Here is a 57,671-nt window from a genome sequence, read left to right as displayed (position 1 = left end):
ACGAAAGACCGATGGGTTACCTGCCAGTCGCTCGATCACGTTGGGTTTGGCCTGAAGCCTGGCGATGAACTGCCGGTTGAAAGTACATTGTGCAATGAAATCCGTGATCACCGCGAAGCCGTCGTCTTCGACGATTCCGCGACCGATCCTCTTTACAAAGATCATCATACGCCGCGGATCTATGGCCTTCGGAGCTATATTTCAGTACCGATCATACTGTCCAACGGCCAGTTCTTTGGCTCGTTATGTGCGATCGATCCCAACCCTGCCAAGGTCAATAATCCGCAGGTTCTGGGTGCCTTCCGGCTTTTTGCCGAATTGATCGGCCATCATCTGGATGCAGATGAAAGGCTGAAACTGACACAGGATATGCTTGAGCGTGAGCGGCAGGTGTCGGAGCTTCGCGAGCAGTTCATCGCGGTTCTCGGCCATGACCTGCGCAATCCTATTGCTGCTGTAGACGCGGGTACATCCCGCCTCTTGAAAGAAGGCTGGACCGAGCGCAGCCCGCTGATACTGAAGCTGATGAGGTCCAGCATTGCCCGCATGGGCGGACTGGTCGACAACGTCATGGATCTGGCACGGGCGAGGCTGGGCGGCGGTATTTCTCTTGATATTGCCGAGCACGACGTTGCGACCACATTGTCCCACGTCATTGATGAACTTCTCGTTGCACATCCCGATAGAAGCATCGAGGTCGATTTCGACATTTCCAAGCCGCTGTTCATCGACCGTTTGCGGATAGCCCAGATGTTCTCCAATCTCGTGTCGAATGCCTTGACACACGGCATCACGGACGGCCCTGTCACGATCAAAGGTTACGTCGGGGATGGCCATCTGCACATTTCTGTCAGCAATGTCGGCACGCCAATTCCTGTCGAAACGTTTGATAAGCTGTTTCAGCCATTTCGCAGAGGTGATCTGCGCCCCAGCATGGAAGGGCTTGGTCTCGGGCTCTACATCGCCTCGGAAATTGCCAAGGCGCATAATGGGGCCATCGCCGTTCACTCCGACCACGTAGAAACGCGGTTTACATTTNCCATGCCGGTTTTGACCCCGGAGCATTCACTTCCAGGCGCATAAAACGTATGGAAGCGGCTTGATAGCCCGCAAGAGCGACAGTCCTTACAGAGGCATTTCGTTATCCCGCTGAATATCGTACACGAACATATCGATATGGTTGTGGGGTTGTGCGCGATGATTGAAANTCAAAAGCTGGATGACAGGGAAAAGCAGACGCATCGCCGAGGATTTGGCGTCGCCACGGTCTATGAGACCTTGCGCAACGAGATCATCGAACTCAAGCTTGCGCCCGGAAGTCCGATCGATGAAGTTCAGCTTTCCGACCGTTTCGAGCTTTCCAGAACGCCCATCCGTGAGGCTCTGGTCAAACTCTCGGCCGACGGGCTGATCACCACTTTGACAAACCGCGCAACCATCGTGTCGCAAATCGATTTTCTCGGTCTTCCCGAATTTTTTGATGCGCTGACACTAATGTACCGCGTGACAACACGGCTTGCTGCTGCAAACCACACCAAAGACGATATCGTCACCATCAGGGCGTTTCAGAAGTCGTTCGAGACGGCGGTAAACGAGCGCGATGTTCTTGCCATGATTTCCACCAACCGGGACTTTCACCTCGCAATCGCCTGGGCTGGTCGCAACCGGCACTACACGGAGCTTTTCACCCGTTTGCTTGATGAGGGACGCCGCATCCTGCGACTTTATTATTCGTCATTCAACGATGTCTTGCCACGCCACTATGTTACCGAACATGAGGATATGATCCGGGCGATTATTGAGCGGGATGTCGGGAAGTCGGACCAGATTGCCGTTGCGCACGCCGATCAGATCGTGCAGCAAATTCGCTCATACATTGCCGCCGATACCCGCCAGAGCGTGGATTTGCCGCTCTGACGTTTTAATCGACACGGATCGACTCCCCACGGTCACACACATCGCACCCGCGAAAATTCTTGTATTTTATTTGTCGACAAGTAGTAAGCGCCGTGATAATCATCGGGCAATGATTGAGACGGGTCATTACGCCCCTAAAGAAAAATGAGGTTTCAGACATGGCAGATACGATTTTNACCGGCTGCATTCCCGCGCTTATGACGCCATGCAATGCGGACCGAACGCCTGATTTTGATGGACTTGTCAAAANGGGCAAGGACCTGATCGCGGCTGGCATGTCCGCTGTCGTCTATTGCGGTTCGATGGGTGACTGGCCGCTTTTGACGGATGAAGAGCGCCAGGAAGGCGTAAAGCGTCTGACTGACGCGGGCATTCCCGTCATTGTCGGCACCGGTGCCATCAACACGAAGTCTGCTGTCAGCCACGCCGCGCATGCCGCCAAGGTTGGTGCCAAGGGCCTGATGGTCATCCCGCGGGTTCTGTCTCGTGGTTCGTCGTCCTCGGCCCAGAAGGCGCATTTTTCAGCCATTCTGGAGGCCGCTGATGGCCTTCCAGCTGTCATCTACAACAGCCCCTATTATGGCTTTGCAACACGCGCCGAGCTGTTTTTCGATCTTCGGTCGCGTTACGCGAACCTCATCGGCTTCAAGGAATTCGGTGGCAAGGCGGATATGACCTATGCTGCCGAAAACATCACTGCTGGTGATGATGATCTGACACTGATGATCGGAGTGGATACCGGCGTCTACCATGGCTTCGTAAATTGCGGCGCAGGCGGTGCCATCACGGGCATTGGCAACGCGCTGCCAAAGGAAGTATTGCACCTCGTTTCCCTGTGCGAAAAGGCGGCAAAGGGTGACGCTACGGCGCGCNGTGACGCACGGGAGCTCGAGGAAGCACTGACTGTACTCTCTGCCTATGATGAGGGTCCGGATCTGGTGCTCCATTACAAGTATCTGATGGTGCTGAATGGTGACGCTGAGTACAGCTTGCACTTCAATGAGACGGATGAACTCAGCGCATCCCAGCGCCGCCAGCTTGAAAACCAGTATGCGCTGTTCAAGGCATGGTACGCATCGCGTTATCCGAACTGATATTGGTCGCCGCTTTTACAGGCAGACCAAAAGAAANTGCGCCCTGACGGGGCGCATTTGCGTTTTCAAGGTTTGATGTTTGACGCAGGCGATCTGCTTTTCGGCAGATTTCCAGCTGTGGTGCCGCGCATATGGTTCATCATGACCTAGCACCAAAAAANGCAGGTTTTTAGCCTTGCACCTCTAGTTGCTAGAGGTCGTAAGACATCCCTCATAACCGAGAGGAATGTCAGATGAGAACGTCGTTGCAGACAAGATTTCGCGTCGAAGGTATGGATTGCGCGTCCTGCGCTTCCAAGATCGATACCGCTGTGCGGCGCATGCCAGGAGTGGAAGACGTTTCCGTCTCCGTCACCGCAGGCACGATGACTGTCAGTCATGATGAGAAAAGTGACCTAATCGCTATCGGGAAAAAGGTGACCAGCCTGGGTTACGAGGCCGCGCAGCTTTCAGCGGGCGTTTCCGGCAAACCGGAAGCATCCCACCACCAGGGTTCCTGCTGCACGGATGACCATGAACATCACCACGACCACGGTCACGGTCACACCTCTCAGGACGTCGGCGCTGCGGTGGTTGTTGAAGGTTTGCATGGTCATGACCACGCGCCGAACAGTGGAGCCTGGTGGAAANGCAAAANGGGTAAAACGACTATTCTGGCAGGCGTAGCGCTGGTCGTTGCCTATGGTGTCGGGCATCTGTTTCCCGCTATTCAAATCTACGCCTTTGCACTTGCTATGCTCGTGGGTCTGGTGCCGATTGCGCGCCGCGCGATCATGGCTGCATTTGCCGGCACGCCGTTTNCCATAGAANTGCTGATGACGATTGCGGCGCTTGGCGCTCTCGTCATCAATGCAACCGAAGAAGCGGCCGCCGTCGTCTTCCTGTTTCTTGTCGGGGAGTTGCTGGAGGGCGTGGCTGCCGGGAAAGCCAGAGACAGCATCAAATCGCTTGCCGCGCTCGTTCCCAAGACGGCATTGTTGGAAGACGCTGGCAAGACACGAGAAGTGCCGGCCGAAACGCTTGCCGTCGGCGCCATTATCCTCGTGCGTCCGGGCGACCGTATCTCGGCTGACGGTGTGATCGTTTCGGGTGATAGCAGTATCGATGAAGCACCAGTCACGGGCGAAAGCGTGCCGGTGAACAAGGGTGTGGACGATGTCGTCTTTGCCGGTACGGTCAATGGTAACGCGGCCCTTCGCGTCCGGGTCACGGCGGCAGCGCAAGACAATACTATCGCTCGCGTCGTGAAGCTGGTGGAGGAGGCGCAGGAGAAAAAGGCGCCGACCGAGCGCTTTATCGACCGTTTCTCCAAATATTACACTCCTTCAGTGGTGCTTGTCGCAGCGTTGGTTGCCATTGTGCCACCCGTCATCATGGGGGCGGACTGGAATGAGTGGATTNATAAGGGGCTGGCCATTCTGTTGATCGGCTGCCCCTGCGCGCTGGTCATTTCCACACCAGCTGCCATTGCCGCTTCCCTGTCTGCTGGTGCCCGTCGCGGGCTGTTGATGAAGGGCGGGGCGGTTCTTGAAGGGCTTGGAAAACTTACCGCCATTGCGCTGGACAAGACCGGGACGTTGACGGAAGGAAAGCCGAAGGTCACGGATATCCTGCCATTCGATTTAGCTGAAACGGATGTTCTACGCCTCGCCGCAGCACTGGAAACGGGTTCGAGCCACCCGCTTGCACTCGCCATTCTCGCCAAGGCCGAGAAAGATGGCGTCCTCGTCCCTGCCGCGCAAGACGCAAAAGCACTGGGCGGCAAAGGCGTTACCGCCGTCGTGGAGGGGCAGGAGATATTTCTGGGCTCCCCCCGCGCTGCCGCCGAGAGAGTGGCCATTCCAGACCGGCATCTCACGACAATTGCCGCATTGAACGATGAGGGTAAAACGGTTTCCGTTCTGCTGGTCGGCGGAAAACTCGCCGGTGCCATCGCCATGCGTGACGAGCCGCGTGCCGATGCCATGTCCGGCCTGTCCTTGCTGAAAGACAGGGGCATAAAGATCGTCATGCTGACGGGCGATAACAAACGCACCGCGGATGCCATCGGTCAAACCCTCGGCATCGAGGTTCGCGCCGAGTTGATGCCAGAGGACAAGCAGCGGATCGTCGGAGAGATGAAAGCCCAGGGCTTCGTTGTCGGCAAGGTCGGAGATGGTATCAACGATGCACCAGCGCTTGCCGCTGCCGATATCGGCATTGCCATGGGTGGCGGAACGGATGTCGCCTTGGAAACGGCAGACGCCGCCGTCCTGCACGGGCGTGTCGCCGATATCGCCAATATGGTCGATTTGTCCAAACGCACCATGCGCAATATTCATCAGAATATCGCGATGTCGCTGGGCCTGAAGCTGGTGTTTCTGGTGACGACAGTCATAGGCCTCACCGGCCTCTGGCCCGCCATTCTGGCCGACACGGGTGCAACTGTTCTGGTAACGCTCAATGCCTTGAGGCTGCTGCGATTGAAATCAGCTTAAAATAGAAGGGGCTGCACGATCGAATGCAGCCCCGTTTTTGACGGAGAAGCCTAATCTTTCCAGACCGACACGGCTTGTGGTTCCAGCACGTTTTTGCCAAGCACTAGCCTTGCGCCATCCGGCACGGTCCAGGTTTCAGTACCGTAATTGAAGGCGAACGTCAGATTACCGCGTCGGCGTATGCGAATGTAATCCGGCAACGGCATGGTTTTAAGACCAGCCTTTGCAGCCACCAGCGCCAGCACGTTGCTCAGCAATGTCTCGTCTGCCCAGCACGCCAGATACAGCATATTGCCCTTTNCCGTCAGCGCCGGGTCGCCATTGGCAAAGCGTGCGACCACTGTGGCAGACGTCTGCACCGTTTCACGCCAGCGAATGGCAGCGCCGGTTACCTCGCCAGACACCGCGTCGGAAAGACCGGGTCGCAGGGTGGAGACCTGTGTGACACGGTTGCCGGTGCGCTCACCCAACGGTCCCGGCGGCAGATTCTTAGGAATGACGAAGTTGCGGTCTCGCGATCCGGTGCGTGCACCGATGAGGATTTGCCCTGTTGCCCCGGCAAGAGCAGCTTCCGCTGCTACATCGACTTCCGTCATGCAGGGAACGACCACAAGTGCGTAGCCTTCGAGCGAATCGCCCGGGCGCACGAAGTCGATATCCAGACCGAGACGGCGCAGGCTTTCATACCAGCGGAAGCAAAGCTCCTCGTAACGGAAGTCTTTTGCCTGCGGCTGAATCATTGTCGTCCAGTAGCTCTGGTAATCGAAGACAAGTGCGACCTGCGCCCTGCCGCTTTCCGGCAGGCTGCCGAAGCTCTCGAGTTCCTTGCCAACCTGCTGTGCTTCCAGCCCGCCGGGAGAAAGCTCATCCAGACCTGACATGTTCAGGCCCGCATGCATCTGTTCCTGCGCAAAGGGCGCTTGCCGCCAGCGGAAATAGCTGACGACCTCAGCCCCGTGTGCCAGCGCTTCCCATGTCCATAGCCTCACCATGCCGGGCTTCGGCACCGGGTTCCACGGTGCCCAGTTCACCGGGCCGGGTTGCTGCTCCATCACCCAGAAGCGACCCTTGCCGACGCTGCGGTAGAGGTCGTGATGGTAGGGCGCGATATCGGGATGCGAGGTCTGCGCCCAGCAGTTGCGCTCTTCTTCGGTGAAGGGAAACTTCTCGACAAAGCCGATTGGATAGCTGTCCCAGGATGCAAGATCGAGATTGTCTCCGACCTTGAAGTGGTCGAAATCCGAGACGAAACCCATGAAATTATGGGTGATCCAGCGGTTTGGCGAGTGCTTCCGAATGATATCGCATTGCATCTTGTCATAGGCCGCAACCTGATCGGACTGGAACCGCCAGAAATCGAGGCGGGTTGCCGGGTTGGTTTCGGTGACTGTAAGGTTCGGTAGCGAAACATCATCGAAACTCTTCAGTTCCATCGACCAGAAGACCGAACCCCAGGCTTCGTTCAGCTGTTCCGGCGACTGATAGCGCAGGCGCAGCCATTGCTTGAAATGCTTGAGATCTTCTGGACCCCAGGATGCGGTGGTGTCGTGGCAACCATATTCGTTGTCCGTCTGCCAGCCGACGAGGCCGGGATGTGCGCCATAACGCTGCGCAATAATCTCGACAATGCGTGCGCTTTCCCGCCACCATGTTTGAGACGAAAAGGTGTAATGCCGACGCGAGCCAAAGCCGCGCACCTTGCCGTCTTCGTCATAGGGCAGAATATCGGGATGCTCATCCACCAGCCATTTGGGTGGCGTGGCGGTGGGCGTTCCCAGCACAACCTTGAGGCCAGCGGCATGGAGCACGTCCATCCCCCGGTCCAGCCAGCCGAAATCGAATTCCCCACGCGCAGGCTCAAGCCGCGACCAGGCAAATTCACCAATGCGCACAAAGGAAATGCCAAGCTCGCGCATGCGGCGTGCGTCTTCAGCCCAACGGCTTTCGTCCCAGTGCTCTGGATAATAACATACGCCCAGCATTATCGCGTCAAATCCCCATTGATGATGGCATGGCCTTGCTCGTCAAAGACGTGGCATGCCTTGGCATTGATGCCGAGTTTCAGCGTATCGCCCGGTTTGGCACTGGCCAGACCATCCGCCTTGACGGAGATTTCCGAGCCATCCGCCAGTTCCACGAAGAACAGCGTTTCCGAGCCGAGATATTCCGCAAGCCGCACCGTGCCTTCCAGCACCACGTCGCCCTCGCCAGTGGCACTCATGTGCTCGGGNCGGATGCCAACAGATGCGCCTGCCAACGAGGCACCAGCAGGACCGTCAAGGGTAAGTGGCACGTTGCCGGGCAGGGTCAGACTGATTTNGCCGCTCTGGCTCTTCGCGGGTACTTTCAGCACATTCATCTTCGGCGAGCCNATGAAGCCAGCCACGAAGAGATTTGCCGGACGGTGGTAAAGCTCAAGCGGCGTTCCAACCTGCTCGATCTTGCCCGCAGACAGAACCACGATCTTGTCGGCCATCGTCATGGCTTCCACCTGGTCATGGGTCACATAGATCATCGTTGCTTTCAGATCCTTGTGCAGCTTAGAAAGCTCGCCGCGCATCTGCACGCGCAGGGCCGCATCGAGGTTGGACAGCGGCTCATCGAAAAGGAAGACTTCCGGGTTGCGAACAATGGCACGGCCAATGGCCACACGCTGGCGCTGGCCGCCGGAAAGCTGGCCCGGCTTGCGCTGAAGCAGCGGTTCAAGCTGCAACAGTTTGGCCGCATGCGCCGTGCGCTCTGCAATCATCTCCTTGGAATGGCCGGTCATGCGAAGTCCAAAGCCGATGTTTTCAGCGACGGTCATATGCGGATAAAGTGCATAGGACTGGAAANCCATGGCCACGCCCCGTTCCGAGGGTCCAATCTTGGTCATGTCCTTGCCGCCAATGGAAAGGGCACCGGAGGTGATCTGCTCCAGACCGGCAATCATCCGCAACAGCGTGGATTTCCCGCAGCCGGAGGGGCCAACAAAGACGCAGAATTCGCCATCCTTCACGTCGAGATCGACGCCCTTGATGACGCTGAGAGCGCCAAACTCTTTCTTGACGTTGCGCAGGCTTACGTCAGCCATTGATCTTGCCTCCCTTGACAGGTTCCAGTTCGAGGAGCAGCGCGCTTTCCGGTTTCAGCATCGGCAATGGCAGGCCTGTAAGGCCCACGCTGGAAAGCTCGAAGCTGATATCGCCGGAGAGCAGCTTTGTCTGGCCCTCGGAGATGCGAATGAATTCCGGCTTTGCCGGAAGTGAATTTGTGATTTTCCATGTGCCGCCCAGCTTGGTCACGCTGGCAGGCAGTTTGAGCGGTGCCGGTTGCTCGCCCACCATCTGCGGCCCCTGCGCGACGATAACGACGATCTTGTCGGCACTTGCTGCACCCCAGACGTAACGTCCGTCCACAGGCTCTGCCTGAAAATTCGCCCCCGGCGCATGCAGCAGGGCACGAAGCCGCTTGTAGGTTTCGATGTAGAGTTTCAGCTCGCTGCGTTCCTCGTTCGTCAATTCCAGCGGATTGAGCTCGACGCCCAGATGGTAAGCCATGGCCACCAGCCCCCGAAACGCCAGCGTATGGCGGCGGCCCGTCTGATGGTTGGGCGACGCGGAAATGTGGCTGCCGAGAATTTCCGGCGGCACGAACAGCGATGCGCCGCGCTGGATTTCCAGCCGTTCCAGAGCGTCGGTGCAATCCGATGTCCAGACCCGGTGGGTGCGGGCCAAGGCACCGAAATCGATGCGGCCACCGCCGGAGGCGCAGCTTTCGATTTCGACAGTCGGATGCGCCGCGCGCACGCGGTCCATCAGCGCATAGACGGCGCGGGTCTGAGCCGAAATCTTCGCCTTGCCATCACGCCCGCCCGCATGGGTCAGGTCGCGGTTCATGTCCCACTTCACATAGGAAACGGCATGGTTGGCAAGGACAGCGTCGATCTTGGCAAACAGGTAGTCGGAAACCTCTTGCCGTGTCAGATCAAGCACAAGCTGGGTGCGCGATTGCAGCAGCGGACGACCATCGATCTGCAAGGCCCAATCCGGGTGCTTCTTGTAAAGCTCCGATACCGGGTTGATCATTTCAGGCTCGAACCAGATGCCGAACTGCATGCCAAGGCCGGTCACGTGGTCCACCAGCGGCTTCAGCCCTTTAGGATATTTGCGGGCATCGATATCCCAGTCGCCGAGGCTTGTGGTGTCGTCATCGCGCTTGCCGAACCAGCCATCATCCAGCACGAAGCGTTCGATGCCGATCTCTGCCGCAGCTGTTGCCTGCGCCTTCAGAGAGTCCATCTTGTGGTCGAAGTAGTTGCCTTCCCAGGTGTTCAGCGTCACCGGACGCGGAGCCATTTTGCCACCGGGCCAGTCCAGAAGCTCACCGCGCACGAAGGCGTGAAATGCCTCAGTATCCGGCCCGGCATAGGCAACGGGGCTCTGGTAGGTTTCGCCAGGTGGGAGAATGACTTCACCCGGCTCGAACAGTTCACCCAAATGGATCAGCCGCTGGCCATCATCCGTGCGGTCAATAACAACATGGTGGTTGCCGCTCCATCCGAGTGTCACGCCGAAACGCTGCCCAGCGGTTTCGACAAAGATCATCGGAAANCGATCATGTGATGTGCGCCCGCGACGGCTTTCCTGAGACCAGATGCCGTTGCAGAGAACTTCCTTGCGGGTCTGGAACTCACGTCCCCACATGCCGGTAAAGGTGGTCAATTCCGTTTCACCCGCCGAAGACGCAAAGGTGGCCGCCATGCAGCGGTCCAGCTGGTAGTCGGTGTCTCCACGGTTGGTCAGCGATGTGGACATGGAGATCAGGCCGGACACATGCTCGGTCAGGGTGATCGCAATATCGATTTTCACCACGTCATCATGGCCGCGCAGGATCGTCGCATGTCCTGCGGTTTCCACCTTCCACGCGCCGAACTGCAGCGTGAAATCACGCCCCTGCCGGTGGCCTGAAATGGCAGGCCAGCCGAAAAAGCCCATTCCACCCGTTGGCAGCAGCACCGAGGTGGGCACAGCCACGTCCATGCCGTTCACCCGGCTGGAACGCTCGATGTCAAACAGCGGATCGACAGAGGTTGCCGCTGTTGCAAAGGACAGGATTTCGGGCATGCCGAGTTCGGGCAGGCGAAGGTTCAGCGTGAAGCTTCCTTTGCCGATTGTGATGATATGGCTCATCCCTTGGTCGCTCCCAGTGTCAGTCCGGCAATGAAGTGCTTTNGCATGATGAAGAACATGGCAACGGGCGGCAGAGCCGCAACCAGCGAGCCTGCCGAAACCAGATGCCAGGCGGCAACCCATTGTCCGTTCAGAGAATAGAGACCGGCGGTCACCGGCATGGCGTGCTGTCCCTGCACCAGAACCGTGGCCCAGAAATAATCATTCCACACGAAGGTGAAGACGAGGACGGAGAGCGCCGCAATGGCCGGGCGCATCAGCGGCAGCACGATATGGCGGAAAATCTTCCATTCCGACACGCCTTCAACACGCGCGGATTCGATCAGCGCAAAGGGGAGCCCCTTGATGAAATTGCGCATGAACAGGGTGCAGAACCCGGTCTGGAACGCGACGTGGAACAGCACAAGGCCCATGGTCGTATCGTAAAGACCGGCCCGCAACGTCATGTCACGCACCGGCACCATCAGGATCTGGAACGGAATGAAGTTGCCAGCCACGAACATGAAGAACAGCAGCAGGTTGGCCTTGAACTTGTAGACTGCCAGCGCAAAGCCGGTGAGGCAGGACAGTGCAACAGCGCCGATGACGGTCGGGATCGTGACCTTGAACGAGTTCAGAATATAGAGCCCAATGGGCGAATCCCGGAAGACTGCCGTGTAGTTCTCAACGCCGGCAAAGCCCGAGGGAATGCCGAAGTAATTGCCGGCGGCAAAATCACCTGCCGGTCTGACGGATGTGATCGCCACGCCGATCAATGGCAAAAGCCAGAGAATGAGCGCAATCGGCAGTATGATCTTGTAGCCCCAGCGAATGAGGGGTGAGGCTGTCTGAATGGGTGCGGGGAACATCAGGAATTCCTTTCCTGGCTCAGCATGCGCACGATGAAGAGCGTAATGAAAATCATCATGATGAGGAACAGGACCACGGCGATGGCTGCGCCATAGCCCATGCGGAAGCCGTATTCCGACAGCGCCTGTTCATACATGAANTAGGAGAGCACCGAGCTGGAGCCATAGGGACCGCCAGCGGTCATGACGGAGACGAGGTCGAAGGAGCGCAGCGAGCCGATGACGGTGACGACCATGGCGATGAAGGTTGCGGGCGCCAGCTGCGGCAGAATGATGTTCCACAACAGTTTGAAACCCTTGGCGCCATCCATGCGCGCGGCTTCCACCTGCTCGGGATTGATGTTGTTGAGGCCCGTCAGATAANGGATCATACAATAGGCTGTCTGGGGCCAGAGGCCAGCAACGATGATGCCGTAGGTCACGTAGTTTTCGTCGGCGAGGATCGCGATCTGCTGGCCGGTCAGCCGTTCCAGAAGCTTGGAAAACAGCCCGAAATCCGGTGCGTAGAACCAGGTGAACATCAAGCCGACGACGACCTGACTGATGACGAAGGGGAAAAAGAACAGCGATTTATAGAGACGGATGCCGCGCACATTCTGGTTCAGAAACAACGCCACTGCCAAGCCTGCCGGAATGGACAGGAGATACAGCACCAGCCAGATGATGTTGTTTTTNAGCGAGACATAGAATGTGTCGTCCTGAAGCAGCTCGGCATAATTGCCAAAGCCAACCCAGCTCATCTCACCCATTCCGTCCCAGTCATGAAAACTGATCCAGATGGATTGGAAAATTGGCACCAGAACATAAAGGACAAACATCAACAAGCCGGGGGCGAGAAAGAGCCAGGGGGCTAGTTTTTGCTGATTGCGTTTCCAGAAACTGGGCGGTGGTGAAACGGCGTTGCTCACGGCGGCACCTTTGGGAAAATATATATAAGAAAGCGGCCGGGTGCCTGGGCAGTGCCTCTTACGGCACCCGGAGCTGGGAGGAAGGGTTATTATTTATAGACGCGGGCGCGGACTTTTTCGAGACGTGCCAGAATGGCGTCGATCTTGTCGGGCTTGACCATGAATTCCTGGAAGCCTTCCATACCGGCCTTGGCCATTTCCGCCTGCGCATCGCGATCATAGAACTGTGCGATGGCAGTTGCCTTGGAGAGCATGTCGAAGCCAGCCTCGAGGAACGGGTCCGTGGGCTTTTCCGCCTTGTTGTTGACGGACAGCTGACCCATCGTCGCGTTCATTTTCGTCTGCGCTTGCGGTGATGCGACATAGGCGAGGAATTTCTTCGCATCGTCCTTGTTGTTCGCGCCCTTTGGAATGTGGAACGTATCGGTTGGCGCTTCCTCGGCCACGGGAAGACCAGCGGTGATTTCCGGGAAGGGCAGGAAGCCGATCTGCTCTTCTTTCAGTCCACCGTTTTTGAATGTGGCAACGGCAAAATTGCCCATCAGATACATGGCTGCCTTGCCTTGCACCAACTGCGGAACGGCATCCTGCCAGTCGATAGCGGCATGGTTTNCAATGAAATAGCCCGGCTTGACCAGCTCGGCCCATTTCTCGAACACGGCCTTCACGCGCGGGTCCGTATAGGGGACCTTGCCCGATGTCAGCTCCATGTGGAAATCATAGCCGTTGATGCGCAGGTCGAGATAGTCGAACCATCCAGCCGTTGGCCACAGTGCCTTGGTGCCGATGGTGAACGGCGTGATGCCAGCGTCTTTCAGCTTCCTCGATGCAGCCAGAAGCTCGTCCCACGTCTTGGGCGGCGTGATGCTTTGGCTCTGGAAAATGTCTTTGCGGTAGTAGATGCCCCATTGATAGTAGGTGTAGGGAACGCCCCATTTCTTGCCGTCGATTGTCATGGAAGGAGACGCGGACTTCAACTGGTCTTCCAGACTGTTCGCAGTCCAGACATCCGTCACGTCTTCAAAGAGACCAGCCTTGACGAAAGGCTCCATGCGGTTGCCTGCATACCATGCAACGACGTCAGGGGCATCTGCGGTCAGGAAATTGCGAATGGCAGACTTGTAGCCTTCGTGATCGAAGTTGTTCCACTTCACTGTCACGTCAGGATTGGCCTTCTGGAAGTCGGCGATCAGCTCTTCCATGGCCTTCTTCGGCACAGGGTCCGAGTGGTCGGAATTGATGGTGATCTCGCCCGCGAAGGCAGATGAGAACAGCGCTGCCGACAAGGCAACTCCGCTGAGGCTTTTAAAAAGGGTCATGTTTTCCTCCCTATGACCGTGACATGTCGCCGTGGAGAATGTGAACCATAAGCACGCCCTCCCAAGCCAAATCCAAGTTCGGCTTGAACATCTGACCGAAACCCGCAATAAGCTACCGAAATTCCGGATAGTTTCTCTAGGATTCTAAGATTATGGTGTCCATACAGCTTGCCCGGCGCGATGAATCCGTGCCGGTGCATCCAGAGCACGACCCACGGCATCCGCTGGTTGTCTTCGGCGATCACCGCTTTTGCGCTGGCGAAACATCATTGGTGCAGGTCATGGCCGGGCCGCACATGCACAGTCAAGTGGAGCTGAATTTCGTTCTCGAAGGGCAGATGACCTATTGGTTCGACGGGCGCGAGCTTTCCATTGGCAAGGGGCGACTGTGCCTGTTCTGGGGTATGATTCCACATCAGGTGATCGAGCGTGCGGAAGGGACGGCCTTCGTCTGCCTTTACATTCCCATGTCGTTCTTTCTTGGTCTTGCCAGCCTGACCCGTTTCAGGGATGCGGTGTTTCGTGGCGCCATGATCGAAGCGCTGGAACTGCGCTCCTACGACCAGGATATATTTCAGCGATGGCGTGATGAGTTGCGCTCTGGTGAAGAAGGTCTCATTGAGATCGTGCGCAACGAATTGAGCGCGCGCGTGCTTCGCATCGAGCGTGATGGCTGGCGCGATCTGCGCGAAGAAGGCTCGGCCATAGCGAGCCTCGGCGCCAATGACAGTGAACGCATGGAGCATGTGGAGCGCATGCTGCGCTACATCGCGGAAAATGCACTGAGCGAGATTTCCTCCGAAGATGTCGGCAGAGATGCGGGNCTGCACCCCAACTACGCCATGTCGGTGTTCAAGCGTGCTGTCGGCATGACCATCAACCAGGCCATTATCCGCCACCGTCTCGACACGGCCCAGTCCCTGCTGATTGCAACCGATCTCCCGATTACGGATGTGGCTTTTGAGTCCGGATTTGGCTCGATTTCCCGCTTTTATCAAGCATTCTCGGAGCGTTTTGCCATGCGGCCTAAGCAGTACCGCGCCAGTATGCGCAGCAAGGTTTAAGTTAAGGCCCGTCGCAGACCGGTGCCTGCCCCGTCACCACCTCACCCACTTCAATGCCGTAGGCCCGAAAGCCCTGTGCATCGAGCGTGATGATGCGGTAGCATGGATTGCCGCCGGTCCAGAAAGGCATAGGGCTGGTCAGGTCGGTAATGAAGCGATGGGCGCATGCCTGGCCCGAACTGAAGGCGATGCCTTCTGCACTTGTGCCGGCTAACGGCACATGAATATGGCCGAACACGATATGCCGAATGCCACCCTTATGGGTCGCAAGCTTACGCATGACAGCACCGTCATCGTGCATCCCGATCTTCTCGAAGTGGGCAATGCCGCAGTCCATCGGCGGATGATGGATGAAANCCGTTACCGGCAGATTGCCAGCATTTTCCAGCGCATCTGCAAGAAACGCCATGCGGTCTTCGCCATATATGCCACCGATGACGCCAGCTTCGTGGCTGTCTAGGAAGATCAGACGTCCGAAATCCGTATCCATAAAAGACTGGATGAAGCCGTTTTCGTCATGGGGATGCTCTGGAAAGGCGACCCGGAAATTCGGTCGGTCGTCATGGTTACCCAGCATCAGCCGCACGTCGAATGGGACGGACGCAAGAATATCGCGAAGAATGTCATAGGCCTCCGGGTCCCNGAAATTGCAGAGATCACCCGTCATGACCAGCAGATCCGTGTCCATGTGCTTGTCGAGAATGTCGGTCACAGCGGCACGCAACTGCTTTTCAGGATCGACGCCGTTCACGGACTGGCCGGAAAGCATGAGGTGCGTATCGGTGATCTGGATGATTTNCATGGCGGAGCTTTCAGGCAATAGGGTTGGCTGCGGGGNCACTCCCCGCAGCCATTAATCAATGTCGTCGTTTACTTCATCAAGCCGTTGGTCTGCTCGACAATCTGCTTCAGGCCGTCTTCCGGTGTCACTTCGCCGCGCATCACGGTGCCGATGATGTCGCGCTGGGTGCGCCAGATGCGAACGGAGTCACCGCCCGGATATCCAGCCCATGGAAGCGAACGCTCTGCCTGCAACGAAGCGGTCTTCACATTTGGATGCTCGGCATAATACGGTGCCAGAAAATCGGGGCCGATGGCGAGCTTGTTGGTTGGCAGGTAGCCGGTGATGCGAACGATAACGTTCTGGGCTTCAGGACCGGTGATCCACTTCATGTATTTCCAGGCAGCATCCTGCTTGGCCTTGTCCTGCGTCAACATCACAGCCGAGTTGCCGCCTGTCGGTACGCCACCCTTTNCCGGGTTGTCGAGCGGGAAGGTCGAGGTCTTCAGCTCGAAACGGTCGCCAACCAGTGCTTCGATGGTTTGAACATGCGCAGGCGTGGAGAAGATGAAGCCTGTCAGGCCAGCACCGAATTGCTGACGGGACTGGTCCCAATCTAACAGGTTCTGGCCGCCTTCGGTGACGAAACGACGGGTGAGCTTGAGGGCGTTGAGGCCGATTTCGTTGTTGAAGCCGACAGTCTTGGTTGCTTCATCCACCAGCTTGCCGCCCTGCTGGGTGATCAACGCCTGCCACAGCCAGTCATCCGGCCACAGGTTGATGTCGTAGCCCATTCCAGAGACTTTGGTATCCTGCTGGTGGATTTTGCTGGCAAGCGCAATCAAGCCGTCGAAGGTCTTCGGCATGTTGGCAGGATCACCACCTGCTTTGCGCACCAGTTCGGCATTGACGTAGATGATTGGCGATGAGGCGTTGACGGGCAGGCCGTACTGCTTGCCGTCGATCTTGCCCAGTGCCGCCATGTTCGGCGTGTAGTTTTTGTCGAGGAAGGACTGACCGCCTTCGGCTTCGATGAACGGCGCCAGGTCTGTGATCTGCTTGCGCGGAACGAGTGCATGCACCAGTTCTGCCGTCAGATTGTAACCGGAGAAATAGACATCCGGCAGATTGCCGGTCACGGCAGCGCGCAGCACCTGCTGCTGGCCGTCATTATAGCCCGGTGCCGGAGCCAGAAAGTTGATCTTGATGTCTGGGTTGTTCTTCATGAATTCATCGGCCAGCGGCTGATGGAATTTCGTGAAGCCCGGCAGATTGTAAAGGACGTTGAGGGTTACGTCGGCAGCAAAGCTCGGCGTTGAAACGCCGGCAAGAGCGATGCTAAGGGCCAGGCCGCCAAGTGCGGTCCGTCGGTTGATTTNCATGTCGTTCTCCAGAGGTGCTGTTGGGAGGAAGGAGAGGGAAGTTACTTCACGCCGGTCATGGTGATGCCTGCGATGAAATGCCGTCTGGCCAAANGGAAGCAGATGACCATGGGTGCCGTGATGATCGTCGCTCCCGCCATCAGCGCGCCGTAGTTCGCGCCGGACTCGACGTCGGCAAAAANCAGCATTCCAAGCGGCGGCGGGGCAAGATTGGTATCGGTGACGACGATCATCGGCCAGTAGAGGTCGTTCCAGTGCGCCACCAGCGAGAAGACCGAAAACGCTGCAAGCGATGGCAAAGAGCCGCGCAGCACCAGACGCCAGCAGATTTCCAGCTCCGAAAAACCATCCATGCGGGCCGCTTCTATGACCTCGTTGGGGTAGCTGCGGAAGGACTGGTTGAACAGGAAGATCGCAAAGACCGAAAGCAGAAACGGCATCATCATTGCGAAATAGGTGTTCAGCAATTGCGCCTTCGCCAAACCGACGAACAGCGGCAGGGCGAGCGCCTGGATCGGTACGCAGAGTGCCGCAATCACCAGCGTCAGCAACAGTTTGCGACCGGGAAAACGAAGTTTTGCCAGCGCATAGGCGGCGGGAACCGCCGTCAGCACCTGAACGATGAGAATGCCGAAACAGACGATCACGCCGTTCAGCATGAAGCGCAACATCGGCACCTGGCTGGCCGCGCGCGTGTAGTTATCGATGGCCGCGAATTTCTCCGGTATCGGCCACAGCGATACGCTGAAGATTTCCGCCGGCGAACGGATCGACGTCAGGAACATCCAGTAAANCGGTAGCAGCATCACGAATGCGCCAACGGCCAGAATGAGGTGCGGCAGATATTTGCGAAGAGCGACCATCAATAATGCACCTTCCGGTCCATATGCACCGTCTGGCCGATTGAAAGAACCAGAACGATTGCCAGAAAANTCAGCGTCAGGGCTGCTGCGTAACCCGTGTTGGAGTATTCGAAACCTTCGAGATAAAGTGCAAACAAAAGCACTTCCGACCCGGACCGCCCCTTTGTCAGAACCGCCACGGTCTCGAAAACCTTGAAGGCGGAAATCGACGTGGTGACGACGACGAACATTGTCGTTGGTCCCAGCATCGGCCACGTCACCTTGAAAAAGCGGTCGATCGGGTTCTTTGCGCCGTCCAGCCGGATTGCCTCATGCAAGTCCTTGGGAATAGCTGTCAAACCGGCCAGAAACAGAACCATGTTGAAGCCGAGAACCTGCCAGATGCCGATAATGGCCATCGTCGGAATGAGCAGGGAAGGGTTTGAAAGAAAGCCCACGGGCTCAAATCCCATCCATTTGATGGCCGCATTGACCGGGCCAAGGGAGGGATGCAGCAGGAACTGAAACACGGTTGCCATGGCGACAAGTGTCGCGGTGACAGGCAGGAAGTAGGCGATTTCCCAGAAGGCGCGGCTGCGCTTGCGGTTATAAACCAGTAGTGCAATGCCGAGAGCGAGGAAGACACCAACGGGAATAACGATGACGGCATAGAGCACGGTATTGGCCATGGCGCGCAGAAAGACGGGGTCGCTGAATGCCTTGTGGAAATTTGCCAGACCAACAAAATTCGTAGAAATCGCGCCCAGTTGGTAATCCGTGACCGAGAAGACGGCAAGCACGATCATCGGAATGATATAGATCGCCAGCAGCAACAGGACTGCCGGAAGAACGAAGAAAATACCACGCCGCGCCATGCGACGCGCTGTCGATGAGCTTTTCAATTTTTCGTCTGACAGGGCCGCAGAGACTGGAACAACCGCACTCACGCCGGCACCTGCTCTTGCAACATCACTTCGCAGCGTTTCTCGTCAGCGCCGAACAAATGCACATGTGTCTTTGTAAATCCCAGCCGAACCTTGCCGTCATCGTCGGCATTGAGGGTGTCACCGGCCCTCTGGCGCATGATGAGGTTGATGGAGGTGTCGTCGATCAGTTGAAGAATGACGTAGCGGTCAGCCCCTTGCGTTTCGGTCCGAACAATACGTGCTTCAATGCCTTCCGCAGATGGGAAGATATCTTCGGCACGGATGCCGAGAGTGGCCGGACCTGCCGCAACGCTGTGCGCTCCAAGCCCAAGCTTTCGTCCAAACATCACGATCTCGCCAGATGCTCCGATTTCCACCGGCAACAGATTGATCGACGGTGTTCCGATGAAGCGGGCAACCGTCAGTGTCGCGGGCTGTTGATAAAGCTCATCCGGCGTGCCCAGTTGCTCGATGCGGCCTTCCGACATCAGGGCGATCCGGTCGGACATGGTCATCGCCTCGATCTGGTCATGCGTGACGTAAACGAAGGTCGCGCCAAGGCGGTCGTGCAGGCTGGTCAGTTCTCCACGCATATGCGCGCGCAGCTTGGCATCGAGGTTCGATAGCGGCTCATCCATCAGAAATGCAGCCGGCGAACGCACCAGTGCACGCGCAAGGGCCACGCGCTGGCGCTGGCCACCGGACAGTTGTGCCGGGCGACGGTCGAGCAGATGGCCGATCTGAAGCACCTCGACTGCATCCTTTACCGCAGCGTCGATGTCACGCAACGTTTCGGCGTTTGCGGCCATGCGTCCCACCAGCGGCAACCTTGCCCAGAAGGAGAGGCGACGCATTCTCAGTGGAGTCGCGATATTGTCGTAGACACTCATATGAGGATAAAGCGCGTAGGACTGAAAAACCATGGCGAGGTTTCGATCCGCCGGATCGACATCCGTAACATCACGGCTGCCGATTGAAACAGTGCCGCGATCCGCAGCTTCGAGACCAGCGATGATCCGGAGCAAGGTGGACTTGCCGCAACCCGACATGCCGACCAGCGACAAAAATTCGCCGGGACGAATGGACAGATCGATGCCCTTGAGCACGTCATCGGCTCCGAAACCCTTACCAATTCCAGAGAGTGTAAGTGACTGAGGCTGCATTTTGCGCTCCTTTTCAAAGGCGCGTATGAAGCGGTCAGATGACGGCCTTGCGACAGTTTTGAGAAGATTCCGTAACGAAAACAGGTCTTGATGACCTGTGGTTGCAGGTCATACCTCCTTGCGTTGCTAAATAGGAAAAAAGCAACGTCCGGCGGTGAAGTTCCGTTCGTGCAATCTTTTGAAACGGCCAAGACGCCGGTGGCTTACCGATTCCGCAAAACCGTGCAGGCAACCTTTGCAGTTCTGATCTGCTCACACAGAAGGTTGGCTTCGGCGCGTGTTTCCCGCCCTATCCTTGCCGCGTAGCGCGGGCGGTTTCCGAAGTTGCCGCCGCGCTGCCGAACGATCAAGGCGCGCTCCTCGTTGATGGGAGACGGCAGCCGGCTGATCGCTCTCGTAAACAATGTTTCCACGACCGCTGGACGGTAATGCGCCGCAAGCTGGACACCCCAGGGAGCCCAGTCTGCGGAGCCGCTGAAAACCGGTTCCTGCATGCGCCGCGTTTCGGCAAGTGCCAGACACGCATCCTGAAACGGCAGGGTATCGTCAAGTTCGGGTGCAGCGATCCCCGGTGGGGCGTCACGCCATGTTTCGATGGTATGCCCTGTGATGGCAANCACATAGTCACGCGTTTCTGTCGGCAGGCGCCCATTTGTGAGGAAACGGGCAAGCCCGTTCTCACCGGCATTGTAAGCTGCTGCAGCAAAACCGAAGTTTCCGAAGCGCCCTTCCAGTTCCTTCAAATAGGATGCGGATGCCTCCAGAGCGTCGATTACGTCGAAGCTGTTGACCAAACCGCGGCTTTTGGCGGTTGCGGGCATGAACTGGGCTATGCCTTCCGCGCCCTTGAAGCTCAAGGCCTCTGCACGAAAGAGGCTTTCGCGCCAGATCAGACGCGCGAAGAAGGCAGGCGGGACATTATTTTCTTCGGCAAAACGCGCCATTGTCCGGCACAGATCGGTATTGAACGAACTCTTGCGGATGCAGATGTTGTGCGCGCCCCGGCTTCGCTCATAAAGGCACGCTGCCTCGTCATCCTCTGCACCCACTGCTGCCTGCGTCGCAAAANTCGGTAGGCTGAGCAGAGCCCCCAGCGCGATCAATCCTGCGGTGGTCAGGTTGTTGAAGTTCATGCTGAAATTTACTCGCCTGCTTTTTCGAGATTGTCGCTATTGCGGAGGTCTGTTTCTACCAGGGGATTGCGCTGCCGTCATAGGCAATGAAACCGCCTGATGCGTCGGGGCGGAGCGTATTCAGCGTGCTGAGAATGGAGGCCGCCGCTTCGTCTGGCGAAACAGTGCGGTGACCACCGGCGTAAGGCTTCGACAAATTCGTTCTGACGGTCCCCGGATGGATCGCCGTCAGCACCATATCGGGATGCGTTCTTGCATATTCAATCGCGGTGGTGCGGACGATCTGGTTGAGGGCCGCTTTCGAAGCGCGATAGGAAATCCACCCGCCCAGCCTGTTATCCCCGATGGAGCCGACACGCGCCGACAGAAACGCGACGATGCTTCGCTCCTTGCGATCCAGTAAAGGCAGAAAATGTTTGGCGATCAGTGCGGGACCGACGGCATTGATGCTGAATTCCCGCAGCATGATGTCCGGGTCCACCTGCTTCAGAGATTTTTCCGGGGGATGTCCGTCCACGTCGAGCACCCCCGTTGCGCAGATCACAAGCTGGATAGATTTGCCCTGGAGCTGTTGTGCGGCTTTCTCGATGCTGGTTTCATCCAGAAGATCGATCTGCCCTTCGCTGCGCGACAGCGGAAAGACTTTGCCGACATGGGGCTCCCGTTGCAAATGCTGGCACAGCGCGGAGCCGATGCCGCCGCTTGCACCAATGACGACCGCGCCAAAACCGGGAGGCAGGGACGCGAGGAGTGGATCGCTGGATGTTCTCATAAAACAGGAAACGAGTTCGAACGATCTATGTTCACCATTGCAACCTCTCTTTCGAATAAAGATTATCTCATGTCCATCGCCTCTATCGAGGGAACTTCGAAGGTGTCTTCCGGTTTGTAACAGGCGTCAGTCGGCGCTGCGTCACGGGGTTTATTCTGCATATGACACCTAAAATTGCCATCATCGGCTCTGGCCCAACGGGAATATACACGTTGAAGGGCTTGGTCGGAAAATCCGAACCACTTTCCATCACTGTTTTTGAAAGTGAATCGGATCCGGGCAAAGGGACACCTTATCATCCGGCGCTCAACGACCGTGCCATGCTTTCCAATATCGCAAGTATCGAGTTGCCGCCCGTCTGCGAGACCCTGATGCAATGGCTTTTGCGCCAGACGGATGAGGAACTGCAACGTTTTGGCGTAGAGCGTGCCAGCATAGACGAGCGTGAGTTTTATCCACGCGTTGTTCTGGGCGAGTTCCTGTACGCGCAGTTTTTGCAGCTTCTGAATATCGGCAGATCCAACGGCCACACGATTGAGGTGAAGGCATCGCACCGCGTAGCCGACATCGAGCTAAGACCGACAGACATTCGCCTGAGCGTGAAAGCACCGGATGGCGAAAGTCTGGAGTTTGCTTTCGATCACGTGGTCATGGCAACCGGTCACGATTTNCCTGAGACGACCGAGATCAAGCCTGGCTATTACGTATCCCNTTGGCCAGCGCCGGTGCTGAAATCGATCAAGCCTTGCAAGGTCGGCATTTTAGGCACGTCCTTGAGCGGTATCGACGCTTTGATCACAGTTGCCACCGCGCATGGCTCATTCCTCCTCGATGAGCAGGGTGATCTGCAATATCACGCTCTTCCTGACACGGAAGGTCTGCATGTAACGATGATGTCGCGAAAGGGCGTCTTGCCGGAGGCGGATTTCTATGGCGAAATTCCCTACAGACCGCTCCAGTTTTGCACGGAAACAGCCATCCAGAATCTGATCGCCACACGCCGTCATGATCTGCTGAATGCGGTATTTGAACTGTTCAAGGCCGAGCTGGTGTTTTGCGATCCTGAGTACGCCTCACATATCGGCCTTTCGCAGCTGACCGTGGAGACCATCGCCAAGGCGTATTTCCATGATCGCGAAACCACACCGCCTTTCGCATGGGCGGCGCGCAATCTGGCTGAAGCTGAAGCCAACAAGGTGCGTAAATATACGGTGGAATGGCGCTATGCCATTTNGCGCATGCATGAAGTCATCGCCTTAGCTATCCCGCATCTGAACGAAAAAGACCTCGAACGCTTTCATACATATTTCAAGACGGTCTTCGTTGACGATTACGCCACCGTTCCGCACGCGTCGATCCGCCGCCTGCTGGCGCTTCATCGCGCCGGTAAACTCGACATTCTGGCGCTGGGCAATGAGAGCGATATCGACAACAAGGCCGTCGAACGGGGCGCTGTCGTTCACAGCAACGGCAATAGCCTTCAGTTCTATGCCTTCATCGATGCCACCGGCCAGCACACGCTGTCGGCGCGTGATATCCCATTCCCGACTCTGAAAAANCAGGGTGTCGTTCTCAAGGCGACGACCACGACAGCGTCTTCAATGGTGAGTGTTGACGATCAGTTCGTGCGGACCGGTGGTATCGATCTGGACGATAAGTTCAGGCCGATCTTCCATGACAATCTGACCAACCAGCTCTATTGCGGTTCGATTGCATTCCTGCTGCACAAACTTCCGTTCGTCCAGGGCATCACCAGCGCTCGCGATATCGGATACACGGTCTCGCAGGCCATATTGGAAACCATCGCAACTCCGGCACTCGAAGTCGCCTGATCAGGTGTCGATCAGGTGAACGCTGTCACCGATGGCAACGACACCAGCGGTTTCGATAGACCCGTATATGCCGAAATTGCGTCGGTTCTGGCGAAGAATGGTACGGAGAATTTCAGGGTTCTCTGTGATTTCCGGCTGGGCGATCAGCGTTAATCCGCATCTTTTNGTTTCCTCGGATGCCAAAGCAGCAATATGGGCCCCGATTTGTAGACGCTGGCCAATCCACGCCTTCTCACGAAACTCAGCGTCACCATGTGTTCTCAGCACGATCGTCGGGCGAAAGCGTTTGCTGTGAACTTTCTCCGTCCCTATGAGGTTGGAGAGATGGTCAAGAGAGCTGGTCGTGATCAGATGCAACGGACTTGGCTCATACCTGTTGACGGCAACGCGATGGTCTTCGCGCATTGGTGCCTTTCCCTTTTCGTAGGGCCAAACGGCAGCGGCGAAGCCGAAATGCTGCGATAGCTTCAATCCTGTTTCCGGGTCTGTTACCGCAAGCCAGCTTCCATCCGGGAAGCCAATTTCGGGAACAGTTTCAGCCAGACGCGATTGCAGGAACAGCGCGGGCCGCCAGCGCTCTTCTTTTTCGGGAGAAGCGGCGTTGCCGGATTGGGCATCAACGACACACCAGTTCCTGTCGCTCGGAATTCCGTCCGCTTCGATCTCTACCGAGGTCAATTGCTCCCCACTGAGCGAACTGACCGGATAGCGCCAGATTTCCTCGACCGTCCCCAATAATGTCAATGCAATTCCGATCTTTTCATTTCTATGTCGGACAGAAAACTGTGTTGTGGAGAGCTGGTTCCATCGTCGAAATCGACGTTCGCCATGTGCTTTACACTCACACCGCGCTGGCCAAGGCCACAGCATCCGCGACGCTGTCCCATTTCTCCTCGCTCAGCGTGGATGTGGCAATTCGGATATGGTCTCCGGGCAGAAGTGTGAACTTTCGTCCGGGGTTGATGGCAATGTTGCGGGCCGCCAGCGTGACCGTGGCAAAGGGCTCGGAAGCCACCGGCAGCCAGATGCAAAGGCCGCTGCCGGGACGTATATCGATCCCCCGCGACGTCAGGGCATCCGTCAGACCATCGCGGCGATGCTGATAGGCGGCGCGGGCTTGTGCAACGATCTCCCAGCTTTGCGGATTGCGCAAAAGCCAGGCTGTTGCTCCCTGTAGCACGCGGCTCGTCCATCCGGCGCTGAAAGCGCGGTACGACTGAATCTGCTCCACGATCGATGCTGAGCTGGACAGCACCGCAAGGCGCAGATCCGGCCCCAGCGTCTTCGAGTAGGACAGAATGTGAATGGTTCGGTCGGGAAAACGATTGCCCAAGGACTGGGCGGGGGCTGTAGAAATGTCGCCCAATCCGTCATCTTCGATGATCAGCGTTTCACTCCCTTGCAAAATGTCTCCCAGTTCCGCCATCCGGTCTGCACTGACGGTCTGTCCTGTCACGGAGTGCAGGCGCGGCTGAAAAACGAACACGGTCGGGCGCTCCCGAAGTGCTGCATGCAGGGATGCTGGCGTCGGGCCTTGTTCATCGCACATCACGGGAATAATCTTGACCCCGAAATCCTCCAGAATGTCGAGAAGCCGCATCGCTGTCGGATTTTCGATGGCAACGGCCGAGCCCGGGGAAACGAGGGCGCGGATGGCGGTGTAGACGGCATTATAGCCGCCATTCGTCACCAGAAAGGCCTCCGGCTGATAGGGCCAACGCTCGTTGACGGCTGATTGCAATTCGGGAATGATGCGGCTGCGTTCGTAATCGTTGAGTTTATCCACCGTCGCGGCATGGGCGAGAGCTTCGGCCAATGGCGGCAAAAATGCTGTATCGGGAACGGCAAGGGTCAGGTCCAGCGCATTGGGGGCATAGTTCCCGGCGCTGGCAAAGCGTTCCGGCTTGGCAATGAAGCGGTCGCCACTGACCCAGGTGCCGTTTCGTCCGCGCCCCGTTATGACCTTGTGGCGGCGCAAATCCGCCCATGCTTCGGAAAGCGTTGCGGGACTTATGCCCAGCTCATAAGCCAGATCGCGGATGGACGGCAGCCGTGTGCCCACGGGCAGAACACCAGCGCGGATGAGGGCGCTCGTCTCAAGTGCAATACCGCGAATGGTTCTGTCGGCTATTTTTNCGGCAAGCCGTGATGCCGTGAAGGTGTTGCTCAAAATTTTTGCCTTTAAATGTTCAATAACGTAATAACATTTGATGTTTGTAATTTGAACATTTAACTTTTGCTTACCGAGATTTTTTNGTGAGCATTCAGCATGACCGTGACGCTTCGCCTTGCACTCCGTGACTGGGACTATATGACCCCGCTGGTCCTTGGAGATGTGTCCTCGCCCCGCCTCGATATCAAAGTTGACCGTGTGGGAACGCTCGTCTCCAATGTCGCGACCGAGACTGCCTATGATGCTGCCGAAACATCGTTCAGCCGTTATGCGCAAATGCGTCACGACGGGGATGAAAGCGTGGTCGGCGTTCCCAATTTCATCATGCGCGGTTTCCGTCATCGCTGCATCATCACCAGCAAGGCTAGTTCCATCAGGCAATTGTCGGATCTCGCTGGCAAGAAGATCGGCGTTACCGGCTGGCGGGATTCCGGCAATACCTGGACCCGTGCAGCCGTTCGTCGCGAAGGCGTCGGCGTCGAGGACGCGATGTGGTATGCTGGACGTCTGACGAAAGATCACCCCATCACCGATCGTCTCGATGGCTTTGGCCGCTCCGGTCGTATCGAAGCTGTGCCCGGTGAGCGCCCGATGGTCGATCTGCTGGAGGATGGCGGGCTGGACGCCGTGTTCACACCCTTCATGCCCAAAGGCTTCTTCGATAAGGACTCGACCCTGCGGCAGGTGCTTGACGATTACCGCTCTGCCGAAGTCGATTATTTCAATGATGTCGGATATGTGCCGGGCATGCATTTGATTGGTTTCAAGGCCGAAATCGTGCACGAGCATCCGTGGATCATGGATGAATTGAGCGAGCTACTGGATGCGTCCCAGCGCATGTGGCTGGAAAAGCGCGAGAAATATGCCGACACGACGCCGTGGATGATCGATGAGTTGCGCCGTTGTGCTGCCGATCTTTCTCCGTCGTGGAGCGTTAATGGCTTCGAAGCCAACGAAAAAATGATCGCCGATTTCGCTCTGGAACTTCACGAGCAGAAAATCCTGCCACGCCTGCTTTCGCCTGCGGACCTTTTTCCAATGCATGCCGCTGGCCGCTGATACGAGAATTCAAACACGACGATCTTCCGAGTTAAACAAAAAANGGGGAATGCCATGTACTCGAAATTGACCACATCCGTCGCTCTTCTGGGTTTGCTTCTTGCTACGCCAGTGCTGGCGCAGAATGCAGCCATTCCACAACAGACACTCAATAAGGAGCTGAATGCCCGCCTGCCGGAGAAAATCCGCACCGACGGCAAGATGATTTCCGTCAATAACGGTTCTTTTCCTCCCTATGAAATCGTCACGGGAACTGAACTGACCGGTGCAAGTGCCGACCTCACAGACGCTCTGGGTCAATTGCTCGGCGTGAAGATCGAACATGCCACGGTCGGCGGTCTTCCAGCACTTTTGTCTGGCGTCAATTCCGGTCGATACCAGTTCGCATTCGGCCCCGTGGGCGATTTCAAGACCCGTCAGGAAGCCAATGACTTCGTGGATTGGGTCCAGGAATTCGTCGTCTTCGCCGTACAGAAGGGCAATCCAAAGGGCATCGTCTCGCTGGACACGGCCTGCGGCACCCGCATTGCGGTCATGGCTGGCGGCTCGGCCGAAAAAGTCATTAAGGCGCAGGTCGAAAAATGCACGGCCGATGGCAAGAAACCTGTCGAGGTTAAGTCCTACACCGACCAGCCAAGCTCCATTCTGGCGGTTCGCTCCAAGCGCGCCGACGCTTTCTTCTCGTCGCAGGCACCGCTGACCTATTTTGTCTCGCAGGCCAATGGCCAACTGGAACTCACCGGCGTGGGTGAGAAAAATGGCTTCGATGACCTGTTTCAAGGTGCCGTCGTGCCCAAGGGCTCGCCATTGGGCGAAATTTNGCGGGATGGCGTCAAGGTCCTCATCGATAACGGCACCTATGGCACCATCATGAAAAANTGGGGTCTCGCAAACAACGAGATCAAAACACCGGGCATCAATCTGGTGGGAGTTGAAAAGAAATGAGTGCGGCTCAGGCTCACGCCGCATCGCCTCCCGGCGGTGCGGACCCGCGCGATGTGGCAAATGCCCATCGCCCTTTTCAAACGGGTCGGGTCACGCTCTGGCTCATCACCATCCTGATTGCCACCAACTTCGCATGGATCGTCGCCAACAACGAAAACTTCGGCTGGCCTGTTGTCGCGCAGTATTTTTTNGACCCTACCGTTATGCAGGGTCTCTCCGTCAGCCTCGGGCTGACGGTCGTGGCTATGTTGATCGGCGTCGTTCTGGGCCTTTTGCTGGCAGTCGCGCGCATGTCTCAGGACGTTCTGGCAAGCTCGCTGTCCGGGCTATTCGTCTGGTTCTTCCGTGGAACGCCTCTGCTTGTCCAGCTTATCTTCTGGTATAATCTTTCCACATTGTTTCCAGAAATCTCCATCTCCATTCCCTTCGGTCCAACGTTGATCAGCTGGGAAACCAACTCGGTCATCACGCCGATGACGGCTGCCATCGTCGGGCTGGCACTCAACGAAGCGGCCTATATGGCCGAGATCATCCGCGGCGGCCTTCTCTCCGTCGATAGAGGTCAGGCAGAAACGGCGGAAGCCTTCGGCATGACCAAGGCGCGCGCTTTGTGGCGCATCATCATTCCGCAGGCCATGCGCTCCATCGTCCCGCCAACCGGCAACCAGTTGATCAGCATGATCAAGGCGACCTCGCTGGTCAGCGTCATCGCCATGGCTGATCTGCTCTACTCGGTCCAGTCGATCTACAACCGCACCTTTGAAATCGTCCCGATGCTGATGGTCGCGGTCATCTGGTATCTGCTGATCACCTCCGTTCTTAATATTGGCCAGGGTTATATCGAGCGTTATTATGGCAGAGGCGACCGTCGCACGGCCACTGCCCAAGCACCCGCCGTTCAGCAGGAGGCGACGCCATGACCGCTGCAAATCATGAAAAACAGCCACTCGTGCGCGCCCGTAATGTCCACAAGGCCTTCGATCAGCTTGAAGTCCTCAAAGGCATCGATCTCGAGGTGTTTCCGGGAGAAGTCGTGGTCGTTCTCGGCCCTTCGGGCTCCGGTAAATCCACCTTCCTGCGCTGCATCAACCATCTGGAATCGATCAATCGCGGTTCTATCGAAGTGGGTGGGGAGCAGATCGGATATCGCTTCCGCAACAACAAGCTGGAGAAGCTGTCCGGCAATGCCATCGCCGCGCAACGTCGCAACATCGGCATGGTGTTCCAGCAGTTCAACCTCTATCCGCATATGACGGCGTTGCAGAACATCATCGAAGCGCCGGTCGGCGTGCACGGTGAAAGCAAGGCACAGGCCATGGCCTATGCACGGGAGCTGTTGCAAAAAGTCGGACTGTCCGACAAAGCGGACAACTATCCACGCCAGCTTTCCGGCGGCCAACAACAGCGGGTGGCGATTGCCCGCGCGCTTGCCATCAAGCCTAAGCTGATGCTGTTCGATGAGCCGACATCCGCGCTCGACCCTGAACTGGTCGGCGAAGTTCTGTCCACCATGCGTGACCTTGCACGCCAGGGCCTGACCATGATCGTCGTCACCCACGAAATCGGCTTTGCCAAGGAAGCGGCGGATCGCGTCGTCTTCATGGATGGCGGCCACATCGTGGAGATGGGGACGCCCGAAGAGGTGATCGGCAATCCCCAGCACCCACGTACGCAGGCTTTTCTGGCGCGCTTTCTCTGAACGACGTCAGCGCTGCCCCGGACGAGTTGGCCGGGTCAGCGTCTTCACATGCTTTTCCGAACTGGAGTTCCCATGACCGTGCTCGACAATGCCTATACCCGTGTGTCTGATTTCGCAGATATGGAATCCGAACTCATAGAGACGCGGCAATATCTTCACGCCAACCCGGAACTCTCCTTCGAGGAAGCCGAGACGGCGCGCTACGTCGCAGAAAAGCTGGAAGGCTGGGGTTATGAGGTCACGCGCAACGTTGGCGGTCATGGTGTCGTGGCACGGCTGACGGTCGGCGAAAGCAAGAAAAGCATCGGCATCCGCGCCGACATGGATGCACTTCCCATTCTAGAGGAAACCGGAGCGCCCTATGCCAGCAAGGTGCCGGGCAAGATGCACGCTTGCGGCCATGATGGCCACACCACCGTGTTGCTGGGCGCGGCGCAACATCTGGCCAGAACACGCCGTTTCAACGGCACGGTCACGCTGATTTTCCAGCCAGCGGAGGAGGGTGGCAAGCCGAGCGGCGCGCAGAAGATGATCGATGACGGCCTGTTCGAGCGCTTCCCCATCGACGCCATTTTCGGTCTGCACAATCACCCCGGTGCCGCTGAAGGCAAGCTTCTTTTGCGGTCCGGCCCGATGATGGCGTCTTCGGATACGGCAAAGATCACCATCAAGGGCAAGGGCGGCCATGCTTCGCGGCCTCATCTCACCATCGATCCCATCGTTGTTGCCTGCAATCTGGTCGTGGCGCTGCAAACCATCGTTGCCCGCAACATCGACCCCACCCAGACGGCGGTCGTCACCGTCGGCACGATCCATGCGGGAGAGGCGGTCAATGTCATACCGGAATACGCCAAGCTTGCGCTCAGCATCCGTTCTTTCGATCCTGCTATCCGCGAACTACTGCATGAGCGGATTACCAAGCTGACGCACGCCGTGGTCGATGGTTTCAGCGCATCCGTAGAGATCGATTACGAGCGCGGCTATCCCGTGGTCGTCAACTCGGAAGAGGAAACCGCGTTTGCCCGCATGGTTGCGGAAGAACTCGTCGGCGCCGACAATGTCTCGATCTGCCAGCTCATTCCCGGTAGCGAAGACTTCGCCTGTTTCCTGGAACACAAGCCCGGAAGTTTCCTGCGGCTTGGAAATGGCATGAATTCCGCAATCCTGCACAGCCCGAGATATGATTTNGCCGATGCAAGCCTCACCGTCGGCGCTGCCATGTGGGCGAGACTTGCGGAACGTTATCTGGCATAAGAGCCCCGATTTACATCGGGAGCTGTGATTTGATCGTCTGTTTCGATATTGGCGGGACCGCCATCAAGGGTGCTGGTGCCTGGGGCCTGGATGATGTGCGGCCGCTCGCACGGCGGCAGACCCCGATCCATGATTTCGATGCCTTCGTTTCGGTGTTGAAATCTGCCATCGCCGAGGTCGGCGGTTCCCCCGATTGCATCGCGCTGTCGATTACCGGCATCATCGATCCGGATACCGACAAGTCCTTCATTGCCAACATACCCTGCGCCCATGATCGCCCCTTGAAAGCCGATCTGGAGGCAGCGCTCGGCTTGCCTGTCATCATCGCCAATGATGCCGATTGCTTCGCCTTGGCTGAATATGGCGTCGGCGCAGGGCGTGGCCATCACGTGGTGTTCAGCGTCATCCTCGGCACCGGCGTCGGTGGTGCACTCGTGGTTGACGGAAAGCTCATCAACAGCGCGGGCGGCTTTGCCGGGGAGTGGGGCCATGGTCCGGTTGCCGCCACGCGCGCCGGCAATCCGCCGCTGGACCTGCCGCGCTTTCCCTGCGGTTGCGGGCTGGAGGGATGTCTCGACGCCATTTGCAGCGCTCGCGGCATGGAAAANCTGCACAGCCATCTCACAGGAAAAAGCATGTCCGCCGAGGATATCTTGAAAAGCTGGCAGTCTGGCGAAGCGGAAGCCACCCGCACATTGGACGTCTATATCGACATGCTGTCCGGCCCGCTGGCACTGGTGGTCAATGTTACCGGCGCAACCATCATCCCGGTGGGTGGGGGCCTCTCCAATTCGTCGGCACTGATTGAGGCGTTGGATGCAGCCGTGCGCGCCCGCATTCTGCGTCGGTTTTCCCGCCCTCTCGTGGTGCAGGCGCAATGCACAATCGAGCCCGGCCTTGTCGGTGCAGCCGTGCTCGGCTTCGATTTNGTCGGGCTGCGAGTGAAATCGCTCTAGAACCGCATACCCGGAACCGCAAGCGGGTTATCCATAACAGCTTGCCGGTCTGGCCTGTCGATGCGGACTGCACCGGTAAAAGCACCGAACAGATCCTTGACGAAGGCTTCCGGCAAATCATCGGTGATGAGAACCATGCGGGTCCGCCGGTCGGAAGGGTCTGGCCACGCGGCCAGCCGCTGCGGCGGGTGAAAANTGGATTGTACGCCGTGCAGCACCAGCGGCCGGTCGGGGTTATCGGAAAGCTGAACGATGGCCTTCATGCGCAACAGCTTCTCGCCGTGTGCTGACCGCAAGAGATCAACGAACATCTCGATCGCCATCGGGTCAATCGGCTGCTCATGCACAATCGAAAACGAGCGTATCGCGGCATTGTGCCGGTTCACATCATGGTGGTGATGGTGTTGCCCGTGGTCATCGTGATGATGCCCATGGTGATGATGATCGTGACCGGCTTCTTCACCCAGCCACCGGCTGACATCGCCCGTCTTTTCTGCCGCATCGTAAAGACCGTTTTCCAAAAGCGCCTCAGCCTGCCAGCCTTCGCGATCACCATCTTCGATGGTCGCACGCGGGTTGATGGCGGCTAGTCTTTCGGTCAGCGCGGCAATCTGCGCCTCCGAACTAAGCGTCTGCTTGGTCAAAACCAGACGGTCCGCGACTGCAACCTGCTTGACCGCTTCCTTGTGGTGGTCGAGCGTGGACAATCCATTCACGGCATCCACCACCGTCACCATGCCATTCAAGGAGAAATTCTGGGCAATGACCGGGTTGCCGATGATTGACTGCATCACGGGCGCAGGGTCGGCAAGGCCGGTCGTCTCGATCACGACCCGGTTGATCTTTTNCAGCTTGCCGGTCTGAATGCCGTCCATCAGTTCGGCCAGCGTGTCCACCAATTCACCGCGCACGGTGCAGCACAGGCATCCTTCGGCAAGCTCGATGATGCCGTCGCCAGACCGCTCCACCAGCAGATGGTCGATGCTGACATCACCGAACTCGTTGATGATGATGGCCGCGTCCTGCATCGCAGGGTCTTTCAGAAGCTGGTTGAGCAGCGTCGATTTTCCCGCACCGAGAAANCCCGTGATGATGGAGACCGGTATGCGATCCTGTACCATGATGCGACCTGTAGTGTTAGAACATTACATTGAAAGTTAAGCCTGAGTGCAATTCCTGCAAAGGGCGAAAAACCGATTTACGAAAAGAGAACCGGCCCGCGTCTTGGGCGGACCGTAAACCTGTCAAAATGTCGGGCGCGGAATGGGAATTGGCACATTGGCCACGCTACCCTTGCCACCGGTAGCGGCGACCACGGTCTCGCTGCCGGGAATAAGGCCCGCATAGGAGTAAACCGGTGGGCGCGTCATTTCCTGAACAAAGGGCGATTTGATGATCATACGACCGGCTTCGTCACGGCTTTCGCTGCGCACTTTAGCTGCCTTGGGGTTGCAGATATCAGCGCTGATGTCGTTGACGAACTGCGTTTCGCCGTAAGGCGCAAGCGACGCAAGCGATACGCCTTGGCCGGATGAAGACGTCAGTCCCATCTGCAACAGGTCAGCCGACTGGTCGGTGCGGCCCGCAAGGCTGTCTGCGCCCAAAACGACGCTGATGACCTGACGGCCATTGCGTGAGGCCGACGATACCTGGTTGAAACCGGAAGCACAGATGAAGCCGGTCTTCATGCCATCAGCGCCCTGGAAGCGACCGACGAGCATGTTGTAATTGGCGTAGTTCTTCTTGCCGGTGCTGACGCCTTCCAGCGCGAAATATTGCGCATATTCGGGAAACTCACGCTTCAGGATAAGTGCCAGAACGGCAAGGTCACGGGCTGTGGTATATTGGCCCTTGCCCGGCAAACCGTTCGGGTTCACGTAATGCGTGGACGACATGCCGAGGCGGGCCGCCTGCGCATTCATTTGCGCCACGAAATTCTCGTTCGTACCGGCCACCGTTTCGGCAATAGCCACGGCAATGTCATTGGCAGATTTGATCAGCAGAAGCTTCAAGGCACTATCGAGCGTCAGTTTCGATCCCGGCTTGAAATACATCTTGCTGGCAGGCTGATCCGAAGCCTTCTTGCTCATCACGACTTCGGTTTCAGGGCTCAGCCTGCCGGATTTCATGGCGCTGAACGCAATATAGGCCGTCATCAGCTTTGTCAGCGAGGCGGGATACCACTTGCGGAATGCTTCCTGATGCGAAATCACCTTGCCGGTCTTCACATCGATAACCATCTTGGGGTTGGCCTGTGCTACACAGGTCATCGCCAGAACACTGGCGGACATCGCGGCAACAGTTTTTACGAGCCGCCCCGCGGCGCGGTTGGGTCTGTATGTATCTTGCAAGGCGTATCCTCGGATTCCCGTCTTCGTTTCGGGATTTGCAATATTCACCATATATGTCCTAGCAATGGCAAAGTACATTGATTGCGTCAATTATGCGGCGCAATATCCACCGCGGAGGAGTGTGAACTATCATGTTGAGAATGGAACATCAGGGATAAGTGAATGCCAGTTTTGAACAGAGCTGCGGAATTGCAGGCGGAAGCGACCGAATGGCGACGTCACCTCCATGAAANCCCTGAACTGTTATATGACGTTGATGAGACTGCTGCCTTCGTGGCGGAGAAGCTGAAATCCTTCGGCGTTGACGAAATCGTGACGGGTATCGGCCGTAGCGGGGTGGTCGGCGTCATCCACGGCAGGCACGGCAAAGGCCGCATGATAGGGCTGCGCTCAGATATGGATGCGCTGCCGATCGTTGAGGAAACCGGCGCGTTGTGGGCCTCGAAGGTGCCGGGCAAGATGCATGCCTGTGGTCACGATGGTCACATGGCCATGCTGCTGGGTGCTGCGAAATACCTTGCCGAAACCCGCAATTTCAGCGGTTCCGTTGCCCTGATCTTCCAGCCCGCCGAAGAAGGTGGCGCTGGCGCGCTCGCCATGGTCGAAGATGGGCTGATGACACGTTTCGATATGGATGAAGTCTACGGCATGCACAATATGCCCGGCATCCCCTTGGGTTCCTTCGCCATTCGCAAGGGCGGCATCATGGCGGCACCGGACAAATTCTCCATCGTGGTCAAGGGGCAGGGGGNCCATGCCGCGCAGCCGCATCGCACGGTAGACCCCATTTCCATCGGCGCGCAGATCGTTACCAACCTGCAGATGATCGCGTCCCGCAACACAGACCCCATTCGCTCTGTCGTCGTTTCCGTCACCCGTTTTCAGGCGGGCTCCAGCCACAACATCATTCCCAATGAAGCCCTCATTGCAGGCACGGTCCGCACGCTGGACGAAAACGTCCGCGATATGGCGCAGGCGCGCATCAAGCAGATGGCAGAAGGTATAGCGCAGGCCAATGGCGCGGAAGCCGAAGCCATCTACGAGCGCTATTGTCCTGTAACCGTCAACCATGCCGACGAAACGGACCATGCCATCCGTGTCGCCCGAGATGTCGTGGGCGACAAGAACGTCGATCCTGATGTCGATCCGTCGATGGCCGGAGAGGACTTCTCCTACATGCTGAAGGAACGGCCAGGCGCATTTATCTTTCTGGGAAATGGCGAAAGCGCCGGTCTGCACAATCCCAGCTATGACTTCAACGACGAAGCCATTGGATACGGCATATCCTACTGGGTAAAGCTCGCCGAACAGCGTCTGGCTGGCTGATTCACCGGAAAAGAACGGCCGCGTCCAACAATGCGGTCGTACCTTCTCGATCAAGCCGCCCATCTCGGAAGGTCTGTGGCGAGACCATAAAAGCAAATACTTCGAGCCCTTGTTGAGGGCTTCCGTATCAATTTTCTGACTTCTAAGGAAAATTGGAGCGGGCGAAGGGATTTGAACCCTCGACCCCAACCTTGGCAAGGTTGTGCTCTACCCCTGAGCTACACCCGCTCAAATCCGCTGGTTCGGGGTAGATCGCTGAACCGCGGGTCGCTGCGTTGCGGCGACGAGGGCTATATCGCTCAACCGCTTTTTAAATGCAACAGGGAAATGACAAAAAGGCGTAGAAATTTTTCAAAAAGCACACAAGCTACGGAAANCATTCGATATTTTGATATTGAAATTCACAGGGCGATTGCAAAATCCATTCTGAGGGCTTAACGACTATGTCATCAAAAACAGAATCCGATGGCACGAGAAAGCAATCATGACAGAGCAATCCCCGAAAACGGCGCAGGAACTTTTTGCTTTGCTGGATAGGCTCGGCATCGCGCATGAAACACTTCAACACGAGCCGGTTTTCACCGTCGCCGAGTCCGAATCCCTGCGCGATCGTATTCCGGGTGGGCACACCAAGAACCTTTTCGTCAAAGACAAGAAGGATCAGTATTTCGTTCTGACGGTCGAAGAAAACGCGACGGTGGATCTGAAGACGGTGCACAAGGTTATCGATGCCTCCAGCCGGGTGTCTTTCGGCAAGCCTGAAANGATGATGGAGTATCTTGGCGTCATTCCCGGCTCTGTCACCGTTCTCGGTGCCATAAACGATGTGACGAACGCGGTGACGTTCGTGCTCGACAGCGATCTGATGAAGCATGAACTGATCAACGCTCATCCTTTGTCCAACGACGCCACCACCACCATCGGCAACAATGATCTCATTCGTTTTCTCGAAGCGACGGGTCATACGCCGCTTGTCTTGAAAGTGACGGAGTAAAGTACGATCTTTGCGCCAGAGCGCCAGATCGAGTGGCCAGTGAATGCGCAATCAACGGAGACCTTAAATGAGCGGTACCAGCAACCCTTACGGAACGTCCTCGGGCGGATACATGACCGGCTCCGTGCAATATGGAAATGGAAGCGCGCCTGAAGAGGCTGCGGCGTCCTCCCATATCAAGGACACGACGACAGCCGGTTTCGGCAAGGACGTCATGGAAGAATCCCGCAATCAGCCGGTGCTGGTGGATTTCTGGGCTCCGTGGTGTGGCCCCTGCAAACAGCTGACGCCGGTGCTGGAAAAGGTGGTCAATGAAGCTGGCGGGCGCGTCAAGCTGGTCAAGCTCAACATCGATGATCACCCGTCCATTCCCGGGCAGCTCGGCATCCAGTCCATTCCTGCCATCGTCGCCTTTCAGGATGGCCGCCCGGTCGATGGTTTCATGGGCGCCGTGCCTGAGAGCCAGATTCGCGAGTTCATCGACAAGATTGCAGGGCCTGCAGTCGATGACCCACAGGCGGAAATCGACGCTGCTCTCGCAGAGGCCAAGCAATTGCTGGCGGATGGTGATCATCAGGGTGCCGCACAGCTCTTCGGCTTCGTCATGCAGGTGGACCCGGAAAACGCCACAGCCGTGGCCGGCATTGCAGATTGCATGATTGCGCTTGGCGAATATCAGCGTGCGACCGATCTTTTGGCGTCGGTGCCCGAAGAACTGCGTGCCGATCCGGCAATCGAGGCCGTTTTGAAAAAGCTGGCGCAATATGAAGAGGCGCGGCTACTGGGTGATCCCACGGCGCTGGAACGCGAGCTTTCCACCAATCCGGACAATCACGAAGCGCGGATAAAGCTTGCCAAAATCCTCAACGCGCAGGGCAGGCGCGATGAAGCGGCTGACCAGTTGCTGACGGTCATGCGAAAGGACCGCACCTTCGAAGATGATGGCGCGCGCAAGCAGCTTGTCGAATTTCTGGAAGGTTGGGGTTTCAAGGACCCATCGTCGGTTACAGCACGTCGCAAGCTGTCGTCCATCCTGTTTTCTTGAAAGCCGCCTTGCGATTGGTGGCCTCGGACCACATTTAAGAGAATAACAAGAGATCAAGGTTGCGACGCGAGACCCGCGTCGTGGCACCGTCTCAGAAAATCGAGGGCTCATTCATGCATGTCGGTAATGCACGATACCTGAAAAGCACCGATCTGCCGGATGTGGTGCCTGTGTTTCCACTGTCTGGCGCGTTGCTGCTGCCGGAAGGACAACTTCCGCTCAACATATTCGAACCCCGATATCTGGCGATGTTCGACGCAGCGCTTGCTGGCAACCGCCTGATCGGTATGGTTCAACCCGCGCTACAGGCGCCGGAAAGTGCGGCAGGCTCCGGGGCTCTGAGCCAGGTTGGGTGTCTCGGTCGCATTACGTCTTTTTCCGAGACCGGAGACGGGCGCTATATGGTGTCGTTAAGCGGTATTTGTCGCTTCCGGCTGCTGGAAGAGGTGACCTCCGGCAAACCTTACCGAAGCTTCAAACATGCGCCCTTCATGGCCGATCTGACCGGTGAAGAGGATGAAGACGCGGTTGACCGCGAAAATCTGCTGCGGGTGTTCCGTTCTTTCCTCGATGCCAACCAGCTGGAAGCGGATTGGGAGAGCGTGGAGCGTGCGGGTAACAGGGTGCTGGTCAATTCCCTGTCGATGATGTCGCCGTTCGGCCCTGCGGAAAAGCAAGCTTTGCTCGAAGCGCCGGACCTGAAGGCCCGCGCCGATACGCTGATTGCGATTACCGAGATCGTTCTGGCCCAAGGCGGAACCGACAACGAAATCATATTGCAGTGATGGGGCCGGCATGGACGAAAAGCTGAGCAAGGTTGATCCCAAGCTGCTCGATCTGCTGGTCTGTCCGCTGACCAAAGGCCGACTGTCCTATAACCGCGATCGTAACGAGCTGATCTCCGAAAGCGCAAGGCTTGCCTATCCTATCAGGGATGGCGTTCCCATCATGCTGGTGTCGGAAGCGCGCAAANTAGAGGATTGAAGGGCCAGCCGTTAAGCTGGCCTTCGTCATTTNACAGAAATTCCGCCCGATGCGGCGTGAAGGTGTCGATCAGACGACCCTTTTCGAGTGCTTTCACTCCATGGATAAGGTCGGGCTTGACGATGAAGCTGCCGCCTTGCGCCAGTTCCTGCGTTACGCCATCGATAGTTACTTCAAATCGGCCCTCGACCACATAGCTTGCTTGAATATGCGGATGCGAATGAAGCGAGCCGATGGCACCGGCTTCGAACACCACTTCGACCATCATCATTTCCGGCAGATAGGCCATGATGCGTCTTGAGACACCCGGCTCTGTCGGTGCCCATTGGCCGTCAGCGGCGTTTACGAATGCATTGCTCTGGCTCATCATATGGCTCCTTACTTCAGATCATCCATGCTCACGAGATCGACATCGGTATAGTCGACATTGTCACCCGCCATGGCCCAGATGAATGAATAATTCGCGGTTCCCGCACCGGAGTGGATCGACCAGCCCGGTGAAAGTGCTGCTTCTTCGTTTTTCATCACCAGATGGCGCGTCTCACCTGGTTCGCCCAGAAAGTGGAAGACGCGGGCTGTCTCGGGCAGGTCGAAATAGAGATAAGCCTCCATACGCCGGTCATGAATATGGCATGGCATGGTGTTCCACACGGAACCCGGAGCAAGGCTGGTCATGCCGACAACCAACTGGCAGGTCTTGACGCCTTCGGGGTGGATGAATTGAAAANTCGAACGCTCGTTGCTCGTTGCCTGTGATCCGAGATCGACGCGCTTGGCATCATGGATGCCGATGTGTTTTGCGGGATAAGCGGAGTGCGCTGGCGCGCTCAGCAGGTAGAACTTGGCGGGCGTTTCGGATGATGCGGACGCGAAGGATACGCTCGATCCCATTCCGGCATAGACCATGTCACGCGTACCGGTTTCAAATGCGGTGCCGTCGACGGTGACTGTGCCCTTGCCGCCGATGTTGACGACGATCAGCTCACGTCGCTCGAGAAACGACTTCGTTCCTGTCGGCTTGATGGTTTCCAGTTCCAGAGATCCAGACGCCGGCACGGCACCGCCGACGATCATGCGATCGTAATTCGTGTAATGCAGCTGAACGGTGTCGTTGACGAACAGAGGTGGCAGCAGGAAGTTTTCGCGAAGCTCCTCGGTGCCGAATGTCGCAGCGGTCTTCGGGTCGATGGCGAAGCGGTTCGTGTACTGTGTCTGGCCCATGGTTCTCCCAATCATATGTCAAACTAACTTGTCATACATATATGCAAANGAAATCCTATGTCAATCTGCTAAAGCCTGGTCACATCGCGAGATATGACGGGTAAANTCCCTGAAANTCATGAGTTTTTTNGATGTCTGCACCTGTAAGGCAGGTTTCTTGCTTCCTATCCCAAACAGTATGGAGCCAGAGATTTGCTCTGTCTCCAGAGTTGCAGTTCACGTTGACTTTTCGTGGTGAATGCGAGCACAGTCGCGGCGCGGTCAGACGTACCGGGGGAGAGACTGATGTCCATGCGCGCCGTTTTGAAAAGCCTGTTCTTTGTCGTCGCAACGCTGGCCATCCAGCCCGCCTCGGCGCAAGGACCGTCGCGAAAGGTCGTCACCACGCAAAACGGTGACTATTTCGGGTTTGATCTGCGCACCGAACAGAATGTCTCCCTGCCGCAATGCGAAGACATCTGCATCAAGGACACTTCCTGCAAGGCCTTCACCTATAATCCCAAGGTGCAATGGTGCTTCCTGAAATCGGATTTCAACCAGCTCAATGCCTTCCCCGGCGCAGTCGCAGGCAAGGTCGTGGAGGTCGCTGCCAAGAGGGAGCCCGATATCGGCGCGCCGCAGAAACTCTCCTTTGTCGATGACAGCCTTTACCAGGAGGCACGACGTCTGAAGGCGAGCCTCTCCCCCGCCGGAGATGGCCAGTCGATGGACAATTGGCTTTCACTGGCGCGACAGCAATCTGACGCTGGCGATTTCGTCGGCGCTGTCGGGAGTTACAAGCTGGCGCTCGCGCTGGGCCTTGATGATGGTGTGGCCTGGGCCNAATTTTCACAGGCGGCCGCGAAAATTCAAAACAATTACCAGATGTCGGCACAGGCAGTTTCGGCCGCTCTCAACGCCTATTCGCTAAGCCGCACTGTGTCTGCCCGTACAAGCATACTTGATACGCTTGCGGTGGCGTTTGAAAAANCCCAGAACTACCGCGCCGCGCTCAACAGTTACAAGGCCAGTCTTGCGCTGTCGGATGTCCCTCAGACGCGCGCCGCCTACGCTGATCTGAAGACCCGCCAGGGCTTCCGCGTCATCAACAACACGGTCGATACCGATAGTGTCAGCCCGCGCGCCTGCGTTCAGTTTTCAGAGCCACTGGTGAAGAACGGCGTTGATTATTCCTCCTTCGTCACGCTGGATGGCGTGGCACCCAAGGCCATCGAGGCCAAGGGCAGCGAAATCTGCGTGGAAGGTCTGACGCACGGCCAGCGTTACAAGATTGCGCTGCGCGCCGGTCTTCCGTCATCGGTGGAAGAGCCTCTGGAAAAGCAGGTCGATCTCGACATCTACGTTCGTGACAGATCAGGCTCGGTGCGTTTCACTGGTGAGAATTTCGTGCTTCCCGGCACTGCCCGCCGTGGCATCCCGCTGGTGTCCGTCAACATCGAACGGGCCGATCTCAAACTCTACCGGGTCGGTGACCGCAGCATCGCGACATTGCTGACCAATTCGCAATTCCTGACGCAGATGGATGGCTACGGCGCGGAGCGGCTTGAAAACGAGATCGGTGAACTCGTCTGGCAGGGCGGCATCGATATCCAGAACGAGCTGAACAAGGACGTCGTCACCAGCTTTCCGGTCGATGAAGCCTTGCCGGAACGTAAGCCGGGTATCTATGTGCTCACCGCCGTACCACCGGGCACACCGGGCGAAAACTGGGATTCCCGCGCCACCCAATGGTTCCTCGTTTCAGATACGGGCATCACCACCTATGCCGGGACCGACGGCCTCAACGTTTTTGCGCGCGCGCTCAGCACGGCCAAACCGCTGAAGGGCGTTGCCCTCCAGCTTCTGGCAAAGAACAACGAAATTCTCGGCACCGCGACGACCGATGACGAAGGACGCGCGATCTTCTCGGCTGGCCTGATGCGCGGCACGGCCGGGCAAGCACCTGCTATCATCACGGCACGCAACGGCGATAAGGATTACGTCTTTCTCGACATGACCCGCGCCGGTTTCGACCTTTCCGACCGTGGCGTCACGGGCCGCGCCTCTCCCGGCGCGCTGGATGTCTTCAGCTGGACGGAACGCGGCATCTACNGCGCGGGCGAAACCGTGCATGCCGCGGCCCTGGCACGGGATATCGAAGGCAATGCGGTCGAAAACCTGCCGCTGACGTTTATTTTCTCGCGTCCCGATGGCGTGGAAGATCGCCGTTTCGTTAGTGATGGCAAGGCCTTGGGCGGTTATGCCGTCGATCTGGCCTTGCAGGAAAGCGCCATGCGCGGCACCTGGACGCTGCGCATCCATACCGATCCGAAGACGGCCGCCATCAGCGAAAAGTCCTTCCTGGTCGATGACTTCGTGCCTGACAGGACCGAGTTCGATCTGTCCAGCAAAGCCAAGGAGATCGATCCCGCCGCYGAGACTGCCATTGATGTCGATGGCCGTTACCTCTATGGCGCCCCCGCTGCCGGGCTGGAACTCGAAGGCGAAATCGCGCTGAAGGCAACACGCACCCGCGCCGGTTTCGATGGTTATGTGTTTGGCTTGGCGGATGAGGAAAGTCAGGAGGAAAGCCGCACCACGCTGGATGCCCTTCCCGCGCTCGATGAAAACGGCAAGGCGACCTTCGATGTCACGCTTGCCGATGTCCCGTCGACAACGCAGTTCCTCTCCGCCAACATCACCGTTCGCATGCGCGAAGCCGGTGGCCGCGCGGTCGAGCGTTCGCTGACATTGCCGGTCAAATCCGATAGCGCCATGATCGGTATCAAACCGGAATTCTCCGGCGATCTCGCGGAAAATTCCATTGGCCGTTTCCACGTCATCGGCCTTGCCGCAGACGGTTCCAAACAGGCCATGAGCGGGCTGACATGGAAGCTCATCAAGGTCGAGCGGAACTATCAATGGTATCGTCAGGGCAATTCCTGGCGTTATGAACCCGTCGTCTACACAAAGCAGGTTCAGGCCGGCACCCTGGCCGTGGACGCCAATGGTGGCGAAATTTCCGTGCCTGCATCCTGGGGACGGTATCGTCTCGAGGTCGAATCCGCAGACAATAACGGCCCCACTTCCAGCGTCGAATTCGATGCCGGCTGGTATGTCACTGCAAGTTCCACGGAAACACCGGACGCGCTGGAAATCGCGCTCGACAAGCAGAGCTACAAGGTCGGCGATACCGCAAAATTGCAGGTAACGTCGCGCTTTGCCGGTCAGCTTATGGTGGCTTCCGGCTCGGAAAAGCTGATTGCCGTTGAAANCGTCGAGATCGGTGAAAACGGCGGCGAAGTCGATATTCCCGTGACGGAAGAATGGGGTGCCGGTTCCTACGTCACCGTTACCCTGTTCCGCCCCGGCGATGCGCAGGAAAGCCGCATGCCCATGCGCGCCATCGGCGTCAAATGGCTGGCCGTGGACCCCGGTGAGCGCAAGCTGGGCATCGCCCTTACCCTTCCCAAGCAGACATTGCCGCGTCAGCCGCTCGAAATTCCCGTGCAGGTGTCGGGCGCTGGTGCTGGTGACAAAGCCTATGTCACGGTCGCTGCCGTCGATGTCGGCATTCTCAATCTCACCCGCTATGAGCCGCCCAAACCGGATGAATGGTATTTCGGGCAGCGCCGTCTCGGGCTGGAAATCCGCGATATCTATGGCCGTCTGATCGATGGTTCGCTCGGTGCAACCGGTCGTCTCAGAACCGGCGGTGACGGTGGTCAGGTCGCACTTCAAGGAAGCCCGCCGAAGGAAAAGCTGGTGGCGTTCTTCGCCGGTCCGGTGGAACTGGATGCTGAGGGCAAGGCGACCATTCGTTTCGATATTCCGCAGTTCAACGGCACGGCCCGCGTCATGGCCGTCGCCTGGACCAAGACCGGTGTCGGCCACGCGGTGTCGGATGTCGTCATCCGTGATCCCGTCGTCATCACCGCCAGCGCACCAAAATTCCTCAGCCCGGGCGATGTCTCGCAAATGCGCGTCGATATCGCCAATACAGACGGAGATGCAGGCGATTACACATTGGATATCGCCAGCAACACCGCGCTCACGGTCGATCAAGGCGAGGTTTCGCAGGTCGTATCGCTGCAAAAGGGCGGCAAGACTTCGTTGACGGTGCCTTTGACCGGTGAATATCCGGGTAATGGCGCGATAATGATCAAGCTCAGCAACGCCAGCGGTGTCTCTCTGGAACAGGCCGTCAATATCCCCGTGCGGCCCTCGGTGCTGCCGGTCACGACGCGTCGAAACATTAAGATCGCGCCCAACAGCAGTCTCACGGTAGATGGCGCATTGCTGGCTGATAGCATGTTGCTGGGGTCGTCTGTCGCGGTCAACGTCACGCGTTCACCGGCCTTTGATGTTCCGGGTCTGGTCATGATGCTGGATAAATATCCCTATGGCTGCGCCGAGCAGACAACCAGCCGCGCTCTTCCGTTGCTCTATGTTTCCGAGCTGATGAAGCAGCGCGGGGGCGCAGACGATGTGGGCCTGCGCAAGCGGGTGCAGGATGCAATCTACCGCGTCCTGTCGTTCCAGTCCTCGTCCGGCGGCTTCGGTCTGTGGGGTCCCGGCGAAGGTGATCTCTGGCTGGATGCCTACATCACCGACTTCCTGACACGTGCGCGGGAGCAATCCTATGATGTGCCTGAGACKGCCATGGTGCAGGCACTCACCAACCTGCAAAACGGGCTGGCCTATGACAACAACGTCAAGGATCGCGGCAACCAGATTGCCTATTCGCTCTATGTTCTTGCCCGCAATCGCAAGGCTGCCGTCAACGATCTGAGATATTATGCCGACACTGCCCTGGGCGATTTCCCGACACCGCTTGCCAAGGCGCAACTGGCCTCGGCCCTGTCGCTCTATGGCGATGTGGCGCGGTCCAAGACGGTCTTCGGCGCGTCGCTCAGCATGGCCTCGGCGACCACCAAGGTCAGTCTCTCCCGCGCGGATTACGGATCGGTGCTGCGCGATGGCGCGGCCTCGCTTGCTCTTGCCGCCGAAAGCCGCCCGGTGCCTGCGGTGGTACCGCAACTGGCCAGTGCCGTTGCCAAGGCATGGGACGCCAAAGCCTATACCAGCACACAGGAGCAGGCCTGGATGCTGCTGGCCGCCCGCGCCTTGAAGGGTGAGGACAAGGACGTCAAGCTTGATATCAACGGTTCCTTGGAACAGGGCGGTTACAGCAAGGGCATGAGCGGCGATGAGCTGCTGCAATCGCCCATCAAGATCACCAATGCTTCGAAAGATACGGTCACGGCAGTCGTCACCACCGTCGCTCCACCCGCTCAGCCTCTGGCAGCGGGTGGTGAAGGCTTCGATATCAAGAAAACCTATTATTCGATGGATGGCGAAGAGGTGAATATCAGCGAGGCCACTCAGAATGAGCGGTATGTCGTCGTCTTGACTGTCACGCCCAAGAACCAATGGGAATCGCGCATTATCATGACCGATCTTCTGCCCTCGGGCTTTGAGATCGATAATCCGAGCCTCGTCAACAGCGCAGCACTTTCCAATTTCGATTGGTTGCCGGAAACGGAAGCTGCTCACACCGAGTTCCGCTACGACCGTTTCGTTGCGGCTTTTGATCAGGCTGCGGGCGATAATTCGGACATTACGCTGGCCTATGTTGTCAGGGCCGTAACACCCGGCACCTACGATAACCCGGCTGCATCGGTGGAAGATATGTACCGCCCGCAGTTTTCGGCGCGCACGGCGACCGGTCGCATGGAGGTCCTTGCGGCGCAGCAATGATCAGGTGGCGAGCGTTCATCAGCGGTTTCTTCGTGGCGGCAGTCCTGACTGCCGCCTGTGTTTATACGCTGAACCGTCTGGACCATGCCTACCCGCCACCTCTGCAAANTGCCAGAATCGTCTCGCAGGAAGTGCTGGACAGGGACGGTAAGCTGCTGCGCGCTTTCGCTACCCCGCAGGGNCGCTGGCGGCTTCACACCGATGCCACAGAAGTCGATCCGCAATTCATCAACATGCTGGTCGCCTATGAGGATCAGCGGTTTTTCGACCATGGCGGCGTGGATTTTCAGGCCTTGGGGCGTGCCGCCTGGCAATTGCTGACCAATGGTCGCATTGTCTCCGGTGCCTCCACGCTGTCCATGCAGGTGGCGCGGTTGATAGAGCCGCGGACGGACCGTTCGCTCAGTGCCAAATTTCTTCAGATGGTGCGGGCATGGCAAATCGAGCGGCGCTTGACCAAGCCTGAGATCATCGACCTTTATCTGAACATCGCTCCCTATGGCGGCAATCTCGAAGGCGTGCGCGCAGCAAGTCTCGCCTGGTTTGGCAAGGAGCCGAAACGTCTCGATACGACAGAGGCCGCATTGCTGGTTTCCCTGCCACAACTGCCGGAAAAGCGACGTCCGGATCGCTTTCCCACTGCGGCGAAAGAAGCGCGCGAGCGCGTGTTGCAACGGCTCGCCGTCTCCCGCGTGGTCGGTGAGGGGGAAGCCGCCCGGGCCGCAGTCGCGGCCATTCCCGCAAAGCGCATCGATCTCCCTTCCTACGCGCCGCATCTGGCGCAGGCGGCGCGCGTCCGTTTTCCGCAGTCCTTGACCATAGGCTCGACGCTGCGTCTGCCCGTTCAAAAAGAGCTGGAAGAGCTGGCACAGCGCTCTGCTAAAAAGCTTGGAGACAAGGTCTCGGTCGCCATCGTCATGGCCGATAGCACGACGGGTGAGATCGTCGCGGAGGTCGGTTCGTCTGATTTNCTCGATAGTAACCGCCGTGGCTGGGTGGAAATGAGCCGCGCGGTGCGCTCCCCCGGCTCGACGCTCAAACCCTTCATTTATGGCCTTGCCTTCGAAAACGGCTTGATTGCGCAGGAAACCGTGATCGAAGATCGCCCGGCGGATTTTTCCGGCTACCGGCCACGCAATTTCGATATGCAATATCAGGGTGATGTCAGCGTTCGCCAGGCCCTGCAGCTCTCCCTCAACGTTCCCGCCGTGCGCCTGCTGGATGCCGTCAGTCCCGCTGCCCTGATGGTCCGGTTTCGCCGGGCCTCGGTTAAACTCACGCTGCCGAAGGCGGAAGCGCCGGGGCTGGCCATTGCGCTTGGCGGTGCCGGTCTCTCTCTCGTCGATCTCGTCCAGCTCTACGCAGCGCTGGCCAACAGCGGTCAGCCGGTGCAGTTGGGAGATGGGGTGCGCGGTAAACCGCAGATCCTCGATGTCGACCCGCTGTTTNCCAAGGCTGCGATCTGGAACATCAGCGATGTCCTGTCCGGCGTGTTGCCGCCGCTGGGCATGAAGCAGCGCGGCATCGCCTATAAAACCGGAACCAGCTATGGTTATCGCGACGCATGGTCTGTCGGTTTTGATGGTCGCTATGTCATCGGCGTATGGGCGGGGCGTGCCGATAACGGCTCGGTTCCCGGTCTTGCGGGCTATGTTTCCGCCGCACCCATCCTGTTCGAAGCCTTCACGAAATCCGGCGTTGCCATAACGCCATTCCCCCCTGCACCGGCTGGTACCTCCCGGCTGGCCTACAAGGATCTGCCCGCCAACCAGCGACGCTTCAGCGTCACCAGCAGCGGCCTCCTTTCAGCGTCGAGGCGCGAGCCATCACCGCAGATCGTCTATCCCCCGGAAGGCGCGCGGATAGAACTCTCCAGCCAGAGCGGCGATCTCTCGCCACTGGTCCTCAAGCTGCAAGGGGGACGTGCACCCTTCCACTGGCTCGCCAACGGCAAACCCTTGCCCGAACCCTCTCGCCGTCGAAGCAGCGAGTGGTTGCCGGAGGGGCAGGGTTTCTCGACGCTGACGGTGATCGATGCGGATGGACGGGCGTCCAGCGTTAGGATTTTTGTGGAATAAGGGTTGGTGCGGTGAAGATGGACGGGAGGTCGCGCCCAGCGAATCTCCCCACCTGAGGGGNAGATGCCCGGCAGGGCAGAGGGGGNTAAGCCACACCCTCTGACATATCCCTCAAGCCGTCCCGTCCACCAAANTAAACGGCTGCCCGCGAGAGCACATCTCGATCCGCGCATCGACTTTATAGATGTTCCGCAGCATATCAGGCGTAATCACGGCAGATGTCTGGCCACTGACGGCCATCTCGCCACCGGCGATGACGATCGTATGTTCGCAGTAGCGCAGCGCATGGTTCAGGTCGTGCAGGGCGATCAGAACGATCATGCCTTCGCGGCGGGCGAGGTTGGTGATGAAATCCAGCACCTCGACCTGCCGGTGAAGGTCGAGCGCCGAAGTCGGCTCGTCCATCAATAGGACTTCCGGTTTGCGCACCAGCGCTTGTGCGAGCGATACCAGCTGGCGTTGGCCGCCGGATAGTTCGCCAAGCCCGCGAAATGCCAGATCGTGGATGTTGAGCGCTTTCAGGATGGCGTCGATCTCGGCCAGCTCATCATCATGCACTTTCCAGCCGCTGCCCTGTTTGGCCGACAGAAGAATGGATTCGTAGACCGTCAGAACGGCATTGGCGCCGGTGTCCTGCGGCATGTAGCAGATGGTGCGTGGTCCTTGCTCTGTCTGCGACAGTGTCACGACGCCGGGGCCTTTGATCAGGCCTGCGATGCGTTTGAACAGGGTGGACTTGCCAGCCGCGTTCGGGCCGATGACGGCGGTTATGCTGCCAGCTTCCAGCATGTCCATGGTGACATTGGACAGCACCGTCGCACGCCCGTATTTGGCGCCGACATCCTGAAGGGCGAGGGCTACCATGCGCGTCTCCTGTTGGAGAAGATGAGAACAAAGAAGAAGGGCACGCCGACAAGCGCCGTGATGACGCCGATGGGCAGGATCGCACCGGGTATCAGCACCTTGCTGACAACAGATGTCACCGACAGCAGCAGCGCGCCACAAATAATCGAACCGGGCAGGAAGAACCGCTGGTCTTCACCCACCACCATGCGGGCAATATGCGGGCCGACGAGGCCGATAAAGCCGATGGTGCCGACGAAGGAAACGGGAATGGATGCCAGCAGGCTGACGGTCAGCATGGTGTGCAGGCGCAGGCGGCGCACATTGATGCCCATGCTGGCTGCCTTGTCATCGCCCAGGCGAAGCGCCGTCAAAGCCCATGCGTTCTTCATGAACAGCGGCACGGTCAGGACGAGGATGGCGCCTGTCACATAGACCTTGGCCCATGTCGCCTTGGTCAGGCTGCCCATGGTCCAGAACACGACGGCGGCCAGCGCCTGTTCGGAGGCCAGATATTCCAGCATCGAAAGGGCGGCGTTGAAGGTGAAGACGAGAGCGATTCCCAGCAGCACGATGGTCTCGACCGTCACGCCCCGCATGGTGGAGGCGAAGTGGATGAAAAGGGCGGCCACCATCGCCATGACGAAGGCGTTGATCGGCACCATATATTCGACGGCACCGGGAAAAAGCGCGACACCGCCAACCAGCGCAAGCGCTGCGCCAAAGCTGGCGGCGGCCGAAATACCGAGCGTGAACGGGCTGGCGAGCGGGTTGGCGAGAATGGTCTGCATCTGCGCGCCCGCAACCGACAGCGATGCGCCAACCGTCACGGCCATCAGCGCTATCGGCATGCGGATGTCCCAGATGACGACGCGCAGCTGGTTGGCCACGCCGGCGGGATCGAGGACGGCGCTGATCACCTGAGACAGGGTGTAGCGTGCCGGGCCAAGCGCCATATCGGTGGCAAGGCTGAGACACAGGNCGACGACGAGCCCGACCAGTATCAGAATGCGGCGGGCTGCCAGAGCGCGATATTGCGCGCCCCCGGTCTTCTCGACATGGGTTTCCACAATGGATGCCATTCAATTCGAGCCTTTTTCAAGTGAAACAAAGTATCCGGGCTTGTAGGTCACAGGCAGAAATTTCCGGTGAAATTCCTCGAAATTCTGTTCCGGGTTCAGGTCCGCAAAAAGCTCAGGGTGAAACCACTTGGCAAATTGCTGGATGGGATAGAACTCGTAGGGCGCGCCATAAAACTGGTGCCACACGGCGTGAACGTTACCGTTCTTCACGGCGTCCAGCTCGGGAAACGGCGTGCGTTCCATCAGCTTGGCCAGCCGTTCACGCGATAGGTCCATATCGGCACCACGTCCAACCGGCACGAACTGGTTGATGTCGGATTCAGCTGCCCAGTTGGAGCCGGTGACGATGACATGCTCCGGGTTGGAAACGATAAGCTGTTCGGGATTGAGGTCGCCGAAGGTGGTCTTGATGACGTCAGACGCGATATTGTGTCCACCTGCCTGCTCGACCATCGCGCCAAAATTGACGGGACCGAAGGTGCGGCAGCAATTGTTTTCGCCCGAAATCCCCGGTGCACGCTCGATGAAGACACCCGGCCGTGTCAGGTCCTTGACGGATGCCAGCCTGTCGGTCACCAGCGCGATCTGGTCATGACGATAGGCAATGAATTCTTCTGCGCGCGGCACCGCGCCGAAAATCTGGCCGAGAACGCGAATGGAATTTTCGCTGTTCTTGTCCGGGTCGAGACGGAAATCAAGATAGACGACCTTGATGCCAGCCGCCGCCGCCTTCTCCTCGAAGCCGCTTTCCTTGGCGGTCTTTTCGACTTCCAGATTGAGCGTGATGACATCGGGTGTCAGCGCAATCGCCGCTTCGAGGCTGAAATCGCCCTGCGGTAGATAACCGAACAGCGGTAGCTTTTCGATCTGCGGGAAACGCTCGATGTAGGCCTTATAGCTGTCGGGGTCTTTCTTCACGAGATCGTCGCGCCAGCCGACGATGGTATCGAAAGTCTTTTCACCAAGCAGGGCCGCGATGACGTGAATTTGGCGCGCTTCACCCACGATAACGCGTTTGGCCGGTACGTCGATCTCGACCTTGCGGCCTGCGGAGTCGATGATTTCCGTTGCCGACGCCGACGTCGCAATGATGACAGGCGTTGCAATGAGGGCGAGTATGAAGGCAGCGATCCGTTTTAAATTCCTGTGCGGCACGGGCGGTCCTTTCCATCTGAAAATGTATTTTGGCGAAGCCGTCAATACGGCTCCGCCAGATGTCGGATCGGCGCTCCCCCTTCGCCGTTCTGATATTTACTTGTCGTCCTTCAGGGACACGAAGTAGCCGGGCTTGTAGTCAAGCGGCAGGAAGCGGGCATGCAGTTCCCTAAAGGTCGCTTCCGGGTCCAAGTCTTTAAACAGCTCCGGGTGCAGCCACTTGGCAATTTCCTGAATGGCCACGAACTGGTACGGGTTGTTGTAGAACTGATGCCAGATGGCGTGAACATTGCCGTCCGCGACAGCCTTGACGCCGGTAAAGGCCGGACGCTTTGTCAGGTTCTCAAGCTTGCGACGGGCTTCCTTGAGGTCTGCGCCGTAACCGACACCAACCCAGTCGCCGCCGGGAACGTAAGCATCCCACTTGCCGCCGGTGATGATGATTTGGTCCGGGTTGGAAGCGATCACCTGTTCCGGGTTCACGGTGCCGAATGTGCCGGGAATGATGTCCTTGGCCATGTTGATGCCACCGGCAATCTCGACCATCTTGCCGAAGTTCTCGTTGCCGAAGGACATGCAGCAATCGTCGGAATAACCACCTGCGCGCTCAACGAAGACGACCGGGCGTTTCGGCTTGTCCTTGTCCAGCACGTCGGTCACGCGCTTGATGCTGTCAGAGCGGAACTTGATGAACTCTTCGGCAATGTCCTGCTTGCCCATCAACTGGCCCATGACGCGCATGCTCGGCTCGGTGTTTTCCATAGGCTTTTCGCGGAAGTCGACATAAACCAGGGGAATGCCGACCTTGCCGAGCTTCTCGATGTAACCGGCCTCTTCGGTCGCGGTCTTGGCATCGATGTTCATCAGAATGACGTCGGGCTTCAAGGCTACCGCCTGTTCGATATCGAATGTGCCGTCCTTCATGCCGCCGAAGGTCGGCAGTTTGGCAATGTCAGGATATTTCGCCAGATAGGCCTGGTAGGATTCCGGGTCTGCCTTTGGCAGGTCATCGCGCCAGCCGACGACGTGTTCGAACGGGTTTTTCTTGTCGAGCGCGGCAAGGAAATAGATCTGTCGGCCTTCGCCGAGAATGACGTGCTTGACCGGCACGTTGACCTCCACATCGCGGCCCGTCACATCCTTGATTGTTACCTTTTCGGCAAAGGCGGGAAAGACGGTGGAAACGAGAAGACCCATTGCAAGAGCGGCGGATTTGCCTGTAATGCGCATCGAAATTGTTCTCCGGTAAAACTAAATGCGCTTTATTGTTTTATGACTATCAAAGTCAAGTTTTATCTTTNAGAGCATTTCGAAGGTAAAGATCGCGAAGGTTGGATGTCATGGACGGCGCAAAAGAATACGGCAGTAATTTCGGTCTTCGGGATGAAATAAAGGCCTATTGGTCCAGCCGCGCCGCCACCTTCGACCTGTCTCCCGGCCATGAGATTTTCTCCGAAGAAGAGCGTGCCGCCTGGCATCGACTGGTCGAAAAACATCTGGGGCAAGGCGAGGGTAAAAGCGCGCTGGACCTGGCGTCAGGCACCGGCGTCATCTCCCATCTGATGGATGATCTCGGCTACCGGGTCACCGGGCTGGACTGGGCGGAGCCGATGCTGGAACGGGCCAAAGCCAAGGCGAAAACCCGCAATCGGGCCATTTCCTTCCGCATGGGCGATGCGGAAANCACCATGGAGCCAGATGGCGCCTATGACGTCATCATCAACCGCCATCTGGTCTGGACACTGGTTGATCCCAAGGCGGCGTTTCACGAATGGCTTCGGGTCCTGAAACCCGGCGGCAGGGTGCTGATTGTCGATGGCGATTTCGTCAATGTCAGCCTTGCCGAGAGGTTCCTGAAANGCCTTGCTGCACGGCTGATCAAACTCGGCGTTTTGAAACCGGAACCGGTGCATATGCCCGCCGATATGGCGGGGGTGCACAACAGCATTCTCTCCCGTGTCTACTTCTCTCAAGGCGCCCGTGCCGAGGCGGTGGCTGGTCTGTTGCGGGACGCCGGGTTCGAAGACGTGGTGATCGATCGGAATATGCGTGACATCCACAAGTCCCAGGCAAAAAACTGGAACGTCCTCAAAGCCGCTGCCCGCGGTATCCAGCATCGCTACGCCGTGTGTGGACGTAAACCGGCTTAAAATCTCACGCCGATCTTGAGCGGTGCCGATAGTGCGCGGAGCAAGCCTCTTCCCGATCTAGACTGATTTTGAAGAGGCGCGGGGTTGCAGGCAGACTTTTCAAGGGCGCTGTGCGCCAATTCAGCATGAGGTTGGAGCAAGCCGCTCACCCCCCCTCTGTCCTGCCGGACATCTCCCCCTCAGGTGGGNAGATTGGTAAAAGGCACGCTGACTGCTCCAATCGTAGCCGTCAGAGGGATGCACCGGCAAAACAGGCTGTCGTCCCCGCCGCACCCTTCAAGATGTCCGGTGAGCCCGCCCCCAGCCAATCTCCCNACCTGAGGGGGAGATGCCCGGCAGGGCAGAGGGGGGTGAGCCACACCCGCCAACGCAACAATGAAAATACTTCCCAACCAAATCAATCCCTTACCAAAANTCCGCACGAAACTGCAAAAANTCCCCCNACACTTTNCTCCACCTCCCGCGAATCACCCGCACAATTGTCCCGTTCCGCCCTCGGATACACCGCAAGGCGTTGCGGCGAGGCGGGACCGGCGCTGGTGAYARGGAGGTTACGCATCCTCTCTGTCACCGGGGTCCGGCAGCAATCCCCCCGGCGGCAACGGGAGGAGGAGGACACCGGTTTCGGACCGGCCAGTGTCATTCTCCCGATGCCCGACCTGGCCGCGTCGTGAGGTAAAGACTGAACGTCTTCGCCATATCGATGCATCCGCCAGGAGCTTGGTCGCCGGGTGTACCGACAGCTCATCGTCCCCCAGGTCGAACGCGACCACGGGGATTGAAGCGAAAGTCAGGCGGTACACAGGAACACGCTGCATCTGNNNTTTGGTTGCGGGGGCAGGATTTGAACCTGCGGCCTTCAGGTTATGAGCCTGACGAGCTACCGGGCTGCTCCACCCCGCGTTACCAGCGCGAACCTTTGGTTCGTCGCGACAAAGCAAACCTGTGTAGGTTTGCGTCTCTACCCGACTTTTGCCGGAGGCAAAATGTCGTCTTGGTCCGGTATTTTGCCTTGGCAAAATACCGTTATTGAACTCAGAGGGCTGAACAGATGCCTTATGAGCAGTGCGCTTAAACGCATAAAGGCCGCTTTCGCGGCCCTTTTGTATCGGCTGGGCCGAGTTTGTTTTTGTTTGAGAAGACTGTTGTTTTTCATGTGTTGCGTTTTGCAGACCTGGCAGCGACCTACTCTCCCGCGTCTTAAGACGGAGTACCATTGGCGCTGGGGCGTTTCACGGCCGTGTTCGGAATGGGAACGGGTGCAGCCGCCCCGCAATAACCACCAGGTCGGCAAAACGCAACATATGTTCATGCGGAACGCATGAACATATGATTGCTTTTGATTAGTACGGCACCCTCAGCTATGAGGACACGTTGACCAAAGCAACAAAGTTCATGTTTTCACATGGAAACTGTTGTTTCGAGAAGCTGGGTGGCAGAGCCACTTTTTGTCTTAATATACACGTCTCACTTGACCTGTCCGTATTTCACACTTGCTCAAGCTTGAGCGTGGCGTCCATACAGGACGATAGTCCGTCGCGCCTTGTGNCGCGCGCCGTCCGCAGGCCTTTGGCCGTGAGGACAGAAGTCATCATCGAACTGCGTTCGATGAACATAATCAATGGGAACGAAGAAGTCGATCGAGCTATTAGTAACGGTAAGCTTCATGCATTACTGCACTTCCACACCCGTCCTATCAACGTGGTCGTCTTCCACGGCTCTGATAGGGAACACTCGTTTTCAGGTTGGTTTCCCGCTTAGATGCCTTCAGCGGTTATCCATTCCGTATATAGCTACTCTGCTATGCCCTTGGCAGGACAACAGATCCACCAGAGATACGTCCATCCCGGTCCTCTCGTACTAGGGACAGATCCTGTCAATATTCCTACACCCACGGCAGATAGGGACCGAACTGTCTCACGACGTTCTGAACCCAACTCACGTACCGCTTTAAATGGCGAACAGCCATACCCTTGGGACCTGCTCCAGCCCCAGGATGCGATGAGTCGACATCGAGGTGCCAAACAACCCCGTCGATATGGACTCTTGGGGGTCATCAGCCTGTTATCCCCGGCGTACCTTTNATCCGTTGAGCGATGGCCCTTCCACACGGGACCACCGGATCACTATGACCGACTTTCGTCTCTGCTCGACTTGTCAGTCTCGCAGTCAGGCGGGCTTATGCCATTGCACTCGACGACCGATTTCCGACCGGTCTGAGCCCACCATCGCGCGCCTCCGTTACTCTTTCGGAGGCGACCGCCCCAGTCAAACTACCCACCATACACTGTCCCGGATCCGGATAACGGACCGCGGTTAGACATCCACGAAGATAAGGGTGGTATTTCAAGGATGGCTCCACGAGAACTGGCGTCCCCGCTTCAAAGCCTACCACCTATCCTACACATGCCTTGGCGAATGCCAGTGTAAAGCTATAGTAAAGGTGCACGGGGTCTTTCCGTCTGACCGCAGGAACCCCGCATCTTCACGGGGAATTCAATTTCACTGAGTCTATGTTGGAGACAGCGGGGAAGTCGTTACGCCATTCGTGCAGGTCGGAACTTACCCGACAAGGAATTTCGCTACCTTAGGACCGTTATAGTTACGGCCGCCGTTTACTGGGGCTTCAGTTCAGAGCTTGCACCCCTCCCTTTAACCTTCCAGCACCGGGCAGGCGTCAGACCCTATACGTCGTATTGCTACTTCGCAGAGCCCTGTGTTTTTGATAAACAGTCGCTACCCCCTGGTCTGTGCCACCCTGACATACTTGCGTACAACAGGGTCACGCTTCTTCCGAAGTTACGCGTGCAATTTGCCGAGTTCCTTCAACATAGTTCTCTCAAGCGCCTTGGTATACTCTACCTGACCACCTGTGTCGGTTTCGGGTACGGTCTATACGGTGGAGCTATTTCCTGGAACCTCTTCGCCGCACATTCAATCCAATAAGAATGTACAACACACGAGATCCGTCACTACCACCAGGCCCACGAATATTAACGTGGTTCCCATCGACTACGCGTGTCCGCCTCGTCTTAGGGGCCGGCTAACCCTGCTCAGATTAACTTTAAGCAGGAACCCTTGGTCTTTCGGCGAGGGAGTCTCTCACTCCCTTTATCGTTACTCATGTCAACATTCGCACTTCCGATATCTCCAGGGGCCCTCACGGGTCCCCCTTCACAGACTTACGGAACGCTCCGCTACCACAGCACAGTCACTATAACTGTACTATCCTCAGCTTCGGTGCATGGCTTTAGCCCCGTTACATTTTCGGCGCAAAGACCCTTATTTAGACCAGTGAGCTGTTACGCTTTCTTTAAATGATGGCTGCTTCTAAGCCAACATCCTGGTTGTTTTGGGATCCTCACATCCTTTCCCACTTAGCCATGACTTGGGGACCTTAGCTGGAGGTCAGGGTTGTTGCCCTCTTCACGACGGACGTTAGCACCCGCCGTGTGTCTGCCGATTAGTACTCCTCGGTATTCGGAGTTTGGTTAGGATCAGTAAGACGGTGAGTCCCCATAGCCCATCCAGTGCTCTACCCCNGAGGGTATTCGATCGACGCACTACCTAAATAGTTTTCGCGGAGAACCAGCTATTTCCGAGTTTGATTGGCCTTTCACCCCTAGCCACAAGTCATCCCAATCTATTGCAACAGATATGGGTTCGGCCCTCCAGTTGGTGTTACCCAACCTTCAGCCTGCTCATGGCTAGATCACTCGGTTTCGGGTCTAATGCAACAAACTAAACGCCCTATTCAGACTCGCTTTCGCTACGCCTACACCTACCGGCTTAAGCTTGCTTGCTACACTAAGTCGTTGACCCATTATACAAANGGTACGCCGTCACTCTTTCGAGCTCCGACTGCTTGTAGGCATCCGGTTTCAGGTTCTATTTCACTCCCCTCGTCGGGGTGCTTTTCACCTTTCCCTCACGGTACTTGTTCGCTATCGGTCATGCACGAGTACTTAGGCTTGGAGAGTGGTCTCCCCATGTTCAGACAGGATTTCACGTGTCCCGCCCTACTCAAGGACAATGATTGTTCTACGTGTACGGGGCTATCACCCGCTATGGCCGCATTTTCCAAAGCGTTCCACTTTATTCATCATTGCCACTGGCCTGGTCCGCGTTCGCTCGCCACTACTTACGGAGTCTCGGTTGATGTCCTTTCCTTCAGGTACTTAGATGTTTCAGTTCCCTGAGTTCGCTTCTTACACCCTATGTATTCAGATGCAGATACCTTATTGTGATATCTAGAAACCTCTTTCGCTGAACCCTCGAACCCGGTATCGCCGGGTTTGTTCTGTCCTCACGGCCAAAGGCCTGCGGACGGCGCGCCAAACTGTTGGCGACGACCTAACGGTCTGTATGGGAAGTCCCATGCAAACCGTTCAAANCATCAAGGTGTCTAGCAAAACAGATTTNCTAGATATCTAAGGTGGGTTCCCCCATTCGGAAATCCATGGATCAAAGCTTATTCGCAGCTCCCCACGGCTTATCGCAGCGTATCACGTCCTTCTTCGCCTGTGCATGCCAAGGCATCCACCAAATGCCCTTAATTCACTTCTTCGTTCTCATTGTCTATGCTCATCCATAGTCGCTTCCGAAGGAAGCGACGACCTGATTACCTTTNACAATCAAGCCACTTCATGATGACATCGACGTGTCGATACAGTCCTCTTTGAAGGCACGCCGGTGCACTTCGAGGCCGTATCATTAAGACCAGCTTCTCGAGATATCATCCGGTGATGCGCGGTCAGGCAACATCAATCCAGCATCCCCATCAGATGATAACCGAAGCTATCAAACAACAAAAATGCCTCAGGACAAGCTTTCCTACCTACTCCAATCCCTCCACCAATTCCGGCCGACTAAGCCATCACATGGTTTCACTGAGACTGGGCTCGGACGTCTTGAACCAATGGCTCAAANCACCTGGAAGCTTCCAGACATATCTTCTCTTCACAATGCAGACAGAACAGGCACAATCT

Annotated in this window: 42 protein-coding genes, 2 tRNA genes, 2 rRNA genes and 1 pseudogene (1 of these 47 cut by a window edge); 20 read left to right on the top strand and 27 right to left on the bottom strand. The window is 57.4% G+C overall.

Annotated elements, in window-relative coordinates; translation table 11 throughout:
* From CUC55_RS23380 to CUC55_RS05615, 4 genes are all read left to right on the top strand, one after another.
* On the top strand, positions 1-1,083 hold the 3' portion of the coding sequence (locus tag CUC55_RS23380) for an ATP-binding protein (RefSeq protein ID WP_103087220.1). 675 nt of this gene lie to the left of the window's left edge; 1,083 of the gene's 1,758 nt are visible here — the last part of the coding sequence; its start codon lies off the left edge, out of view; its stop codon occupies positions 1,081-1,083.
* 114 nt (positions 1,084-1,197) lie between these two features.
* Complete coding sequence (locus tag CUC55_RS05625) at positions 1,198-1,917, top strand: GntR family transcriptional regulator (RefSeq protein ID WP_103087219.1); 720 nt, start codon at positions 1,198-1,200, stop codon at positions 1,915-1,917.
* Between the two features lie 158 nt (positions 1,918-2,075).
* Positions 2,076-3,011 (top strand): dihydrodipicolinate synthase family protein, encoded by a 936-nt coding sequence (locus tag CUC55_RS05620; RefSeq protein WP_103087218.1) that lies wholly within the window; start codon positions 2,076-2,078, stop codon positions 3,009-3,011.
* Positions 3,012-3,244: 233 nt separating this feature from the next.
* Complete coding sequence (locus CUC55_RS05615; RefSeq protein ID WP_103087217.1) at positions 3,245-5,488, top strand: heavy metal translocating P-type ATPase; 2,244 nt, start codon at positions 3,245-3,247, stop codon at positions 5,486-5,488.
* 50 nt (positions 5,489-5,538) lie between these two features.
* On the opposite strand, the gene CUC55_RS05610 is transcribed toward CUC55_RS05615, so the two are convergent.
* The 6 genes from CUC55_RS05610 to CUC55_RS05585 all read right to left on the bottom strand — a co-directional run bounded on the left by CUC55_RS05610 (position 5,539) and on the right by CUC55_RS05585 (position 13,734).
* Positions 5,539-7,470, bottom strand: coding sequence for a beta-galactosidase (locus tag CUC55_RS05610; protein WP_103087216.1), 1,932 nt, complete (start codon positions 7,468-7,470; stop codon positions 5,539-5,541).
* Positions 7,470-8,561 carry an ABC transporter ATP-binding protein gene (locus tag CUC55_RS05605; protein ID WP_103087215.1) on the bottom strand — a complete coding sequence of 364 codons (1,092 nt, stop codon included), beginning with the start codon at positions 8,559-8,561 and terminating at the stop codon, positions 7,470-7,472. Before CUC55_RS05605 ends, CUC55_RS05610 begins: the two co-directional genes overlap by 1 nt.
* On the bottom strand, positions 8,554-10,464 hold the full coding sequence (locus CUC55_RS05600) for an alpha-galactosidase (protein ID WP_425352756.1): 1,911 nt from the start codon (positions 10,462-10,464) through the stop codon (positions 8,554-8,556). Before CUC55_RS05600 ends, CUC55_RS05605 begins: the two co-directional genes overlap by 8 nt.
* Positions 10,465-10,655: 191 nt before the next feature.
* Positions 10,656-11,507, bottom strand: a complete 852-nt coding sequence (locus CUC55_RS05595) for a carbohydrate ABC transporter permease (protein WP_103087214.1) — start codon at positions 11,505-11,507, stop codon at positions 10,656-10,658.
* On the bottom strand, positions 11,507-12,325 hold the full coding sequence (locus CUC55_RS05590) for a carbohydrate ABC transporter permease (protein WP_425352755.1): 819 nt from the start codon (positions 12,323-12,325) through the stop codon (positions 11,507-11,509). Before CUC55_RS05590 ends, CUC55_RS05595 begins: the two co-directional genes overlap by 1 nt.
* 179 nt (positions 12,326-12,504) lie before the next feature.
* Positions 12,505-13,734, bottom strand: a complete 1,230-nt coding sequence (locus CUC55_RS05585) for an ABC transporter substrate-binding protein (RefSeq protein WP_103087212.1) — start codon at positions 13,732-13,734, stop codon at positions 12,505-12,507.
* Positions 13,735-13,886: 152 nt separating this feature from the next.
* Here CUC55_RS05585 and CUC55_RS05580 point away from each other — a divergent pair, with 152 nt between their 5' ends.
* Positions 13,887-14,798 carry a helix-turn-helix domain-containing protein gene (locus tag CUC55_RS05580; RefSeq protein WP_067652128.1) on the top strand — a complete coding sequence of 304 codons (912 nt, stop codon included), beginning with the start codon at positions 13,887-13,889 and terminating at the stop codon, positions 14,796-14,798.
* 1 nt (position 14,799) lies between these two features.
* On the opposite strand, the gene CUC55_RS05575 is transcribed toward CUC55_RS05580, so the two are convergent.
* The 7 genes from CUC55_RS05575 to CUC55_RS05545 form a co-directional block, all read right to left on the bottom strand.
* Positions 14,800-15,600 carry a phosphodiesterase gene (locus tag CUC55_RS05575; protein WP_103087211.1) on the bottom strand — a complete coding sequence of 267 codons (801 nt, stop codon included), beginning with the start codon at positions 15,598-15,600 and terminating at the stop codon, positions 14,800-14,802.
* A gap of 68 nt (positions 15,601-15,668) precedes the next feature.
* Positions 15,669-16,961 (bottom strand): ABC transporter substrate-binding protein, encoded by a 1,293-nt coding sequence (locus CUC55_RS05570; RefSeq protein ID WP_103087210.1) that lies wholly within the window; start codon positions 16,959-16,961, stop codon positions 15,669-15,671.
* A 41-nt stretch (positions 16,962-17,002) separates the two neighbouring features.
* Positions 17,003-17,824, bottom strand: coding sequence for a carbohydrate ABC transporter permease (locus CUC55_RS05565; RefSeq protein WP_103087209.1), 822 nt, complete (start codon positions 17,822-17,824; stop codon positions 17,003-17,005).
* Positions 17,824-18,678, bottom strand: coding sequence for a carbohydrate ABC transporter permease (locus CUC55_RS05560; RefSeq protein WP_425352754.1), 855 nt, complete (start codon positions 18,676-18,678; stop codon positions 17,824-17,826). Before CUC55_RS05560 ends, CUC55_RS05565 begins: the two co-directional genes overlap by 1 nt.
* Positions 18,679-18,746: 68 nt before the next feature.
* Positions 18,747-19,892: an ABC transporter ATP-binding protein gene (locus tag CUC55_RS05555; protein ID WP_067652113.1), complete on the bottom strand. Its 1,146-nt coding sequence runs from the start codon at positions 19,890-19,892 to the stop codon at positions 18,747-18,749.
* Between the two features lie 203 nt (positions 19,893-20,095).
* Entirely contained in the window at positions 20,096-21,025 is a 930-nt protein-coding gene (locus tag CUC55_RS05550; protein ID WP_103087207.1) for a transglycosylase SLT domain-containing protein, read from the bottom strand.
* A 55-nt stretch (positions 21,026-21,080) separates the two neighbouring features.
* On the bottom strand, positions 21,081-21,797 hold the full coding sequence (locus CUC55_RS05545) for an SDR family NAD(P)-dependent oxidoreductase (protein ID WP_067652107.1): 717 nt from the start codon (positions 21,795-21,797) through the stop codon (positions 21,081-21,083).
* Positions 21,798-21,958: 161 nt separating this feature from the next.
* Here CUC55_RS05545 and CUC55_RS05540 point away from each other — a divergent pair, with 161 nt between their 5' ends.
* On the top strand, positions 21,959-23,629 hold the full coding sequence (locus CUC55_RS05540; protein WP_103087206.1) for an FAD/NAD(P)-binding protein: 1,671 nt from the start codon (positions 21,959-21,961) through the stop codon (positions 23,627-23,629).
* Here the strand turns inward: CUC55_RS05540 and CUC55_RS05535 are convergent, their stop codons facing one another.
* Positions 23,630-24,499: an MOSC domain-containing protein gene (locus CUC55_RS05535; protein WP_082760313.1), complete on the bottom strand. Its 870-nt coding sequence runs from the start codon at positions 24,497-24,499 to the stop codon at positions 23,630-23,632.
* Positions 24,471-25,799 carry an aminotransferase-like domain-containing protein gene (locus CUC55_RS05530; RefSeq protein WP_103087205.1) on the bottom strand — a complete coding sequence of 443 codons (1,329 nt, stop codon included), beginning with the start codon at positions 25,797-25,799 and terminating at the stop codon, positions 24,471-24,473. Before CUC55_RS05530 ends, CUC55_RS05535 begins: the two co-directional genes overlap by 29 nt.
* Before the next feature lie 99 nt (positions 25,800-25,898).
* On the opposite strand from CUC55_RS05530, the gene CUC55_RS05525 reads away from it, so the two are divergent.
* The 6 genes from CUC55_RS05525 to CUC55_RS05500 all read left to right on the top strand — a co-directional run bounded on the left by CUC55_RS05525 (position 25,899) and on the right by CUC55_RS05500 (position 31,715).
* Positions 25,899-26,861 (top strand): substrate-binding domain-containing protein, encoded by a 963-nt coding sequence (locus CUC55_RS05525; RefSeq protein ID WP_067652099.1) that lies wholly within the window; start codon positions 25,899-25,901, stop codon positions 26,859-26,861.
* A 54-nt stretch (positions 26,862-26,915) separates the two neighbouring features.
* Entirely contained in the window at positions 26,916-27,806 is an 891-nt protein-coding gene (locus CUC55_RS05520; protein WP_103087204.1) for an ABC transporter substrate-binding protein, read from the top strand.
* Positions 27,803-28,726 (top strand): amino acid ABC transporter permease, encoded by a 924-nt coding sequence (locus CUC55_RS05515; RefSeq protein WP_103087203.1) that lies wholly within the window; start codon positions 27,803-27,805, stop codon positions 28,724-28,726. The genes CUC55_RS05520 and CUC55_RS05515 overlap by 4 nt, the downstream gene beginning before the upstream one ends.
* Positions 28,723-29,505 carry an amino acid ABC transporter ATP-binding protein gene (locus tag CUC55_RS05510; protein WP_067652090.1) on the top strand — a complete coding sequence of 261 codons (783 nt, stop codon included), beginning with the start codon at positions 28,723-28,725 and terminating at the stop codon, positions 29,503-29,505. The genes CUC55_RS05515 and CUC55_RS05510 overlap by 4 nt, the downstream gene beginning before the upstream one ends.
* 72 nt (positions 29,506-29,577) lie before the next feature.
* The gene (locus CUC55_RS05505) at positions 29,578-30,759 is read left to right on the top strand and encodes a M20 aminoacylase family protein (protein WP_103087202.1); all 1,182 of its coding nucleotides are present in this window, start codon (positions 29,578-29,580) and stop codon (positions 30,757-30,759) included.
* Positions 30,760-30,788: 29 nt separating this feature from the next.
* Positions 30,789-31,715, top strand: a complete 927-nt coding sequence (locus CUC55_RS05500) for an ROK family protein (protein WP_103087201.1) — start codon at positions 30,789-30,791, stop codon at positions 31,713-31,715.
* Here CUC55_RS05500 and CUC55_RS05495 read toward each other — a convergent pair.
* The gene (locus CUC55_RS05495; RefSeq protein WP_103087200.1) at positions 31,712-32,836 is read right to left on the bottom strand and encodes a CobW family GTP-binding protein; all 1,125 of its coding nucleotides are present in this window, start codon (positions 32,834-32,836) and stop codon (positions 31,712-31,714) included. The genes CUC55_RS05500 and CUC55_RS05495 overlap by 4 nt on opposite strands.
* Positions 32,837-32,959: 123 nt before the next feature.
* Positions 32,960-34,006 carry a D-alanyl-D-alanine carboxypeptidase family protein gene (locus CUC55_RS05490; protein WP_245304020.1) on the bottom strand — a complete coding sequence of 349 codons (1,047 nt, stop codon included), beginning with the start codon at positions 34,004-34,006 and terminating at the stop codon, positions 32,960-32,962.
* 222 nt (positions 34,007-34,228) lie between these two features.
* On the opposite strand from CUC55_RS05490, the gene CUC55_RS05485 reads away from it, so the two are divergent.
* Positions 34,229-35,392: a M20 aminoacylase family protein gene (locus CUC55_RS05485; protein WP_103087199.1), complete on the top strand. Its 1,164-nt coding sequence runs from the start codon at positions 34,229-34,231 to the stop codon at positions 35,390-35,392.
* 153 nt (positions 35,393-35,545) lie between these two features.
* On the opposite strand, the gene CUC55_RS05480 is transcribed toward CUC55_RS05485, so the two are convergent.
* A tRNA-Gly gene (locus tag CUC55_RS05480) sits at positions 35,546-35,620 on the bottom strand.
* 256 nt (positions 35,621-35,876) lie between these two features.
* Here CUC55_RS05480 and CUC55_RS05475 point away from each other — a divergent pair.
* The 4 genes from CUC55_RS05475 to CUC55_RS05460 all read left to right on the top strand — a co-directional run bounded on the left by CUC55_RS05475 (position 35,877) and on the right by CUC55_RS05460 (position 38,415).
* The gene (locus CUC55_RS05475) at positions 35,877-36,386 is read left to right on the top strand and encodes a prolyl-tRNA synthetase associated domain-containing protein (protein WP_103087198.1); all 510 of its coding nucleotides are present in this window, start codon (positions 35,877-35,879) and stop codon (positions 36,384-36,386) included.
* Between the two features lie 67 nt (positions 36,387-36,453).
* Positions 36,454-37,431 carry a thioredoxin gene (trxA, locus tag CUC55_RS05470; RefSeq protein WP_067652069.1) on the top strand — a complete coding sequence of 326 codons (978 nt, stop codon included), beginning with the start codon at positions 36,454-36,456 and terminating at the stop codon, positions 37,429-37,431.
* 113 nt (positions 37,432-37,544) lie between these two features.
* Positions 37,545-38,216, top strand: coding sequence for an LON peptidase substrate-binding domain-containing protein (locus CUC55_RS05465; RefSeq protein ID WP_067652066.1), 672 nt, complete (start codon positions 37,545-37,547; stop codon positions 38,214-38,216).
* Between the two features lie 10 nt (positions 38,217-38,226).
* Positions 38,227-38,415, top strand: a complete 189-nt coding sequence (locus CUC55_RS05460; RefSeq protein ID WP_103087197.1) for a Trm112 family protein — start codon at positions 38,227-38,229, stop codon at positions 38,413-38,415.
* Between the two features lie 34 nt (positions 38,416-38,449).
* Here the strand turns inward: CUC55_RS05460 and CUC55_RS05455 are convergent.
* A pseudogene (locus CUC55_RS05455) lies at positions 38,450-38,782 on the bottom strand (cupin domain-containing protein); the annotation flags it as partial.
* 11 nt (positions 38,783-38,793) lie between these two features.
* Entirely contained in the window at positions 38,794-39,636 is an 843-nt protein-coding gene (gene kduI / locus CUC55_RS05450) for a 5-dehydro-4-deoxy-D-glucuronate isomerase (protein ID WP_103087195.1), read from the bottom strand.
* A 285-nt stretch (positions 39,637-39,921) separates the two neighbouring features.
* Between kduI and CUC55_RS05445 the strand changes: the two genes are divergently transcribed.
* On the top strand, positions 39,922-45,375 hold the full coding sequence (locus tag CUC55_RS05445) for an alpha-2-macroglobulin family protein (RefSeq protein ID WP_103087194.1): 5,454 nt from the start codon (positions 39,922-39,924) through the stop codon (positions 45,373-45,375).
* Positions 45,372-47,453 carry a penicillin-binding protein 1C gene (gene pbpC, locus CUC55_RS05440; RefSeq protein WP_103087193.1) on the top strand — a complete coding sequence of 694 codons (2,082 nt, stop codon included), beginning with the start codon at positions 45,372-45,374 and terminating at the stop codon, positions 47,451-47,453. Before CUC55_RS05445 ends, pbpC begins: the two co-directional genes overlap by 4 nt.
* A gap of 111 nt (positions 47,454-47,564) precedes the next feature.
* Here the strand turns inward: pbpC and CUC55_RS05435 are convergent, their stop codons facing one another.
* The 4 genes from CUC55_RS05435 to CUC55_RS05420 all read right to left on the bottom strand — a co-directional run bounded on the left by CUC55_RS05435 (position 47,565) and on the right by CUC55_RS05420 (position 51,763).
* Positions 47,565-48,317, bottom strand: a complete 753-nt coding sequence (locus CUC55_RS05435) for an ABC transporter ATP-binding protein (protein ID WP_103087192.1) — start codon at positions 48,315-48,317, stop codon at positions 47,565-47,567.
* Complete coding sequence (locus CUC55_RS05430; RefSeq protein WP_103087191.1) at positions 48,311-49,378, bottom strand: FecCD family ABC transporter permease; 1,068 nt, start codon at positions 49,376-49,378, stop codon at positions 48,311-48,313. Before CUC55_RS05430 ends, CUC55_RS05435 begins: the two co-directional genes overlap by 7 nt.
* Positions 49,379-50,509, bottom strand: a complete 1,131-nt coding sequence (locus CUC55_RS05425; protein WP_103087306.1) for an ABC transporter substrate-binding protein — start codon at positions 50,507-50,509, stop codon at positions 49,379-49,381.
* Positions 50,510-50,629: 120 nt separating this feature from the next.
* The gene (locus CUC55_RS05420) at positions 50,630-51,763 is read right to left on the bottom strand and encodes an ABC transporter substrate-binding protein (protein WP_067652040.1); all 1,134 of its coding nucleotides are present in this window, start codon (positions 51,761-51,763) and stop codon (positions 50,630-50,632) included.
* A 110-nt stretch (positions 51,764-51,873) separates the two neighbouring features.
* Between CUC55_RS05420 and CUC55_RS05415 the strand changes: the two genes are divergently transcribed.
* Positions 51,874-52,683, top strand: a complete 810-nt coding sequence (locus CUC55_RS05415; RefSeq protein ID WP_103087305.1) for a class I SAM-dependent methyltransferase — start codon at positions 51,874-51,876, stop codon at positions 52,681-52,683.
* A gap of 826 nt (positions 52,684-53,509) precedes the next feature.
* Here the strand turns inward: CUC55_RS05415 and CUC55_RS05400 are convergent.
* The 3 genes from CUC55_RS05400 to CUC55_RS05390 form a co-directional block, all read right to left on the bottom strand.
* Positions 53,510-53,586: transfer RNA gene (locus CUC55_RS05400), tRNA-Met, on the bottom strand.
* A 269-nt stretch (positions 53,587-53,855) separates the two neighbouring features.
* Positions 53,856-53,970, bottom strand: a 5S ribosomal RNA gene (gene rrf, locus CUC55_RS05395).
* A gap of 340 nt (positions 53,971-54,310) precedes the next feature.
* Positions 54,311-57,250: ribosomal RNA gene (locus CUC55_RS05390) — 23S ribosomal RNA — on the bottom strand.
* Between the last annotated feature and the right edge of the window lie 421 nt (positions 57,251-57,671).

This window comes from Agrobacterium bohemicum (genome assembly GCF_002896715.1).
Lineage (GTDB): Bacteria > Pseudomonadota > Alphaproteobacteria > Rhizobiales > Rhizobiaceae > Agrobacterium > Agrobacterium bohemicum.
This window is presented reverse-complemented; position numbering and strand designations above follow the sequence as displayed.

Excerpts from the sequence above, each read along its gene's own strand:
- CUC55_RS05555 (WP_067652113.1), bottom strand. The coding sequence starts at position 19,892 with ATGCAGCCTCAGTCACTTACACTCTCTGGAATTGGTAAGGGTTTCGGA.
- CUC55_RS05545 (WP_067652107.1), bottom strand. The coding sequence starts at position 21,797 with ATGAGAACATCCAGCGATCCACTCCTCGCGTCCCTGCCTCCCGGTTTT.
- CUC55_RS05525 (WP_067652099.1), top strand. The coding sequence starts at position 25,899 with ATGACCGTGACGCTTCGCCTTGCACTCCGTGACTGGGACTATATGACC.
- CUC55_RS05510 (WP_067652090.1), top strand. The coding sequence starts at position 28,723 with ATGACCGCTGCAAATCATGAAAAACAGCCACTCGTGCGCGCCCGTAAT.
- CUC55_RS05490 (WP_245304020.1), bottom strand. The coding sequence starts at position 34,006 with ATGTCCGCCAGTGTTCTGGCGATGACCTGTGTAGCACAGGCCAACCCC.
- trxA (WP_067652069.1), top strand. The coding sequence starts at position 36,454 with ATGAGCGGTACCAGCAACCCTTACGGAACGTCCTCGGGCGGATACATG.
- CUC55_RS05465 (WP_067652066.1), top strand. The coding sequence starts at position 37,545 with ATGCATGTCGGTAATGCACGATACCTGAAAAGCACCGATCTGCCGGAT.
- CUC55_RS05420 (WP_067652040.1), bottom strand. The coding sequence starts at position 51,763 with ATGCGCATTACAGGCAAATCCGCCGCTCTTGCAATGGGTCTTCTCGTT.